At 70.1% G+C, this 57058-nt stretch carries 52 protein-coding genes and 4 tRNA genes (1 of these 56 cut by a window edge); 15 read left to right on the top strand and 41 right to left on the bottom strand.

The genetic code is table 11. The features are described 5' to 3' along the window. The 5 genes from ACP4IX_RS20170 to ACP4IX_RS20190 all read left to right on the top strand — a co-directional run. The coding region (locus tag ACP4IX_RS20170) for an ADP-ribosylglycohydrolase family protein (protein WP_426556267.1) at positions 1-231 on the top strand (231 nt) is incomplete at its 5' end. Next, positions 228-932 (top strand): toxin glutamine deamidase domain-containing protein, encoded by a 705-nt coding sequence (locus ACP4IX_RS20175; protein ID WP_426556268.1) that lies wholly within the window; start codon positions 228-230, stop codon positions 930-932. The genes ACP4IX_RS20170 and ACP4IX_RS20175, both read left to right, overlap by 4 nt. A gap of 13 nt (positions 933-945) precedes the next feature. Beyond that, positions 946-1251, top strand: a complete 306-nt coding sequence (locus tag ACP4IX_RS20180; RefSeq protein ID WP_426556269.1) for a YrhB domain-containing protein — start codon at positions 946-948, stop codon at positions 1249-1251. Positions 1252-1451: 200 nt separating this feature from the next. Beyond that, entirely contained in the window at positions 1452-2399 is a 948-nt protein-coding gene (locus tag ACP4IX_RS20185; protein WP_426556270.1) for a LysR family transcriptional regulator, read from the top strand. A 183-nt stretch (positions 2400-2582) separates the two neighbouring features. Next, a complete protein-coding gene (locus ACP4IX_RS20190; RefSeq protein WP_426556271.1) occupies positions 2583-3950 on the top strand; it encodes an alpha-lytic protease prodomain-containing protein in 1368 nt (455 codons plus the stop codon). 136 nt (positions 3951-4086) lie between these two features. Here ACP4IX_RS20190 and ACP4IX_RS20195 read toward each other — a convergent pair whose 3' ends face one another. From ACP4IX_RS20195 to ACP4IX_RS20205, 3 genes are all read right to left on the bottom strand, one after another. Beyond that, positions 4087-5307 carry a hypothetical protein gene (locus ACP4IX_RS20195; protein ID WP_426556272.1) on the bottom strand — a complete coding sequence of 407 codons (1221 nt, stop codon included), beginning with the start codon at positions 5305-5307 and terminating at the stop codon, positions 4087-4089. 165 nt (positions 5308-5472) lie between these two features. Further along, positions 5473-6138, bottom strand: coding sequence for a response regulator (locus tag ACP4IX_RS20200; RefSeq protein ID WP_426524575.1), 666 nt, complete (start codon positions 6136-6138; stop codon positions 5473-5475). Further along, positions 6105-7406 (bottom strand): sensor histidine kinase, encoded by a 1302-nt coding sequence (locus ACP4IX_RS20205; protein WP_426556273.1) that lies wholly within the window; start codon positions 7404-7406, stop codon positions 6105-6107. Before ACP4IX_RS20205 ends, ACP4IX_RS20200 begins: the two co-directional genes overlap by 34 nt. 177 nt (positions 7407-7583) lie before the next feature. Between ACP4IX_RS20205 and ACP4IX_RS20210 the strand changes: the two genes are divergently transcribed. Both ACP4IX_RS20210 and ACP4IX_RS20215 read left to right on the top strand, forming a co-directional pair. Next, positions 7584-8321, top strand: a complete 738-nt coding sequence (locus ACP4IX_RS20210; protein WP_426556274.1) for an ABC transporter ATP-binding protein — start codon at positions 7584-7586, stop codon at positions 8319-8321. Next, complete coding sequence (locus ACP4IX_RS20215) at positions 8315-10783, top strand: FtsX-like permease family protein (protein ID WP_426556275.1); 2469 nt, start codon at positions 8315-8317, stop codon at positions 10781-10783. The genes ACP4IX_RS20210 and ACP4IX_RS20215 overlap by 7 nt, the downstream gene beginning before the upstream one ends. 53 nt (positions 10784-10836) lie before the next feature. Here ACP4IX_RS20215 and ACP4IX_RS20220 read toward each other — a convergent pair whose 3' ends face one another. The 7 genes from ACP4IX_RS20220 to ACP4IX_RS20250 form a co-directional block, all read right to left on the bottom strand. Then, positions 10837-11100 carry a hypothetical protein gene (locus ACP4IX_RS20220; protein WP_426524567.1) on the bottom strand — a complete coding sequence of 88 codons (264 nt, stop codon included), beginning with the start codon at positions 11098-11100 and terminating at the stop codon, positions 10837-10839. Between the two features lie 5 nt (positions 11101-11105). Beyond that, complete coding sequence (locus ACP4IX_RS20225; protein ID WP_426524565.1) at positions 11106-11993, bottom strand: hypothetical protein; 888 nt, start codon at positions 11991-11993, stop codon at positions 11106-11108. A gap of 196 nt (positions 11994-12189) precedes the next feature. Further along, positions 12190-13383, bottom strand: a complete 1194-nt coding sequence (gene tuf, locus ACP4IX_RS20230; RefSeq protein WP_055418382.1) for an elongation factor Tu — start codon at positions 13381-13383, stop codon at positions 12190-12192. A gap of 173 nt (positions 13384-13556) precedes the next feature. Continuing rightward, positions 13557-15683: an elongation factor G gene (fusA, locus tag ACP4IX_RS20235; RefSeq protein WP_426524562.1), complete on the bottom strand. Its 2127-nt coding sequence runs from the start codon at positions 15681-15683 to the stop codon at positions 13557-13559. A gap of 39 nt (positions 15684-15722) precedes the next feature. Next, positions 15723-16193, bottom strand: coding sequence for a 30S ribosomal protein S7 (rpsG, locus tag ACP4IX_RS20240; protein ID WP_003974303.1), 471 nt, complete (start codon positions 16191-16193; stop codon positions 15723-15725). Between the two features lie 2 nt (positions 16194-16195). Continuing rightward, on the bottom strand, positions 16196-16567 hold the full coding sequence (gene rpsL / locus ACP4IX_RS20245) for a 30S ribosomal protein S12 (RefSeq protein WP_003948652.1): 372 nt from the start codon (positions 16565-16567) through the stop codon (positions 16196-16198). Between the two features lie 288 nt (positions 16568-16855). After that, entirely contained in the window at positions 16856-17893 is a 1038-nt protein-coding gene (locus tag ACP4IX_RS20250) for a glycosyltransferase family 2 protein (protein WP_426556276.1), read from the bottom strand. 101 nt (positions 17894-17994) lie between these two features. Between ACP4IX_RS20250 and ACP4IX_RS20255 the strand changes: the two genes are divergently transcribed. Beyond that, positions 17995-19287: a hypothetical protein gene (locus ACP4IX_RS20255; RefSeq protein ID WP_426524587.1), complete on the top strand. Its 1293-nt coding sequence runs from the start codon at positions 17995-17997 to the stop codon at positions 19285-19287. A gap of 85 nt (positions 19288-19372) precedes the next feature. Here the strand turns inward: ACP4IX_RS20255 and ACP4IX_RS20260 are convergent, their stop codons facing one another. The 11 genes from ACP4IX_RS20260 to ACP4IX_RS20310 all read right to left on the bottom strand — a co-directional run bounded on the left by ACP4IX_RS20260 (position 19373) and on the right by ACP4IX_RS20310 (position 33918). Beyond that, complete coding sequence (locus ACP4IX_RS20260; RefSeq protein WP_426524557.1) at positions 19373-23272, bottom strand: DNA-directed RNA polymerase subunit beta'; 3900 nt, start codon at positions 23270-23272, stop codon at positions 19373-19375. A 110-nt stretch (positions 23273-23382) separates the two neighbouring features. Then, complete coding sequence (gene rpoB, locus ACP4IX_RS20265; protein WP_053135571.1) at positions 23383-26868, bottom strand: DNA-directed RNA polymerase subunit beta; 3486 nt, start codon at positions 26866-26868, stop codon at positions 23383-23385. A 651-nt stretch (positions 26869-27519) separates the two neighbouring features. Further along, positions 27520-27909 carry a 50S ribosomal protein L7/L12 gene (gene rplL, locus ACP4IX_RS20270; RefSeq protein WP_426524554.1) on the bottom strand — a complete coding sequence of 130 codons (390 nt, stop codon included), beginning with the start codon at positions 27907-27909 and terminating at the stop codon, positions 27520-27522. A 123-nt stretch (positions 27910-28032) separates the two neighbouring features. After that, entirely contained in the window at positions 28033-28563 is a 531-nt protein-coding gene (rplJ, locus tag ACP4IX_RS20275; protein ID WP_073725156.1) for a 50S ribosomal protein L10, read from the bottom strand. A 306-nt stretch (positions 28564-28869) separates the two neighbouring features. Further along, positions 28870-29838 carry a hypothetical protein gene (locus ACP4IX_RS20280; protein ID WP_426556277.1) on the bottom strand — a complete coding sequence of 323 codons (969 nt, stop codon included), beginning with the start codon at positions 29836-29838 and terminating at the stop codon, positions 28870-28872. A 90-nt stretch (positions 29839-29928) separates the two neighbouring features. Further along, positions 29929-30711 carry a hypothetical protein gene (locus ACP4IX_RS20285; protein WP_426524550.1) on the bottom strand — a complete coding sequence of 261 codons (783 nt, stop codon included), beginning with the start codon at positions 30709-30711 and terminating at the stop codon, positions 29929-29931. 294 nt (positions 30712-31005) lie between these two features. Further along, positions 31006-31731, bottom strand: coding sequence for a 50S ribosomal protein L1 (gene rplA, locus ACP4IX_RS20290; RefSeq protein WP_426524548.1), 726 nt, complete (start codon positions 31729-31731; stop codon positions 31006-31008). A 108-nt stretch (positions 31732-31839) separates the two neighbouring features. Then, positions 31840-32274, bottom strand: a complete 435-nt coding sequence (gene rplK / locus ACP4IX_RS20295; RefSeq protein WP_006130605.1) for a 50S ribosomal protein L11 — start codon at positions 32272-32274, stop codon at positions 31840-31842. Between the two features lie 225 nt (positions 32275-32499). Further along, positions 32500-33369, bottom strand: coding sequence for a transcription termination/antitermination protein NusG (nusG, locus tag ACP4IX_RS20300; RefSeq protein WP_426556278.1), 870 nt, complete (start codon positions 33367-33369; stop codon positions 32500-32502). Positions 33370-33449: 80 nt separating this feature from the next. Continuing rightward, entirely contained in the window at positions 33450-33737 is a 288-nt protein-coding gene (gene secE / locus ACP4IX_RS20305; RefSeq protein ID WP_279565425.1) for a preprotein translocase subunit SecE, read from the bottom strand. Between the two features lie 108 nt (positions 33738-33845). Then, positions 33846-33918: transfer RNA gene (locus ACP4IX_RS20310), tRNA-Trp, on the bottom strand. A gap of 364 nt (positions 33919-34282) precedes the next feature. On the opposite strand from ACP4IX_RS20310, the gene ACP4IX_RS20315 reads away from it, so the two are divergent. Together ACP4IX_RS20315 and ACP4IX_RS20320 are read left to right on the top strand one after the other, a co-directional pair. Beyond that, positions 34283-35509 carry a pyridoxal phosphate-dependent aminotransferase gene (locus ACP4IX_RS20315; protein WP_426524543.1) on the top strand — a complete coding sequence of 409 codons (1227 nt, stop codon included), beginning with the start codon at positions 34283-34285 and terminating at the stop codon, positions 35507-35509. 134 nt (positions 35510-35643) lie between these two features. After that, positions 35644-36675: an adenosine deaminase gene (locus ACP4IX_RS20320; RefSeq protein WP_426524541.1), complete on the top strand. Its 1032-nt coding sequence runs from the start codon at positions 35644-35646 to the stop codon at positions 36673-36675. A gap of 10 nt (positions 36676-36685) precedes the next feature. Here ACP4IX_RS20320 and ACP4IX_RS20325 read toward each other — a convergent pair whose 3' ends face one another. Beyond that, positions 36686-37282, bottom strand: coding sequence for a TetR/AcrR family transcriptional regulator (locus ACP4IX_RS20325; RefSeq protein WP_426524539.1), 597 nt, complete (start codon positions 37280-37282; stop codon positions 36686-36688). A 132-nt stretch (positions 37283-37414) separates the two neighbouring features. On the opposite strand from ACP4IX_RS20325, the gene ACP4IX_RS20330 reads away from it, so the two are divergent. Then, complete coding sequence (locus ACP4IX_RS20330) at positions 37415-38047, top strand: NAD(P)-dependent oxidoreductase (protein WP_426556279.1); 633 nt, start codon at positions 37415-37417, stop codon at positions 38045-38047. 111 nt (positions 38048-38158) lie between these two features. Here ACP4IX_RS20330 and ACP4IX_RS20335 read toward each other — a convergent pair whose 3' ends face one another. The 9 genes from ACP4IX_RS20335 to ACP4IX_RS20375 all read right to left on the bottom strand — a co-directional run bounded on the left by ACP4IX_RS20335 (position 38159) and on the right by ACP4IX_RS20375 (position 43837). Next, positions 38159-39214, bottom strand: coding sequence for a UDP-N-acetylmuramate dehydrogenase (locus tag ACP4IX_RS20335; RefSeq protein WP_426556280.1), 1056 nt, complete (start codon positions 39212-39214; stop codon positions 38159-38161). A gap of 124 nt (positions 39215-39338) precedes the next feature. Beyond that, positions 39339-39719 carry a DUF3291 domain-containing protein gene (locus ACP4IX_RS20340; RefSeq protein ID WP_426556281.1) on the bottom strand — a complete coding sequence of 127 codons (381 nt, stop codon included), beginning with the start codon at positions 39717-39719 and terminating at the stop codon, positions 39339-39341. A gap of 137 nt (positions 39720-39856) precedes the next feature. Next, on the bottom strand, positions 39857-41320 hold the full coding sequence (locus ACP4IX_RS20345) for an MFS transporter (protein ID WP_426556282.1): 1464 nt from the start codon (positions 41318-41320) through the stop codon (positions 39857-39859). A gap of 130 nt (positions 41321-41450) precedes the next feature. Next, complete coding sequence (locus ACP4IX_RS20350; protein WP_426556283.1) at positions 41451-42023, bottom strand: TetR/AcrR family transcriptional regulator; 573 nt, start codon at positions 42021-42023, stop codon at positions 41451-41453. A 302-nt stretch (positions 42024-42325) separates the two neighbouring features. Then, positions 42326-42778, bottom strand: a complete 453-nt coding sequence (locus tag ACP4IX_RS20355) for a MaoC family dehydratase (protein ID WP_426524527.1) — start codon at positions 42776-42778, stop codon at positions 42326-42328. Between the two features lie 43 nt (positions 42779-42821). Then, the gene (locus ACP4IX_RS20360; RefSeq protein ID WP_361733351.1) at positions 42822-43274 is read right to left on the bottom strand and encodes a MaoC family dehydratase N-terminal domain-containing protein; all 453 of its coding nucleotides are present in this window, start codon (positions 43272-43274) and stop codon (positions 42822-42824) included. A 115-nt stretch (positions 43275-43389) separates the two neighbouring features. Continuing rightward, positions 43390-43554, bottom strand: coding sequence for a 50S ribosomal protein L33 (gene rpmG, locus ACP4IX_RS20365; RefSeq protein ID WP_003948671.1), 165 nt, complete (start codon positions 43552-43554; stop codon positions 43390-43392). Between the two features lie 91 nt (positions 43555-43645). Continuing rightward, a tRNA-Met gene (locus ACP4IX_RS20370) sits at positions 43646-43718 on the bottom strand. Between the two features lie 46 nt (positions 43719-43764). Further along, positions 43765-43837: transfer RNA gene (locus ACP4IX_RS20375), tRNA-Thr, on the bottom strand. Positions 43838-44250: 413 nt separating this feature from the next. Here ACP4IX_RS20375 and ACP4IX_RS20380 point away from each other — a divergent pair. Together ACP4IX_RS20380 and ACP4IX_RS20385 are read left to right on the top strand one after the other, a co-directional pair. Then, entirely contained in the window at positions 44251-45555 is a 1305-nt protein-coding gene (locus ACP4IX_RS20380; RefSeq protein WP_426556284.1) for an amidohydrolase family protein, read from the top strand. A gap of 154 nt (positions 45556-45709) precedes the next feature. Then, complete coding sequence (locus ACP4IX_RS20385; protein WP_426524523.1) at positions 45710-46366, top strand: NAD(P)H-binding protein; 657 nt, start codon at positions 45710-45712, stop codon at positions 46364-46366. A 33-nt stretch (positions 46367-46399) separates the two neighbouring features. Here ACP4IX_RS20385 and ACP4IX_RS20390 read toward each other — a convergent pair whose 3' ends face one another. Together ACP4IX_RS20390 and ACP4IX_RS20395 are read right to left on the bottom strand one after the other, a co-directional pair. Then, positions 46400-46618, bottom strand: coding sequence for a hypothetical protein (locus ACP4IX_RS20390; protein WP_426524521.1), 219 nt, complete (start codon positions 46616-46618; stop codon positions 46400-46402). A gap of 105 nt (positions 46619-46723) precedes the next feature. Further along, positions 46724-46805: transfer RNA gene (locus tag ACP4IX_RS20395), tRNA-Tyr, on the bottom strand. A gap of 236 nt (positions 46806-47041) precedes the next feature. On the opposite strand from ACP4IX_RS20395, the gene ACP4IX_RS20400 reads away from it, so the two are divergent. Continuing rightward, positions 47042-47530: a YajQ family cyclic di-GMP-binding protein gene (locus ACP4IX_RS20400; protein ID WP_426524487.1), complete on the top strand. Its 489-nt coding sequence runs from the start codon at positions 47042-47044 to the stop codon at positions 47528-47530. A 193-nt stretch (positions 47531-47723) separates the two neighbouring features. Here the strand turns inward: ACP4IX_RS20400 and ACP4IX_RS20405 are convergent, their stop codons facing one another. Next, entirely contained in the window at positions 47724-47990 is a 267-nt protein-coding gene (locus ACP4IX_RS20405; protein WP_052839508.1) for a GlsB/YeaQ/YmgE family stress response membrane protein, read from the bottom strand. Between the two features lie 141 nt (positions 47991-48131). Between ACP4IX_RS20405 and ACP4IX_RS20410 the strand changes: the two genes are divergently transcribed. Then, positions 48132-49382, top strand: a complete 1251-nt coding sequence (locus ACP4IX_RS20410; protein WP_426522344.1) for an APC family permease — start codon at positions 48132-48134, stop codon at positions 49380-49382. Between the two features lie 328 nt (positions 49383-49710). Here the strand turns inward: ACP4IX_RS20410 and ACP4IX_RS20415 are convergent, their stop codons facing one another. The 7 genes from ACP4IX_RS20415 to nuoK form a co-directional block, all read right to left on the bottom strand. Then, positions 49711-50301: an SMI1/KNR4 family protein gene (locus ACP4IX_RS20415; RefSeq protein WP_426522343.1), complete on the bottom strand. Its 591-nt coding sequence runs from the start codon at positions 50299-50301 to the stop codon at positions 49711-49713. A 76-nt stretch (positions 50302-50377) separates the two neighbouring features. Further along, positions 50378-50794, bottom strand: a complete 417-nt coding sequence (locus ACP4IX_RS20420) for a YccF domain-containing protein (RefSeq protein ID WP_426522342.1) — start codon at positions 50792-50794, stop codon at positions 50378-50380. Continuing rightward, positions 50791-51654, bottom strand: a complete 864-nt coding sequence (gene htpX / locus ACP4IX_RS20425; RefSeq protein ID WP_351389673.1) for a zinc metalloprotease HtpX — start codon at positions 51652-51654, stop codon at positions 50791-50793. Before htpX ends, ACP4IX_RS20420 begins: the two co-directional genes overlap by 4 nt. Positions 51655-51915: 261 nt before the next feature. Then, positions 51916-53463: an NADH-quinone oxidoreductase subunit N gene (locus ACP4IX_RS20430; protein WP_426522341.1), complete on the bottom strand. Its 1548-nt coding sequence runs from the start codon at positions 53461-53463 to the stop codon at positions 51916-51918. Continuing rightward, positions 53460-55034: a complex I subunit 4 family protein gene (locus tag ACP4IX_RS20435; protein ID WP_426522340.1), complete on the bottom strand. Its 1575-nt coding sequence runs from the start codon at positions 55032-55034 to the stop codon at positions 53460-53462. Before ACP4IX_RS20435 ends, ACP4IX_RS20430 begins: the two co-directional genes overlap by 4 nt. A gap of 6 nt (positions 55035-55040) precedes the next feature. After that, a complete protein-coding gene (locus ACP4IX_RS20440) occupies positions 55041-57035 on the bottom strand; it encodes an NADH-quinone oxidoreductase subunit L (protein ID WP_426522339.1) in 1995 nt (664 codons plus the stop codon). Further along, positions 57032-57058, bottom strand: partial view of an NADH-quinone oxidoreductase subunit NuoK gene (gene nuoK, locus ACP4IX_RS20445; protein WP_426522338.1) — the final stretch only. Its footprint extends 366 nt past the window's final position; the window shows 27 of its 393 coding nt (coding positions 367-393); its start codon lies off the right edge, out of view — the gene reads right to left on this strand; it ends in the stop codon at positions 57032-57034. The genes ACP4IX_RS20440 and nuoK overlap by 4 nt, the downstream gene beginning before the upstream one ends.

Genomic DNA, 57058 nt, shown 5'->3' on the forward strand with positions numbered 1-57058 from the left:
CCCGTGGCGGTCGTCCAGCGAGCGGCGTTCTCCTCCGGCGACTCCGACTCCGTCGCCGCGCTGGCCGGGGCGTTCGCCGGGGCGTCGGTCGGCGGCTCCGCCTGGCCGGCCGACTGGCTACGCGCGCTTGAGTACCAGGCTCAGGTGCGTCCTCTCGTCGTCCCGTGGAACTCGGGAAACCCGAAGAGCTACCGGGGTACGCCGCCACCGCCGCCGGGCCGCCGCGCGTGAGCCGACCCGTGCGGCTGGCCGAGGAGTGGCTGCGGCAGACCTACAACGGCCTGGTGGAACTGGCCGTCCCTGATGTCGTGCACGAGGCCCCCACTGCCTGGTTGCTCAGCTGCCGGACCGTGGCACAGCCGGGTTTCCCGCGTACGCCGATGCTCGCGGCGTCGGTCGTCGTACCGAAGTACAGCGGCCTGCCGTACCACCCGTCCCCCAGCGCTCCCCTCGCCGATCTGGAGCACGCCCCCAATCGGGAGCAGGTCAACCGAGTGGTGTCCCAGCCGCAGCGGCTCAATGTCCGCGGCCGGGTCGTCGCACTGCACCATCGCATCGACCGGATCGCCGTGACCGCGTTGCCGTGGGCGCCCGGCCACGAGGCTCCGGGATGGTGGGGCAGGCTGGCCAAGCGCTATTTCCCGGGGTTTCGGGAGACGGTGGTCGGCGGCTGGGACGACGTCATACGCACCATCGCCGACGCGGGGCCGGATGCCCGAGGCCTGGTCTGGGTCAGGCGCGAGGCGGGCGGTCAGGAGATCACAGGACATCTCGTCTACGTCCACAACAACAACGGCCAAGTCGTCTTTCTCGATGAGATGACCGCCTCTTTGGCGAAGTTGGAGACCGAGAACGTCCGCGAGCTCCGCCTGTTGCACCAGCCGCCGCAGCGCCTCACCAGAACGTCGTATATCAGAACACCCCGTACATGATGGAGCCGGACAAGTGGTTACCAAGGACGAGGCAGTTGCTACTGCCGCTCATTACGTGAAGACCTCCGCCTATGCAGAGCGAGCCGATTCCGTCGTCATGCTTCCGGACACGGCGGTCGAATACACGTATGGCTGGACTGTGCTCTTCGACTTCAAGGAGCACATCGAGACCGGCGACTTCACGAAGAAGCCGTTCAGCCCGGTCGTTGTCGTCCCCCACGACGGTACGGCCGCCCACATGGCGCCGACCTTCCCCGCGACCGCGCAGTACATGGAGATGCGCGCGTCCGGCGATTGGCCTCCGGCCAGAGGGCACTGACGGACCGGGCCTGACGGCCCGGGGAATCACGTGATCGAGGCCTCGGCCGTCCTGCCGTTTTCTCCGACGCGGCATGCGGCGAGGGCGAGGACCGGCGGAGCCACCACATGCCGGACGTGGTTCATGTTCACGACACAACTTGTGCCACAGGTCCGGACCAACCTCTTGCCCCCGCCCCTCCCCCGTCGCAAGCTCCCCTCATGGAGCTGGAGTTGCGGCATCTCAAGACGGTCCGGGCCATCGCCGACGCCGGCAGCCTCACCAGGGCGGCGACGGCCCTCGGCCTCGCACAGCCCGCGCTGAGCGCACAGCTCAAGCGGATCGAGCGCGCTCTGGGCGGCGCACTGTTCGTGCGGGGCAGACACGGGGTGCGGGCCACCGCGCTGGGCGAACTGGTGCTGGAGCGCAGCCGGATCGTGCTGCCCGCGGTGACCGAGCTGCAGCAGGAGGCGGCCCGGTTCGCGCGGGCGCCGCGCACGGCGGAACGCCTGCGGCTGGGCGGCACCCACGGGCCCCTGCTGGGGGCCCTGGTCGACCGGCTGGCGGACGTCGCGCCACAGGCCCGGATGACGACCTGCACGTCCTGGTCGGAGAGGGAGCTGGCCGGGCAACTGGCGGAGGGGCGCCTGGACTTCGCGCTCGCCGGGACCTGCGGGTCCGCGTCCCCGCCCGGCGCCGAGGGACTGGTCTGGCGGGAGGTCGCCGTCGACCCGGTGTTCGTGATGATGCCCGACGCCCACCCGCTCGCCCACCGGACGGAGGTGGACCTGACCGAGCTGGCGGACGAGGAATGGGCCTGCGTACCCGGTGACGGCTGCTTCGGCGACTGCTTCACCGCGTCCTGCGCCCGCGCCGGGTTCACCCCGCGCCGCATGTACGAGACGGACACCGCGTCCCTGGTCCACCTGGTGCAGGTGGGGCGGGCGGTCGGGCTGTGCCGGGCGACCTTCCCGACCACGCCCGGCATCGTCACCCGGCCGCTCTCCGGCACCCCGCTGGCCTGGCGGCACCTGCTCGGCTGGCACGCGGTGACGCAACGGCAGGACACCGCGGCGACCGTGCTCGCGCAGGCCCGTATGGCGCACGCGGGGGTCGCGGCGAGCAGTGACAGCTACACGGAGTGGATGGCCGCGAACCGGGTCTCCTGACCCCCTCCTGGCCCCCGTACGCCTTCCATAACACCAGGGAGGGGGCCGACCGACGTCTTACGGCCGCCGGTCGGCCCTCCCTACGGTTTCGGCACCTCCCCACCGGGACCCACCGGGCCCACCCGGACCACCGGGGCCCACCCGGGCCCGTCGGGGCCCCGCCGAGACCGAGGAGAAGCCCCCATGCCCCACCGACACCGACACACCAGAGCCGTGGGTGCCGCCGTCGCCGCGACGGCCGCCCTGCTCGTGGCCGGGCTCAGCGGCTCCGCGAGCGCCGGGACGGCACCGGCCGGCTCCGCACCCACCGCGGCCGAGACCCTCCGCACCGACGCCGCGCCGCCCGCCCTCCTCACCGCCCTGCAGCGCGACCTCGGCCTCGACCGGCAGCAGGCCGAGCGCCGCCTCGCCAACGAGGCTGAGGCGGGCGCCATCGCGGGCCGGCTCCGCGCCGCGCTCGGCGGCGACTTCGCGGGCGCGTGGCTGGGGGGCGCCGAGTCCGGCACGCTGACCGTGGCGACGACCGACGCGGACGACGTCGCGACGATCGAGGCGGCGGGCGCCGTGGCCACCGTCGTACGCCGCTCGCTCGCCGACCTGGACGCGGCCAAGTCCCGGCTGGACCGGGCCGCCGCCGGCCGGGACACCACCGACGCGCCCGTCCGGTACGTCGACGTGCGGACGAACACGGTCACCGTGCAGGCCGTACGGCCTGCCGCGGCCCGCGCCCTGCTCGACGCGGCCGGTGTCGACGCCGGACTCGCCCGGGTGGAGAAGTCGTCCGAGAAGCCCCGCCCGCTGTACGACCTGCGGGGCGGCGAGGCCTACTACATCAACAACAGCGGTCGCTGCTCGATCGGCTTCCCCGTCACCAAGGGCACCCAGCAGGGCTACGCCACCGCCGGCCACTGCGGGCGGACCGGGGCGAGCACCAGCGGCGCCAACCGGGTCGCCCAGGGCACCTTCCAGGGCTCGGTCTTCCCCGGCCGCGACATGGCCTGGGTGGCCACCAACTCCAACTGGACGGCGACCCCGTACGTCAGCGGCGCCGGCGGCCAGAACGTCCAGGTCACCGGGTCCACGCAGGCCCCGGTCGGCGCCTCCGTGTGCCGCTCCGGCTCCACCACCGGCTGGCACTGCGGCACCATCCAGCAGCACAACACCAGCGTCACCTACCCCGAGGGCACCATCAGCGGCGTCACCCGCACCACGGTGTGCGCCGAGCCCGGCGACTCGGGCGGCTCGTACATCTCCGGCAGCCAGGCGCAGGGCGTCACCTCGGGCGGCTCGGGCGACTGCCGCTCCGGCGGGACGACGTTCTTCCAGCCGATCAACCCGCTGCTGCAGAACTACGGCCTCACCCTGAAGACGACCGGTGACGACGGCGGCCCCGAGGAGCCTCCGCCCGGCGGCACCTGGGCGGCCGGCACCGTCTACCAGCCGGGCGCCACGGTGACGTACGGCGGCGCCACCTACCGCTGCCTCCAGGGCCACCAGGCCCAGCAGGGCTGGGAGCCGCCGAACGTCCCGGCACTGTGGCAGCGCGTGTGAGTCACGGAGTGACGGACTGACCCACGGGGGACGACGGGGGCGGGCCCGGGTGCGCTGAGGGAGAGCACCCGGGCCCGGTCGCGTCGTCACGTCGTCGCCGCGTCGGTCCCCGTCCGGGACCGACGGTCCCCGGCCCTCATGTGCGGGTCACCCGTCCGCAGCCTTCCGAGTCGGCCCCCGTGAGGGGCTGACTGCGGTCGTAGGGGTCCACCGTGGGCCCGGTGGGCCGCTCGCCGCTGGGGCCGTCGGCGGCGAAAGCGGGGTGCAGGTAGCCGTCGTCGATGTCGCAGTCGGTGTTGTTGTGCTCCGAGAAGTACTTCTCCAGCAGGAGCTTTCCCTCGGTCACGTCCCATCTGGCCGGGTCGTTCAGCGTCAGGGTGAGCACGCGGCGGACGATCGTGCGCGACACCTCTCCGTCGTCCCCGTCCGCCCGCACGAGCGGATAGACGAAGGTGTAGTCCGCGTTCACCTTCACCACGCCCGGCTCCCCGGCGGCCAGGGCCATGTGGCCGCGGACCTTGACCACGTCGCCGGCCGGGCGCACCTCGTCCGGGTCGAAGCGGGTGAAGAGCCGGAGCGGGTCGTGCTCCTCGTCCGGTGCCCGCAGTGACCGGCGCAGCTCCGGCAGGAGCTCCGGTTGCTTCGGGTCGAGGACGGCCAGCGCCTCGTCCGGCTGCTCGCCGCGCAGCACTCCGGGGTCGAGGTTGGCGGCGACCAGGAGATCCTTGGTGCGGCGCAGCGCGAACGCCACGTCCTTCTCGCTCATGCCGGAGAGCGCCTTCGCCGCCGGTACCTCGATGGCGTCGGCGCCCTCGGCCCACCGTTCGGCCGGCGAGCCGCGGAAGGGGTGCTCGCGGGTTGCCCGTCCCGACCGGGCGGGGTCCCCGGGGGCGCCGGTCGGCAGCGCGTTCTCGGCCGCCAACGGCTGTTCGGCGCCGCCGCCTCCGCCGGGCAGCCGGTCCAGGAGCAGCGAGGGCCGTACGGCGACGACCGCGAGGGCCGCCAGCACCAGCACGCCGACGACCGCACCCCAGCGGCGTCGGCGGGAGCCGCCGCCCTTGCTCTCCTGCCCTGCCGGGCCCGTACGCCATCCCGGTGGGGCCGGCGGCCCCTGTTCCTTCCGCTTGCGGCCCGGTACTCGGCCGCCCCGGCCCCCGCCCGGGGCGGCGCGCCGCGCCGCCTCGTCCTCCTCCCGCAACCGCCGAGCCACCATCCGCGCCCGTGCGGACGGTTCCTTGGGCGCGGAGGGGGCGTGACCGCCCTCGGCGGCTTCCCGCAGGAACGACTCCAGTTGCTCGTCGGACAGGGAGGGGGCCGGGTCGTCGTCGGAACGGTCGGGAGGCGGAACAGTACTCACGGACTCACTTTCCGGGCAGCGGAACGGGACGGGGACTTTTCCGCGATCAATGGTGGCGTCGTGTGAAGGAAAAGTGGGGTGTCATGAGGGATTCGTGACCGAATTCTCCGTGCTCCGACGCCCCGTGGGCGTCAAGGCCCCGAAGTCCCGCGTCCTCTGCGGGGATCAGGCCCGCAGAAACGCCAGCACCGCCAGTACCCTGCGGTGCGTCTCGGTGGCCGGGGGCAGGTCGAGCTTGGTGAGGATGCTGCCGATGTGCTTGCCCACGGCGGCCTCCGAGACGACCAGTTCGCGGGCGATGGCGCCGTTGGACCTGCCCTCGGCGATCAGGGCCAGCACCTCCCGCTCGCGCGGGCTGAGCCGCTCCAGCGGGTCCCGGCGGCGCCGCAGCAACTGGCGTACGACTTCCGGGTCGACGACCGTGCCGCCGTCCGCGACCTCGGCCAGCGCGTCGACGAACTCCTCGACCTGGCCGACGCGGTCCTTCAGCAGGTAGCCGACACCCGTGCCGTCGCCGGAGTCCAGCAGTTCGGCGGCGTAGGTCCGCTGCACGTACTGGCTGAGGACGAGGACGGGCAGGCCGGGGCGCCGCTCCCGCAGCCGCACCGCGGCGTGCAGGCCCTCGTCCTGGAAGCCGGGCGGCATGCGGACGTCCGTGACGACGATGTCCGGGGTGTGCTCCTCCGTCGCCGCGACCAGCGCCTCGGCGTCCCCCACGGCCGCCACGACCTCGTGGCCGCAGCGGCCGAGCAGGCCGACCAGCCCGTCCCGCAGCAGCACGCTGTCCTCGGCCAGTACTACGCGAAGCGTTCGGTCCGGTGCTCGGTCCACTCGCAAGGAATCTCCACGCGCAACAGGGTCGGTCCGCCCGGCGGACTGGACAGGGAGAGTCTGCCATCCAGTACGGACACCCGGTCGGCGAGCCCGGTCAGTCCGCTGCCCGCCCCGGCGTCGGCGCCGCCCCGGCCGTCGTCGCGGACGTCGAGGAACAGCCGTCCGTCGCGGTGTCCGCCGGTCACCTCCACGCGGTCCGCGCCACTGTGCCTGGCGGCGTTGGCGAGGGCTTCGCAGACCACGAAGTAGGCGGCGGCCTCGACTGCCTGGGGCAGCCGGCCCGGCAGCTCCAGGCGCACGTCCACGGGGACGGCGGACCGGTCGGCCGCGTCGTCCACGGCGGCCTGGAGACCGTGGTCGGCGAGCACCTTGGGGTGGATGCCGTGGATCAGTTCACGCAGTTCCTCCAGCGCCTTCCCCGCCTCCCCGTGGGCCTTCGCCAGCTGGTCGGCGAGCGGGCCGGGCGGCGCGTCCAGGCGGGCCAGGCCGAGGGCCATCGTCAGGGCGACCAGGCGCTGCTGGGCGCCGTCGTGCAGGTCGCGTTCGATACGGCGCCGCTCGGTTTCGAAGGCGTCCACCAAACGCACGCGTGAGCGCGTGAGTTCGACGACCCGGTCGCCCAGGTCGCCCTCGCGCGGGGCCACCAGGACACGGGTGAACTCGGCCCGCGCACCCGCCGCGAGACCCAGCGCGTAGGCGCCCAGGGCGAGCAGCAGCAGCCCGAGCACCGCCACGCCGAACGCGGCCGGCCAGGTGGTGACCGTCCACTGCTTGAGCACCTTCGCCTCCTCGCCGTCCCCGACGGTGGCCATCAGCAGCGGAGTGGCTGCCGTGGCGAGCGGCACCGCCAGCGCGGCGCAGACGACCAGCGCGTCCAGCGGCCAGAGCAGGAAGGCGAACAGCAGGGCGTAGCCGAGTTCCTGCCAGGTCGACCGCTCCCGCAGCCGGGTGGTCAGCCAGGCCCACAGGCCCGCGGCGTCGGGCGGCCGGTGCCGGCCGGGTACGGGATCGCGGTCGACCAGGCGCAGCCGGTGCCGTTCCAGATGGGCGACGGGGATGCCCGCGAGCGCGGTGAGGACGAGCAGCGGCAGCCCCACCACGACGACGGCGAGGAGGCCGCCGGCGGCCACCGCGGCCACGACTCCCACCAGGGTGACGGCACCGGCCACCGCCCCGGTCGTCAGGTAGGCGACCGCGCGCCACGGCCAGGCCGACAGCAGGAAACCGGGGCCGGGCATGGCCTGCCACACAGTGCGAGGGTGCATGCGGATCACCGTAGGACTCCCGCGATCGGCCGGGCCATCGGTCCAGCGGGCCTCGCGGGGGTATGGCCTGCCCTACCCCGGTTCTCGCCTCTGCCGCACTGCGCCGGGGTGGTCACAGGCGGTTCCGTGGAGTCACCAGCCCGGAAGCCGACGTAGTGGGGACAGATGAACGGTCAGATGAACGACGGAGCGGTCCAGTTGCGTTCCGTCAGCAGGCGGTACGGGGCGGGCGACAGCGCCGTGACGGCCCTCGACGAGGTCTCCCTCACCTTTCCCCGGGGCACGTTCACCGCCGTCATGGGCCCCTCCGGCTCCGGCAAGTCGACGCTCCTGCAGTGCGCGGCCGGCCTGGACCGGCCCACGTCGGGCTCGGTGGCCGTCGGCGGCACCGAGCTGACCGGGCTGAGCGAGAGAAGGCTGACCCTGCTGCGCCGTGAGCGCATCGGGTTCGTGTTCCAGGCGTTCAACCTGCTGCCCTCACTGACCGCCGAGCAGAACGTGGCGCTCCCCCTCCGCCTGGCCGGCCGCCGCCCCTCCCGGACCCGGGTGCGCGCAGCACTCGCCCAGGTCGGCCTCGGCGACCGGGCCCGGCACCGGCCCGCGGAGATGTCCGGCGGCCAGCAGCAGCGCGTCGCCCTGGCCCGCGCGCTGATCACCCGCCCCGACGTGCTGTTCGGCGACGAACCGACCGGTGCGCTGGACTCGGGGACCGGCCGTGAGGTGCTGGCCCTGCTGCGCGGCATGGCCGACCACGAGGGCCAGACCGTCGTCATGGTCACGCACGACCCGGTGGCCGCCTCCTACGCCGACCGCGTGGTCTTCCTCGTCGACGGCCGCGTCAACGGCGAGCTGGCCGACGCCGGCGCCGACCGCATCGCCGCGCACCTGACCCGGCTGGAGGCCGCCCCGTGCTGAACGCCGCCCTGCGCACCCTGCGCACCCGCTGGGTCACCTTCGCCGGCAGCTTCGTCGCGCTGTCGCTGGGCGTCGCCCTCCTCGCCGTGACGGGGCTGGCCCTGGCCTCCTCGCTGTACGCGCCGGAGCGGGCGCCCGAGCGGTTCGCCGCCGCACCGGCCGTGGTGCGGGGGCAGGACACCCTGCGGGTACCGACGCCGGTCGGCGACCGCACGGAGAAGCTCGCGCAGCCGCGTGCGGTGCCCGCCGCGACGGTCGCCGAGCTGGAGCGGCTCGGCCGGGTCGTCGAGGACCGGTCCTTCGCGGTACGCGCCGAGGGCGGGCCCGCCGACCTGGTGGGCCACCCCTGGTCCACCGCCGCGTTCGCGCCGTACGCCCTCGACGCGGGGCGCGCGCCGCGCACGGACGACGAGGTCGTCGTCACCGGCGGCTGGGCCGCGCCGGGCGAACGGGTGCGGACCGACCGGGGCACCGTGCGGGTCGTGGGCACCGTGCCCGACCGCGGGTTCGAGGACGCCGTCTTCTACACCGACGCGCGCGCCGCCCGGCTCGCCCCGCTCAGCGTGCAGCTGGTGGTGGCCGGCGCGGACCCGACCGCGGTACGGGACGCGGTGCGCGGCAGCGCGGGCGTCCAGGTGCTCACCGGGGACGACCGGCGGTACGCAGACGCCGATCCCGGCCGGGACGGCGAGGCGCTGACCGCGATGAACGCCCTGTTCGGCACGGCCGGCGGCGTCACCGCGTTCGTCTCGGTGTTCGTCGTGGCGTCCACGTTCGCCTTCGCGGTCGCCCAGCGGCGGCGGGAGTTCGGGCTGCTGCGCACGGCCGGGGCGACGCCCGGGCAGATCCGCCGCACGGTGTTCACCGAGGCCCTGCTGGCCGGCGTACTCGCCTCGGCCGCGGGCTGCGTACTCGGCTCGTACGGTGCGCCGCGGCTCGCGGCGTGGGTGGTGGACGGTGAACTGGCGCCGGCCTGGTTCGCCATCGGCGACCACACCTGGCCGTACCACATGGCCTTCTGGACCGGGCTCCTCGTCGCCCTGTGCGGCGTGGCCGCGGCGTCCTGGCGGGCAGGCCGGACGGGCCCCGCCGAGGCGCTCCGCGAGGCGTCCGTGGACACCGGGGCGATGACCGCGGGCCGGTGGCTGATCGGTCTCGGACTGCTGCTGGCCGCCCTGGTGACGCTCGGCATCACCCTGACCGGCGACCCCGGTGACCTGCTGCACCGGAAGACGTACGTGAGCCGGCCGATGCTGCTGATCACCGCGACGGCGCTGCTCGCACCGGTCGTGGTGCGTCCGCTGACCCGGCTGCTGGCCTGGCTGCCGGCCCGGCTGCCGGGCGCCACGGGCACGCTGGTGCGCGAGAACGCGGCCGCCGGCGTGCGCCGCACCGCCGCCGTCGCCGCGCCGGTGCTGGTCACGGTCGCCCTCGCGGGATCCCTCCTCGGCGCCACCGCGACGCTCAACGAGGCGAAGGCCACCGAAACGCGCGAGCGGACCACCGCCGCCATCGTGGTCACCTCCCCGGACGGCGGCACCGGCTTCGACGCGCGGACCGTGGAGCGGCTGCGCGCCGTGCCGGGGACGGCAGAGGTGTCGCCCAGCTCGTCGAGCGCGGTGTACGTCCTGGAGGAGGGCGTGGCACTCATCAGGTCCGAGGCCCGCGCCGTCGGCAGCCCCCGGGCCCTGGCCGCCACCACCCGGCTGCCGCTCGCGACGGGGAAGGCGACCGACCTCGACGACCACTCGATCATCGTCAACGAGGAGTGGGAACGCCACTCCGTCGGCCGGAGCGTGCGGGTGTGGCTCGGGGACGGTACGGAGAAGACGCTGCGCATCGCCGCGGTGATGCGCACCGGCACCGGCGACAACGGCGTCTACGTCACTCCCGCCAACGCCCCCGGCGCCCCGGTCGACCGGGTGGACGTCGCCCTCACCGCCGGCGCCGACGTCGAGGCCGTGGCCGCCGGGCTGCGCGAGGCGGCGCGGTCGGCCGGCGGGCAGGTGCTCACCCAGGACGAGTGGGTCGCCGCCACCTACCCGGAGACCCACCGCCCGACCCGGCTCGGCCTCCTCCTGATCCTCGGCATCGCCCTGCTCTACACCGGCATCTCCCTGGTCAACACGATGGTGATGGCCACCTCCGACCGGGTCCGCGACCTGGCGGTACTGCGGCTGGCCGGCGCCACGGGCGGGCAGGTACTGCGGCTGGTCGGCGCCGAGTCGCTCCTGGTCGTCGCGGTCGGCGCGCTGCTCGGACTGGTCGTCGCCGGGTTCCACCTCACCGGGATGTGGGCGGCGCTCAGGCTGCTCTCGGTACACGCCACGCCCGTGGTGCCGTGGGGGACGATCGGCGCGGTCACGGCCGCCTGCGCGTTCCTCGCGGTACTCGCCTCGGTCGCCCCCGCCGCCCTGGCCCTACGGCGCCGTGCGGCGGAGCTCACGGGCATACGCGAATGACCTCGCACCGGCACATCGCCGATCGCTCCGCCCCGGCCCGCCGGCACGGCCTCTCACTCGTCGCCCCGGGCGAACACCTCGGCCGCCGACGCCACGGCGATCGCGCGGGTGAGCCAGACGTCCAGGGTGTCGGGATCGGTGCAGCCGACGATGCGCGCCCGTTCCCCCTCGGACACCACGACACCACGACGCTCCAGCAAACGCAGGACGGCCTCGGCAAGACCGGCCACCCGGCCCTCCTCCCGGCCCTCAGCTCGGCCCTCGGCCCGAAGGCTCTGCGCCGTCTGCGACTGGAAGAACGAGAGGTCGCGGCCCACGTGACTCACCCCTCGCCCGGTGTGAACACCTCGGCCGCCGACTCAGCCGTGACCGCCCGCGTGAACCAGACGTCCAGAATCTCCAGATCCGAACAGCCGACGATGCGCGCCCGTTCCTCCTCGGACACCACGACACCACGACGCTCCAGCAAACGCAGGACGGCCTCGGCAAGACCTGCTGCCCGGCCCTCGGCCCGAAGGCTCTGCGCCGTCTGCGACTGGAAGAACGAGAGGTCGGCGGCCATGATGTGCCTCCAGAGGTCTGCGGCCGGCGTCTTGCCAAGGCCTTGTTCCGTGAGCTCGATGAAGATACTTGCGGTGTTCTCGTCGTCGGCCGACAGGTCGTTCAGTGCCGTCGCCAGAGCTTTCAGTATGGCATCGGCGTCCGGATCCCGGCGGTGCAGAGCCGCGGAGAGCACCGTCAGCGGAATGTCGCGCGCGGCCTCGTCGGGACTGTCGATCACGGGCAGACTGTCCGGCCCCAGCACCAGGGGGCGCACGGTGAGCGAGGGCCACTGCGGAGGGCCGATGTCGACGTGCCGGGCCGCCCAGGACGCGGTGCGCCGGTCGGCGCAGACGACCAGCAGGACCGGCGGCAGGCCGTACTTGGCGTGCAGGTGCGACAGGTAGTACGCCCAGCTCGCGGGCTTGTCGGGGTCCGGCTTCCCTTGTGACTCCACAGCGAGGAGAAAGCTCTCGCCGCCCTCCGTGTCCATGCGCAGCAACGTGTCCAGTCGCCGGTCCACGGGGCGGTTCTCGGTGAGGTCGGTGGGAAGGGGTGCCCCGGAGAGCGGGCCGTCGAAGGTGATGCCGAGACCCCTGACGGCACGGGCGAAGAGCGCCGGATCCTCCTGGAAGATCCGGTGCAGCGCCTCATGGGATGAGCTGACCATGCGTCGAACGTAGATCGAGTAGGCCGACCAGCATCGGCATATGCCCTACGTTGCGGCGATCGAGTGATACCCGGATCAGGAGATTGACGCGAGGCCGGTCGCCGCCCCGTGCGAAAGGGCCCGTACGACCGAAGTCGTACGGGCCCTTTCAGGCATCAGCCCATGTCAGGTCGGTGGACCGACAAGCAAGCGGAGCTTACTTGTTGATCTTCGTGACCTGGCCGGCGCCCACGGTCCGGCCACCCTCACGGATGGCGAACTTCAGGCCCTCTTCCATGGCGACGGGCTGGATGAGCTCCACCTTCATCTCGGTGTTGTCACCCGGCATGACCATCTCGGTGCCCTCGGGGAGGGTCACGACGCCGGTCACGTCCGTCGTACGGAAGTAGAACTGCGGACGGTAGTTGTTGAAGAAGGGGGTGTGACGGCCACCCTCGTCCTTCGACAGGATGTAGGCCTGGGCCTCGAACTCGGTGTGCGGCGTGACCGAACCGGGCTTGATGATGACCTGGCCGCGCTCGACGTCCTCGCGCTTGATGCCACGGAGGAGCAGACCGACGTTCTCACCGGCCTGGCCCTCGTCGAGGAGCTTGCGGAACATCTCGATGCCGGTGACCGTGGTGGTGGTCTTCTCGGTCTTGATGCCGATGATGTCGACGGTCTCGTTGACCTTGAGGACACCGCGCTCGATGCGGCCGGTGACGACGGTGCCACGACCGGTGATCGTGAAGACGTCCTCGATCGGCATCAGGAACGGCTTGTCGACGTCGCGCTCGGGCTCCGGGATGGACTCGTCCACAGCCTTCATGAGCTCGAGGACCGAGTTGCCCCACTCCTTGTCGCCCTCGAGGGCCTTCAGAGCGGAGACCTTGACGACCGGCAGGTCGTCGCCCGGGAACTCGTACTCGGAGAGGAGCTCACGCACCTCGAGCTCGACGAGCTCCAGGATCTCCTCGTCGTCCACCATGTCGGCCTTGTTCAGGGCGACGACGATGTACGGAACGCCGACCTGGCGGGCCAGGAGCACGTGCTCCTTGGTCTGCGGCATCGGGCCGTCGGTGGCGGCGACCACGAGGATGGCGCCGTCCATCTGCGCGGCACCCGTGATCATGTTCTTGATGTAGTCCGCGTGACCGGGGCAGTCGACGTGGGCGTAGTGACGCGTCTCGGTCTGGTACTCGACGTGCGCGATGGAGATGGTGATACCGCGCTGACGCTCCTCGGGCGCCTTGTCGATCTGGTCGAAGGCCGAGGCCTCGTTCAGCTCGGGGTACGCGTCGTGCAGCACCTTGGTAATGGCGGCCGTGAGGGTCGTCTTACCGTGGTCGATGTGACCGATGGTGCCGATGTTGACGTGCGGCTTAGTCCGCTCGAACTTCGCCTTCGCCACTGGGGTCCTCCTGTGGAGTGGTTCTGTACGCCTTACTCATCGGCGCCAGGTGATCTTTGCTGGAAAGCCCGGGTGCCGGGGGCATTCCACCGGGTTCACGGCGGAATGCCCCATGCAGGCTCCGGGGTCAAGCCTAAAGCGTGAGAACGGGGTCCGTTAAACGGAGTAGTCCGTTACTCGCCCTTGGCCTTCGCGATGATCTCCTCGGCGACGTTCCGGGGAACCTCGGCGTAGGAGTCGAACTGCATCGAGTAGCTTGCGCGACCCGACGTCTTGCTGCGGAGGTCTCCGACGTAGCCGAACATCTCCGAGAGGGGCACGAGGCCCTTCACGACGCGGGCACCCATCCGCTCCTCCATGGCCTGGATCTGGCCACGACGGGAGTTGATGTCACCGATGACCTCGCCCATGTAGTCCTCGGGCGTGGTGACCTCGACGGACATCATCGGCTCCATGAGGACCGGCGAAGCCTTGCGCGCGGCCTCCTTGAAGGCCTGCGAACCGGCGATCTTGAAGGCGAGCTCGGAGGAGTCGACCTCGTGGTAGCCGCCGTCGATGAGCGTGACGCGGACGCCCGTCATCTCGTAGCCGGCCAGGATGCCGAACTGCATGGCCTCCTGGGCACCGGCGTCCACCGAAGGGATGTACTCCTTCGGGATACGGCCACCGGTCACCTTGTTCACGAACTCGTACGAGCTGTCGCCGCCCTCGATCGGCTCGATCGCGATCTGCACCTTGGCGAACTGACCGGTACCACCGGTCTGCTTCTTGTGGGTGTAGTCCACGCGCTCGACGGCCTTGCGGATCGTCTCACGGTACGCGACCTGGGGCTTGCCGACGTTGGCCTCGACCCGGAACTCACGGCGCATGCGGTCGACCAGCACCTCGAGGTGCAGCTCGCCCATACCGCCGATGATGGTCTGGCCGGTCTCCTCGTCGGAGTGGACCTGGAAGGACGGGTCCTCCTCGGCCAGCCGCTGGATCGCGACGCCGAGCTTCTCCTGGTCGCCCTTCGACTTGGGCTCGATGGCGACCTCGATGACCGGCGCCGGGAAGTCCATGGACTCCAGGATGACCGGGCTCTTGTCGTCGGACAGCGTCTCACCGGTGGTGGTCTGCTTCAGGCCCATGACGGCGACGATGTCGCCGGCGCCCACCGACTCGATCTCCTCACGCTTGTTGGCGTGCATGCGGTAGATCTTGCCGATGCGCTCCTTCTTGCCCTTGACGGAGTTCAGCACCGCGGTGCCGGACTCCAGGCGGCCCGAGTAGACCCGGACGAAGGTGAGCTTGCCGAGGTGCGGGTCGCTCATGATCTTGAACGCGAGCGCGGCGAGCGGCTCGTCCTCGGACGGCTTGCGCTTGACGACGACCTCGGGGTCCTTGACGTCGTGGCCCTCGATGGCCTCGACGTCGAGCGGGGTCGGCAGGTAGCGCACGACCGCGTCGAGCAGGGGCTGGACGCCCTTGTTCTTGAACGCGGTGCCGCAGAACACCGGGGTGACCGTGGTGTCCTCGGACTTGCCGGAGGCGATGGTGACACGACGGATCGCGGCGTACAGCTGCTCCACGGTGGGCTCCTGGCCCTCCAGGAACAGCTCCATGATCTCTTCGTCGTTCTCCGCGACGGCCTCGACCAGCTTGCCGCGCCACTCCTCGGCGGCCTCGGTGTGCGTGGCCGGGATGTCCACGGTCTCGTACATCTCGCCCTTGGCCGCGTCGGCGGACCACACGAGCGCCTTCATGCGGACCAGGTCCACGACGCCCTTGAAGTCGGCCTCGGCGCCGATCGGGAGCTGCATGACGAGCGGCTGGGCGCCCAGGCGGTTCGAGATCATCTCCACGCAGCGGTGGAACTCGGCGCCGGTACGGTCCAGCTTGTTGACGAAGCAGATGCGCGGCACGCCGTAACGGTCGGCCTGACGCCACACCGTCTCGGACTGCGGCTCGACACCGGCGACACCGTCGAACACGGTCACGGCACCGTCGAGCACACGCAGGGAACGCTCCACCTCGACGGTGAAGTCGACGTGCCCCGGGGTGTCGATGATGTTGATCGTGTAGTCGTTGTCCTCGAGCGGCCAGTGGCAGGTGGTCGCAGCAGACGTGATCGTGATGCCACGCTCCTGCTCCTGCTCCATCCAGTCCATCGTGGCGGCGCCGTCGTGGACCTCACCGATCTTGTACGACACGCCCGTGTAGAACAGGATGCGCTCGGTGGTGGTCGTCTTGCCCGCGTCGATGTGGGCCATGATCCCGATGTTGCGGACCTTGGCCAGGTCAAGTGAAGTGGTAGCCATAAGGCTTCAGTCTTCTCTCGGTCTCGATGTGGGTAGCGACTACCAGCGGTAGTGCGCGAAGGCCTTGTTGGACTCGGCCATCTTGTGCGTGTCCTCGCGCTTCTTCACAGCGGCACCGAGGCCGTTGGAGGCGTCGAGGAGCTCGTTGAGCAGACGCTCGGTCATGGTCTTCTCGCGACGGGCGCGGGAGTAACCGACCAGCCAGCGCAGCGCGAGGGTGTTGGCGCGACCGGGCTTGACCTCGATCGGCACCTGGTACGTCGCACCACCGACACGGCGGGACTTGACCTCGAGGGTCGGCTTGATGTTCTCGAGAGCGCGCTTCAGCGTGATGACCGGGTCGTTGCCGGTCTTCTCGCGCAGGCCCTCCATGGCGCCGTAGACGATGCGCTCGGCGGTGGAGCGCTTGCCGTTCAGCAGCACCTTGTTGATCAGGGAGGTCACCAGAGGAGAACCGTAGACCGGGTCGATGATGACCGGGCGCTTCGGGGCGGGGCCCTTACGAGGCATTCTTACTTCTCCTTCTTGGCGCCGTAGCGGCTGCGGGCCTGCTTGCGGTTCTTCACACCCTGGGTGTCAAGCGAACCGCGGATGATCTTGTAGCGAACACCCGGCAGGTCCTTCACACGGCCGCCGCGCACGAGCACGATGGAGTGCTCCTGCAGGTTGTGCCCCTCACCCGGAATGTAAGCGGTGACCTCGATCCCGCTGGTCAGACGCACACGCGCGACCTTACGCAGGGCCGAGTTCGGCTTCTTCGGGGTGGTCGTGAACACACGCGTGCAGACGCCGCGACGCTGGGGCGAACCCTCGAGTGCGGGCGTCTTGTTCTTCTCGACCTTGTCCTGCCGGCCCTTCCGGACCAGCTGCTGGATCGTAGGCACTACTTCTCCGGTTTCTGTGTGCCGAATGGTGAAGCTAACCTGGAACGCCGCCGACCCACGCGGTCGGGCGTGTCGAAGCCGCGGACTTTCGCCGCAAGGCGAAAGGGGCGCGGATCACGGTGGCCGGTCTTGACCCTCACAGCGGTTGAAGGCACGCACGAGGGCCAGGGCACACCCCAGGCACAAGGTCTGAGCGTACCTATCGCATTCGCTGCGGTCAAAACAAATGCGCGGGACCGGCACCGACACCCGATTCACCCCACTGTGCCCCGATCGGCGCAGGGCGCCTCAGGACCGCGGCACGGGGACGCGCGGCTCCCGCACCTCGCCGGGACCGGCGGTGGCCCGCCCGTCGGCGGACGGAGCCGGGGCGGCCGTGTCGTCGCGGACGAAGTACGTCGGGCGGTTCTGCACGGCCGTGTATATGCGGCCGACGTACTCGCCGAGCAGCCCGACGCAGATCAGCTGCACGGCGCCGATGAAGACGATGCCGGTGAAGAGCGACGTCCAGCCGGGCACCGTGCGGCCCAGGGCGAAGGCGACCAGCGTGTAGACCAGCAGCCCCAGGCACACGACGAAGGCGCCGGCGCCCAGCCAGGTGGCCAGCCGCAGCGGGGCCGCGGAGAACCCGGTGACGCTGTCGACCGCGAGCCGGATCATCCGGCCCAGCGGATACTTGGTACGGCCCGCGGTGCGCGGAGCACGCTCGTACGTCACCCGACCGCTCGGGAAGCCCAGCCAGGGCACGAGGAGCCGGTAGACCCGCTGCTGGTCCGGCAGCGCCTTCAGCGCGTCCACGGCGGCCCGGCTGAGCAGCCGGAAGTCGCCCGCCTGCGCGAGGACCGAAGGGCCCGCCAGGCGCCGCATCAGCCGGTAGTACAGGCCCGCCGACCACCGCTTGAACCCGGAGTCGCTGCTGCGGTCGACACGGACGCCGTACACGATGTCGAGCCCCTCCGCGCGGGCCAGCGCCAGCATGTCGGGGATCTTCTCCGGCGGGTCCTGGAGGTCGGCGTCCAGGCTCACCACGTACGCGCCGCACGCCCGGTCCAGGCCGGCGGTGAGGGCCGCCTGGTGCCCGGAATTGCGCCGCAGCGCGACCACCCGCAGTTCCGGCCAGCCCAGCCGGAAGGCGGCCAGCAACTCCGCCGTACGGTCACCGCTGCCGTCGTCCACCGCGACGACCTCGTGGGCGACGCCCAGCTCCGCCAGGACCGGCCGCAGCCTGCTGACCAGCGCGGGCAGGACCTCTTCCTCGTTGTACATCGGAATGACGACCGACAGCACGACCGCTTCGTGCACTTCTCCGTCCCGTCCCTCGGGCACCGCGCCTCCCCTCCCCCGAACATCGAGCACAGATGTGCGACTCTTGTGCGATCTTATGGCAGCAACTGACGGTTGAGGGTGGACTGAGGGGGATGACAGCCATGGACACGGCTGCCGACGAAACGGTGACCGACGAGTCGGCGGGCGCACCGGAACGGCTGTCCGGCGAACGCCGGAAACACCACGGGAGGACCTGGCCGCCGACCCTGCCGGACGGCGCGCGCCCCTATCTCGCCCCGCTCGTCCTGTACGGCGTCACGAAGCTCGTCGGCCTCGCGGTCTTCGCCTCCCTGCTGGAGTACGCCGGGGACTACAAGGGGAAGAACCCGCGCTTCGGCGGCGGCGCCCACTGGTGGGACGTCCTGGCCACCTGGGACGGCTGGTGGTACCTCCAGGTCGCCGAGCACGGCTACAGCCCCGCCCTGGTGCCGCTCGACTCGGACGGCCTGTTCACGGTCCAGCAGAACTCGGTCGCCTTCTTCCCGCTCTACCCGTCCCTGATCCGCATGGTCTCGGAGACCACGGGCCTCGGTCTGTACGGCTCCGGGATCCTGGTCTCCGTCGTCTGCTCGTTCGTCGCGGCAGCGGGCATCTTCGCCGTGATCCGCCTCGTCGCCGGTGCCCGCGCGGGCACCGTCGCCGCGGGACTGTGGGCCGTGGCCCCCGGCGCGGGCGTCGAGTGGGCGGTGTACTCCGAGTCCCTGTTCGTCGCCATCGCCGCCTGGGCCTGCTACGCCGTGATGACCAAGCGCTGGGTGGCGGCCGGCCTGCTGGCCTTCACCGCGGGCCTGAACCGCCCCACCTCCGCCGTCCTGATAGGCGCCGTGGGACTCGCCGCGCTGGTGGTCCTCGCCCGCCCCGCCACCCGACGCGAACACGGCGTACGCGGCCCGGTGTACGCCATGGCCGTCGCCCCCCTGGGCCTGCTCGGCTACATCGCCTGGGTCGGCTACAGCATCGGCGAGCCGACGGCGTACTTCACGCTCCAGCGCGAGGGCTGGGCGCACTTCTTCGACTACGGCGCCCACACCCTGGACGTGCTGCTCAACCTCGCGGTGGGCCGCGGCGACTACCCCTTCGCCTTCTACACCCCGGACCTGCTCTCCCTCCTGCTGGTCCTGGCGCTGCCCTTCCTGGTCGCCCTCATGTGGCGCGAGCGCCCCCCGCTGGTGCTCGTCGCCTACACCCTGGCAACGATCATCACCGTCCTCGGCACCCAGCAGATGTTCGGCAACACCATGCGCTACCTGCTCCCCGCCTTCCCCCTCCTCCTCGTCCCGGCCGCGGCCCTGAGCCGGCTGAAGCTCCCGGCCCTGGTGGTCTTCTTCTCCACGGCCGCACTCGCCTCCGGCTGGTACGCGCACTACGTCCTCTTCGAGCTGGGCGTGCCGTAGCCACCCCGTCGAGCACACGCCGAAGGGCGGCCACCCACGTGGGGTGACCGCCCTTCGGTCGCAGCGCCCTTGTCAGGCGACTCGCTTACTGGTTGTACGGACCGTAGTCGTAGTCCTCCAGCGGAACGGCCTGGCCGGAGCCCGTGCCGAACGGCGAGTAGTCGATGTCGTCGTAGCCGACGGCCGAGTACATCGCGGCCTTGGCCTCCTCGGTCGGCTCGACCCGGATGTTGCGGTAGCGGGACAGGCCCGTACCGGCCGGGATGAGCTTACCGATGATGACGTTCTCCTTGAGGCCGATGAGGCTGTCGGACTTGGCGTTGATCGCCGCATCCGTCAGGACTCGGGTCGTCTCCTGGAAGGAGGCGGCCGACAGCCAGGACTCCGTCGCCAGCGAGGCCTTGGTGATACCCATCAGCTGCGGACGACCGGAGGCCGGGTGACCGCCCTCCTGGACCACGCGACGGTTCTCGGTCTCGAACTTCGTGCGCTCCACGAGCTCGCCGGGCAGCAGCTCGGCGTCGCCGGACTCGATGATCGTCACGCGGCGCAGCATCTGCCGGATGATGATCTCGATGTGCTTGTCGTGGATCGACACGCCCTGCGAGTTGTAGACCTTCTGGACCTCGCCGACCAGGTGGACCTGGACGGCACGCTGACCCAGGATGCGCAGCACGTCGTGCGGGTTGGTGGCACCCACGGTGAGCTTCTGGCCCACCTCGACGTGGTCGCCCTCGCCGACCAGCAGACGGGAGCGCTTCGAGATCGGGAACGCCGTCTCGTCGCTGCCGTCGTCCGGGGTGACGACGATCTTCTTGGTCTTCTCGGTCTCCTCGATCCGGACGCGGCCGGAGGCCTCGGAGATCGGGGCGACACCCTTCGGGGTACGGGCCTCGAAGAGCTCGACGACACGGGGCAGACCCTGGGTGATGTCGTCACCGGCCACACCACCGGTGTGGAAGGTACGCATCGTCAGCTGGGTACCGGGCTCACCGATGGACTGGGCGGCGATGATGCCGACCGCCTCACCGATGTCGACCAGCTTGCCGGTGGCCAGCGAGCGGCCGTAGCACATGGCGCAGGTGCCGACCTGGGACTCGCAGGTCAGGATCGAACGGGTCTTGACCTCCTCGACACCGTGGCGCACCAGCTGGTCGATGAGCACGTCACCGAGGTCGACGTTGGCCGGCGCGATCACCTTGCCGTCGATGACGACGTCCTCGGCGAGCATGCGGGCGTACACGCTGGTCTCGACGTCCTCGGCCTTGCGCAGCGTCCCGTCCGCGTCACGCGTGGCGATCGGCAGCTTGAGACCGCGCTCGGTGCCGCAGTCCTCCTCGCGGATGATGACGTCCTGGGAGACATCGACCAGACGACGCGTGAGGTAACCCGAGTCGGCGGTACGCAGAGCGGTGTCCGCCAGACCCTTACGGGCACCGTGCGTGGAGATGAAGTACTCCAGCACGGACAGGCCCTCACGGAAGGACGCCTTGATCGGACGCGGGATCGTCTCGTTCTTCGCGTTCGACACCAGACCACGCATACCGGCGATCTGACGCATCTGCATCATGTTGCCTCGTGCACCCGAGTTCACCATCATGAAGATCGGGTTGGTCTTCGGGAAGTTGTCGTTCATCGCCTCGGCGACCTCGTTGGTCGCCTTGGTCCAGATCGCGATGAGCTCCTGCGTGCGCTCGTCCTTGGTGATCAGACCGCGCTCGTACTGCTTCTGGACCTTCTCGTCCTGCGCCTCGTAGCCCTTGACGATCTCCTTCTTCGCCTCGGGAACGACGACGTCGGAGATGGCCACGGTGACGCCGGAACGGGTCGCCCAGAAGAAGCCGGACGCCTTCAGGTTGTCGAGCGTCGCCGCCACGATGACCTTCGGGTAGCGCTCGGCGAGGTCGTTGACGATCTCGGAGAGCTGCTTCTTGCCGACCTCGTAGTCGACGAACGGGTAGTCCTCGGGCAGCAGCTCGTTGAAGAGCGCGCGGCCCAGCGTGGTCTTCAGGGTGAAGGTGTCACCCTGCTGCCACTCCGGCTCACCCTCCTCGCGGGCCGGGGGCTCCCAGCCGCGGGGCGGGATGGTGCCCACCGGGAAGCGGATGTCGACCTTCGACTGGAGCGACAGGTCGCCCGCGTCGAACGCCATGATCGCCTCGGCGGCGGAACCGAAGGCACGGCCCTCGCCCTTGAGGTCGCGGCCCTCGCCGTCGGTGGTGAGGAAGAACAGACCGAGGACCATGTCCTGGGTCGGCATCGTCACCGGACGGCCGTCGGCCGGCTTGAGGATGTTGTTCGAGGACAGCATCAGGATGCGGGCCTCGGCCTGCGCCTCCGCGGAGAGCGGCAGGTGGACGGCCATCTGGTCGCCGTCGAAGTCCGCGTTGAACGCGGTGCAGACGAGCGGGTGGATCTGGATGGCCTTGCCCTCGACCAGCTGCGGCTCGAAGGCCTGGATGCCGAGGCGGTGCAGCGTGGGCGCGCGGTTCAGCAGAACCGGGTGCTCCGCGATGACCTCTTCGAGCACGTCGTACACGACCGTGCGGCCGCGCTCGACCATGCGCTTGGCGCTCTTGATGTTCTGCGCGTGGTTCAGGTCGACCAGGCGCTTCATCACGAACGGCTTGAAGAGCTCCAGCGCCATGGCCTTCGGCAGACCGCACTGGTGCAGCTTCAGCTGCGGGCCGACGACGATCACGGAACGCGCCGAGTAGTCGACTCGCTTGCCGAGCAGGTTCTGACGGAAGCGGCCCTGCTTGCCCTTGAGCATGTCGGACAGCGACTTCAGCGGACGGTTGCCGGGGCCCGTCACCGGGCGACCACGACGGCCGTTGTCGAAGAGCGCGTCGACGGCCTCCTGGAGCATGCGCTTCTCGTTGTTCACGATGATCTCGGGCGCGCCGAGGTCGAGAAGCCGCTTCAGGCGGTTGTTGCGGTTGATGACGCGGCGGTACAGGTCGTTCAGGTCGGAGGTCGCGAAGCGGCCACCGTCCAGCTGCACCATCGGACGCAGGTCCGGCGGGATGACCGGCACGCAGTCCAGCACCATGCCCTTGGGGCTGTTGCTGGTCTGCAGGAACGCGGAGACGACCTTGAGGCGCTTGAGCGCACGGGTCTTCTTCTGGCCCTTGCCGGTACGGATGATCTCGCGGAGGCGCTCGGCCTCCTCGTCGAGGTCGAAGGACTCCAGGCGCTTCTGCAGGGCAGCGGCGCCCATGGAGCCGTCGAAGTAGGTGCCGAAGCGGTCGCGCAGCTCGCGGTAGAGCAGCTCGTCGCCCTCCAGGTCCTGGACCTTGAGGTTCTTGAACCGGCTCCACACCTCGTCGAGGCGGTCGATCTCGCGCTGCGCACGGTCGCGCAGCTGCTTCATCTCACGCTCGGCACCCTCGCGCACCTTGCGGCGCACGTCGGCCTTGGCGCCCTCGGCCTCGAGCTCGGCCAGGTCGGTCTCGAGCTTCTTGGCGCGGGCCTCCAGGTCGGCGTCGCGGCGCTGCTCGATCTGCTGGCGCTCGACGGAGACGTGGGCCTCCAGCGAGGGCAGGTCGCGGGTGCGGCGCTCCTCGTCGACGTACGTGATCATGTACGCCGCGAAGTAGATGACCTTCTCCAGGTCCTTCGGGGCGAGGTCGAGCAGGTAGCCCAGCCGCGACGGAACGCCCTTGAAGTACCAGATGTGGGTGACGGGGGCGGCGAGCTCGATGTGGCCCATCCGCTCACGGCGCACCTTGGCGCGCGTGACCTCGACGCCACAGCGCTCGCAGATGATGCCCTTGAAGCGGACGCGCTTGTACTTGCCGCAGTAGCACTCCCAGTCCCGGGTCGGACCGAAGATCTTCTCGCAGAAGAGTCCGTCCTTCTCGGGCTTGAGCGTGCGGTAGTTGATCGTCTCGGGCTTCTTGACCTCGCCGTGGCTCCACTGACGGATGTCGTCAGCGGTGGCCAGACCGATCCGGAGCTCGTCGAAGAAGTTGACGTCGAGCACTATGCGTCAATCCCTCTCAGGGTTGTAAGTCTTGGGGTCTGAAACGGGGGTCCTGGGGCCGGCCGGAGGCTCAGGGATCTTCATCGCTGAACCTCCGGACCGGACTCCCGTCAGACCTCTTCGACGCTGCTCGGCTCGCGCCGGGACAGGTCGATGCCGAGCTCCTCCGCTGCGCGGAAGACGTCCTCGTCGGTGTCACGCATCTCGATGGACATACCGTCGCTGGACAGCACCTCCACGTTGAGGCACAGGGACTGCATCTCCTTGATGAGCACCTTGAAGGACTCGGGGATGCCGGGCTCAGGGATGTTCTCGCCCTTGACGATGGCCTCGTAGACCTTCACGCGGCCGGTCACGTCGTCGGACTTGATCGTCAGCAGCTCCTGGAGGGCGTACGCGGCGCCGTAAGCCTCCAGCGCCCACACCTCCATCTCACCGAAGCGCTGACCACCGAACTGGGCCTTACCACCCAGCGGCTGCTGGGTGATCATCGAGTACGGGCCGGTCGACCGGGCGTGCAGCTTGTCGTCGACCAGGTGGTGGAGCTTGAGGATGTACATGTAGCCGACCGAGATCGGCTCCGGGAACGGCTCACCGGAGCGGCCGTCGAACAGCCGCGCCTTGCCGGACGGGAGCACCATGCGCTCGCCGTCGCGGTTCGGGATGGTGTGCTGGAGCAGGCCGGCCAGCTCGTCCTCGCGCGCACCGTCGAAGACCGGGGTGGCGACGTTGGTGCCGGGCTCGACCTTGTCGGCGCCGATGGCCTGCAGGCGCTGTGCCCACTCCTCCGCGAGGCCGGAGACGTCCCAGCCGCGGCTGGCGAGCCAGCCGAGGTGGATCTCCAGGACCTGTCCCGGGTTCATTCGGGACGGGACACCCAGCGGGTTGAGGATGATGTCGACCGGGGTGCCGTCCTCCAGGAACGGCATGTCCTCGATCGGGTTGATCTTGGAGATGACGCCCTTGTTGCCGTGGCGGCCGGCGAGCTTGTCACCGTCGGTGATCTTGCGCTTCTGCGCGACGTAGACGCGGACCAGCTGGTTCACGCCCGGCGGCAGCTCGTCGCCCTCTTCGCGGTCGAAGACGCGGACGCCGATGACCTTGCCGATCTCACCGTGCGGCACCTTCAGCGAGGTGTCACGGACCTCACGGGCCTTCTCACCGAAGATCGCGCGGAGCAGGCGCTCCTCCGGCGTCAGCTCGGTCTCGCCCTTGGGCGTGACCTTGCCGACGAGGATGTCGCCGGCGACGACCTCGGCGCCGATGCGGATGATGCCGCGCTCGTCGAGGTCGGCGAGGACCTCCTCGGAGACGTTCGGGATGTCCCGGGTGATCTCCTCGGGGCCGAGCTTGGTGTCACGGGCGTCGACCTCGTGCTCCTCGATGTGGATCGAGGAGAGGACGTCGTCCTGCACGAGGCGCTGCGACAGGATGATCGCGTCCTCGTAGTTGTGACCCTCCCACGGCATGAACGCGACCAGCAGGTTCTTGCCGAGCGCCATCTCGCCGTTCTCGGTGGCCGGACCGTCGGCCAGGACCTGGCCCTCGATGACCCGGTCGCCCTCGGCGACGATGACCTTCTGGTTGACCGAGGTTCCCTGGTTGGACCGGGAGAACTTGGCCAGGCGGTACGTGATGTACGTGCCGTCGTCGTTGGTGGTGGTGATGTAGTCCGCGGAGACCTCCTGGACCACACCCGCCTTCTCGGCCTTGACCACGTCGCCGGCGTCGGCGGCGGAGCGGTACTCCATGCCGGTGCCGACCAGCGGGGACTCGCTCTTGATGAGCGGCACCGCCTGGCGCATCATGTTCGCGCCCATGAGGGCACGGTTGGCGTCGTCGTGCTCGAGGAACGGGATCATGGCGGTCGCGACCGACACCATCTGGCGCGGCGAGACGTCCATGTAGTCGACGTCGTCACCGGGGACGTAGTCGACCTCGCCGCCACGACGGCGGACCAGGACGCGGGCCTCGGAGAAGCGCATGTCGTCGTTGAGCGTGGCGTTGGCCTGCGCGATGACGAAGCGGTCCTCCTCGTCGGCGGTCAGGTAGTCCACGTCGTCCGTGACCTGGCCGTCGACGACCTTGCGGTAGGGCGTCTCGATGAAGCCGAACGGGTTGATCCGGCCGTACGAGGCGAGCGAGCCGATCAGACCGATGTTCGGGCCTTCGGGCGTCTCGATCGGGCACATGCGGCCGTAGTGCGACGGGTGGACGTCACGGACCTCGAAGCCGGCCCGCTCACGGGAGAGACCACCCGGGCCGAGGGCGTTCAGACGACGCTTGTGCGTCAGCCCCGACAGCGGGTTGTTCTGGTCCATGAACTGGGACAGCTGGCTGGTGCCGAAGAACTCCTTGATGGAGGCGACGACCGGCCGGATGTTGATCAGGGTCTGCGGCGTGATCGCCTCGACGTCCTGGGTCGTCATGCGCTCGCGCACGACGCGCTCCATACGGGCGAGACCCGTACGGACCTGGTTCTGGATCAGCTCGCCGACGTTGCGGATGCGGCGGTTGCCGAAGTGGTCGATGTCGTCGGTCTCGACGACGATCTCCCGGCCCGACTCGCCGACCGTCTCGGTCTCACCGGCGTGCAGCTTCACCAGGTACTTGATGGTGGCGATGACGTCGTCGGTGGTGAGCACGCCGGCGTCCAGCGGCTCGTCGGCGCCGAGCTTCTTGTTGACCTTGTAGCGGCCGACCTTGGCCAGGTCGTAGCGCTTCGGGTTGAAGTAGAGGTTCTCGAGCAGCGTCTGCGCGGCCTCACGCGTGGGCGGCTCGCCCGGACGCAGCTTGCGGTAGATGTCGAGCAGCGCGTCGTCCTGGCCCTGGGTGTGGTCCTTCTCCAGGGTGGCGCGCATGGACTCGTACTCGCCGAACTCCTCGAGGATCTGCTCGGTGGTCCAGCCGAGGGCCTTGAGGAGGACGGTCACGGACTGCTTGCGCTTGCGGTCGATGCGCACACCGACCATGTCGCGCTTGTCGATCTCCATCTCCAGCCAGGCACCCCGGGACGGGATGATCTTGGCGGAGAAGATGTCCTTGTCGGACGTCTTGTCGATGGAGGAGTCGAAGTAGACACCCGGCGAACGGACCAGCTGCGACACGACGACACGCTCGGTGCCGTTGATGACGAAGGTGCCCTTGTTGGTCATGAGCGGGAAGTCGCCCATGAAGACCGTCTGGGACTTGATCTCGCCGGTCTCGTTGTTGGTGAACTCGGCGGTGACGAAGAGCGGGGCCGCGTACGTGAAGTCGCGGTCCTTGCACTCGTCGATGCTGTTCTTGGGGGGCTCGAAGCGGTGGTCGCGGAACGTCAGCGACATCGACCCGGAGAAGTCCTCGATCGGCGAGATCTCCTCGAAGATCTCTTCCAGACCGGACTTGGTGGGGACGTCCTGACCGGACTCCAGAGCCGACTCGACGCGAGCCTTCCACGCGTCGTTGCCGAGCAGCCAGTCGAAGCTCTCGGTTTGCAGCGCGAGAAGGTTCGGAACCTCGAGGGGCTCCTTGATCTTTGCAAAGGAGATGCGCAGCGGGGCGGTGCTGGCAGCGTTGTTCGTATTCGCGGTCGAGGCATTGCGCGAGGCGGCCAAGAGGGGGTCCTTCCGAGGGCTCGGACTCACTACGCGCGTACCGGCCCCTCTTCCGTGCACGAAGACAGGGGGCGCCTGATGTGGCCCGAAAGCCAGGTCAGGCATGCTCTGATCGTCGGTGCTCGGGTGAGGGCAGACCCCTGGTGACGGGCAGGGGGCAACTAACAGGCAGCGCAAAGGGTCAGTGTAGCCACATGGCACACTGATGTCCAGTGCGGGTCTCGGGGACCGTGTTCGCTCCTCGTTGTTCTCACCACCTGCGGCAAGGCCTCGCCCTCAACGCACCGTGATACTGCCCTCTTCGCCGTGGATCCATGCCTCGGATTCGGATCCTTGTGACGACGCGTCCTGAGAATCGCGCGCTGCGTGCGGTTCGTCAAGGCCCCCCTTGCTCGAACCGCCTGCCGCCAGGGGCTCCCAGGGCCCCGGCGACGGCACGACGAAGATCACCATACTCTTCGCCGCCACGCGTGCAAGGCAGCCGCCGCCGGACCCCGCGTACGCCGAAGAGCGACCACCCGGATGGATGATCGCTCTTCGGCGCTGAGGCGTTACAGGTTCTGACGGATCCGTGAGATCCATGAGACCTGCGGGGTCGTTGCGACCGGTGAGGTCAGTGAAACCTGCACGGTCGCTGGGACCTGTGAGGTGTTACTTGACCTCGACCGAGGCGCCGGCGCCCTTGAGGGACTCGGCGGCCTTGTCGGCGGCGTCCTTGGCGACCTTCTCGAGGACGGGCTTCGGGGCGCCGTCCACGAGGTCCTTGGCCTCCTTCAGACCCAGGGAGGTCAGCTCGCGCACGACCTTGATGACCTGGATCTTCTTGTCGCCGGCACCGGTGAGGATGACGTCGAACTCGTCCTTCTCCTCGGCGGCCTCGGCGGCGGCGCCACCAGCGGCACCACCGGCGACGACGACCGGCGCGGCAGCGGCGGCGGTGACGTCGAACTTCTCCTCGAAGGCCTTCACGAACTCGGAGAGCTCGATGAGGGTCATCTCCTCGAACTGGGCGAGCAGGTCGTCCTGGCTGAGCTTCGCCATGATGGCGGTCCTTCCACTAATTCGGCAGGTGCCGGATGTACGGGGTGAGGCGGGCGTACGTCGGGCCCGCAACGACCCTCACCTCATGCGGCGCACGCGGCGAGGATCGGAAAGCGAGCCGAATTACTCGGCACCGCCCTGCTCGTCCTGCTTGGCACGGAGCGCGTCCACGGTGCGGACGAGCTTCGAGGGCAGCGCCTGGAAGACAGAGGCAGCCTGGGACTGCTTGCCCTTCATGGCACCGGCCAGCTTGGAGAGCAGAACCTCGCGGGACTCGAGGTCCGCAAGTTTCTTGATCTCGTCGGCGGACAGCGCCTTGCCGTCAAGGACACCGCCCTTGATGACGAGGTTCGGGTTGTCCTTGGCGAAGTCGCGCAGACCCTTCGCCGACTCCACCGGGTCACCGGTGACGAAGGCGACGGCCGTCGGACCAGCGAAGAGCTGGTCGTCGAGCGTGATCCCGGCCTCGTTGGCCGCAATCTTGGTCAGCGTGTTCTTCACCACGGCGTACTGGGCGTTCTCACCGAGCGACCGGCGCAGCGTCTTGAGCTGCGCCACGGTGAGACCGCGGTACTCGGTCAGCACGGCGGCGTTGGAGCTGCGGAACTTGTCCGTCAGCTCGGCAACCGCGGCAGCCTTTTCGGGCGTCGCCATAGAGCCTCGGCCTCCTTCCGGGTGATTCGGACCGCGCGGACCCGAAGGAGGACTGGGGAAAACGAAACGCCCCGGCGCAGGCGCACGGGGCGTGACTCGACCGGCCGGCACACGCGTGAGCGGGTACTCCGGGAGTTCATCCACAGTCACCTGCGCGGGTCGTCCGCAGTTCAGCGGATCCTTCGGCCACCGTGACTCTCGCGAGCACACGGCAACGACCAGCGGTCTTTGGCTTCTCCAGGAAGGTACCCGACCGGATCGCCGGCAGGCAAATCCGGTCGGCGGAGCGACGCGCGGGACCGGGACTCAGACCCCGGAGCCGGACTCCAGGGCCTCCAGCTGGGCCAGCTCCTCGTCGAGGTTTCCCCCGTCGAGGGCTCCCTCGTCGTCGGCGATCTCGCCCAGGTTCTTGATCATCTCGAAGAGATCGAAGGTGTCACCGGCCGACGGCACCTCGACCTCGGCCTTGGCGCCGTAGTCGGAGAGCTTCATGCTCATGTCGATGTTGCCCTGGGGGGTGTCCATCCCGACGTCCATGCGGACCGGCATGTCGTCGTCGTTGACCCAGACCTCGGTGTCGTAGCCCTTGACGCCGGACTTCTCGACGTTCTTCAGCAGCTGCTCGCGCTCCTTGGGCTCGAGCACGTCCAGGCTGTCGTTGCTCTCCAGCACCTCCTTGACGGTGAGTGTGCCCTTGTAGTGCTGGGCGGTTTCACCGTCGACCTTCTCCTCGCCGACGTGCTTGAGATTGGGCGACTCCAGGAGCAGGGCCAGCTGCTCGACCGGGTTCTGGTTCATGTTCTCCATGCCGGACAGCATCGCCCCACCGGCCTCGGCGCCCGCGGACTCGGCGGCGGCCCCCAGGTCCAACTTCATCCAGCGCTTGCCGTCCATGTCCTTGGCGGCGGCCGCGCCCATGTCCGCGTACATCACGTTGTCGCGCCAGATCATCCGGATCTGCTCCGGGGCGTCCGGCTCGGTGGCCAGCATGGAGCCCTTCACGGTCACGTCCATGACCGTCGGGTCCCAGCCCATGACACCGGTCATCGAGACGTCGCCGCCGCCTTCCATGGCGGCCGGCATCGACATGGTCATCTCGACGTTGGCGGACTTGGCCTCGGCCGTCTTCTCGTAGGCCGCGGTCAGTACCTGCTGGACGGTCCGCTCGCCGCCGTCCTTCTTCTCGGCGCCGCAGCCGACGGCCCCACCCGCCAGCACCAGAACGGACACGCCGGCGAGCGCCACTCCACCCCGCGAATGAACAGAAAGCCTCATCGATTCCCCCCAAGGAAACGCGACGAACGTACGGTCGAATATGAGAAAACGCTGTGAGCTTATCCGACGTTTTCGTCCGGCTGTCTCGGATTACCGAGCCGCCCCCTTCAGCAGCTCCGTGAAGTCGGCGGTGTCCCCGGCCGGAGGGCGCTCGGCGGAGACGGCGACGCCGTAGTCGCTGTAGTAGGCGGTCTGGGTCAGTTCCCCGGTCTTCGTCCGCCCCCGCTCGACCTTCTTGACCAGCAGGTCCCGGTCGTCGACCCAGATGTCGACGGTCTGCCCGGTGGCGCCGCCCACCGTGCCGGACCAGTGCGCGGTGCGTCGGCCGCGGATCGTCTCCTCGCCGACCTTGCGTACGTCGTCGGAGGCCAGCAGCAGCTTCACCGCATGGTGGGGTGTGCTGGTCCGCATCTGTTCCGCGAAACCGGCGCCCGTACCGCCGCCGAGGTCCTCCAGGTCGGCGTAGACGTACTTGATCCAGTGTCTGCCGCCCACCCGGTCGGCGAACTCGTCGCCCATCCTGGCGTAGTACGCGTCGGGCAGGTACCGGGCCTCCATCGCGGTGGTGCCGAGGCGGCGCATGGTCTCCGCGGTCGTGCCGCCCGTGTACGTGATCGTCAGGGTGCCGGTGAGGCCGTCGCGCCAGCCGAGGGCTCCGGCGGCGTCCAGGGACAGCTCACGGCCCATGACGGTCGTGGACTCCACCCGCGCCGAACCCGCGCGCCCGGTCGCCCGTTGCACGGAGCGCAGGGGCTCCGCCGACGGGTCGGCGTGGCCGGTGGGCGGGTCGGCGGAGGTGCAGGTGGTGACGCAGGTCAGCGCGGCCGTCACCGCGATCGAGACGACCGTACGACGTGCCGTCGTGCCCGTCATGCATCCCACCCCCGTGCGAGTCCCGTGACCGCACGCTAACCCAGGCCACGGGCGCCCGTACGGGAAAAGGAGACGGGAAGAAGACGGGGAGAAGAACCGAGGAAGTCCCGGAGAAGCACCGGAGAAGCACCGAAGAAGACCGGAAGAAGGCGGGACGACGGAACGGGAACAGGGAGCCGGAACAGGGAACGGGAACAAAGAACGGGGGCGGGGCGGAAACAGGCGCGGAAAAGGGAACGGGCCCCGCACCTCGGAAGGTGCGGGGCCCGTGAACCGGTGGGGCGAGCCGTTGGCTCAGACCGCGGCCGGGTCCTCCTCGACGAGGAGGTTGCGGGTGCGGTTGGAGTCGACCGGAATGCCGGGGCCCATCGTGGTGCTGATGGCGGCCTTCTTGATGTAGCGGCCCTTGGCGGCGGACGGCTTCAGACGGAGGATCTCCTCCAGCGCCGCGCCGTAGTTCTCCACCAGCTGGGTGTCCTCGAAGGACGCCTTGCCGATGATGAAGTGCAGGTTCGAGTGCTTGTCGACGCGGAACTCGATCTTGCCGCCCTTGATCTCGGTCACGGCCTTGGCCACGTCCGGGGTCACGGTGCCGGTCTTCGGGTTCGGCATCAGACCACGCGGGCCGAGGACGCGGCCGAGGCGGCCGACCTTGCCCATGAGGTCCGGGGTGGCGACGACGGCGTCGAAGTCCAGACGGCCCTTCGACACCTCGTCGATCAGTTCGTCGGAGCCGACGATGTCGGCGCCCGCGGCGGTCGCGGCCTCGGCACGGTCACCGGTCGCGAAGACCAGGACCCGGGCGGTCTTACCGGTGCCGTGCGGGAGGTTCACGGTGCCACGGACCATCTGGTCGGCCTTGCGCGGGTCGACACCCAGGCGGAAGGCGACCTCGACGGTGCCGTCGAACTTGGTCGTGGAGGTCTCCTTGGCGAGACGGACGGCCTCGAGCGGGGCGTAGAGCTTGTCCCGGTCGATCTTGGCGTCCGCAGCGCGGAGAGACTTGCTGCGCTTGCTCACTACTGCTCCTGTTGGCTTCTGAGGAGTCGTGGTCCGGGCCGAGCAGGCCCTGCCACACTGTCCTGGCCTTGCGGCTACCGCCGCGCGGCGTGCTTACGGGGGTGGAGGTCAGCCCTCGACCGTGACGCCCATGGAACGCGCGGTGCCGGCGATGATCTTCTCGGCGGCGTCCAGGTCGTTGGCGTTGAGGTCGGGCATCTTGGTGGTGGCGATCTCGCGGACCTGGTCACGCGTGATCTTCGCGACCTTGGTCTTGTGCGGCTCGCCGGAGCCCTTCTCCACGCCCGCTGCCTTGAGGATCATCTTGGCGGCCGGCGGCGTCTTGGTGATGAAGGTGAAGGAGCGGTCCTCGTAGACCGTGATCTCCACCGGGATGACCCAACCGCGCTGCGACTCGGTCGCGGCGTTGTAGGCCTTGCAGAACTCCATGATGTTGACGCCGTGCTGACCCAGCGCGGGGCCGACCGGCGGAGCCGGGTTCGCGGCACCGGCCTGGATCTGGAGCTTGATGAGCCCCGTGACCTTCTTCTTCTTGGGAGGCATAGCTCTCCGGGTCCTTTCGATTCGGGTCCTGCCCGCATCCGGGGGCGACCCGGACACAGGCATACCGCACAACGATAACGGGTATGGATGTGCGGCCAAAAACCGAGCAGGTCAGACAGGCTGCCTGAGCCTGTCCGACCTGCTCGGAAGCAATACGTCCAGAGAAGTTCCAGTTGTGACGTGCCAGTCCTGAACCGCCGGTCCGGGACTGCCGGCCCGCGACTACTAGTTCTTCTGGATCTGGTCGAAGCTCAGCTCGACCGGGGTCTCGCGGCCGAAGATCTCGACGAGGCCCTTGACCTTCTTCGAGTCGGCGTTGATCTCGTTGATCGTGGCCTGCAGCGTCGCGAACGGGCCGTCGGTGACGGTGACCGAGTCGCCGACCTCGAAGTCCAGGACCTGGACCTCGACCTTGCGCTGCGGAGCCGGCTTGCCCTCGGCCTCGGCGGCCTCGCGGGCGGCCTTCTCCTCGGCCTCGGGGGCGAGCATCTTGACGATCTCGTCCAGCGTCAGCGGGTACGGGTCGTAGGCGTTGCCGACGAAGCCGGTGACACCGGGGGTGTTGCGGACGACGCCCCAGGACTCGTTGGTCAGGTCCATGCGCACGAGGACGTAACCGGGCAGCTTGTTCTGCCGGATCGTCTTGCGGTCGCCGTTCTTGATCTGGACGACCTCTTCCTGCGGCACCTCGGCCTGGAAGATGTAGTCCTCGACGTTGAGCGAGACGGCGCGCTGCTCGAGGTTGGTCTTCACGCGGTTCTCGTAACCGGCGTAGGTGTGGATCACGTACCACTCGCCGGGGAGGACCCGCAGTTCCTGGCGGAGCTTCTCGATCGGGTCGAGCTCGGGCTCGGGCTCCGCGGCCTCGTCGGTCTCCGCGTCGGCGTCGTCGCTCTCCGCGTCGTCACCCGTCGGCTCGGCGGTCTCGTCCTGGGCGTCGGCGGTCTCGTCCGCGTCCGCGACGACGGCGTCGTCGGCAGCCTCGGCCTCGACGGAGGCCTCGGTGTCCTCGTTGCCGGCGCCCTCGAGGGTGCCGGGCTCGTCCTTGACGGACTCGACCGGCTCGATGGCGTCGTTCACGTTCGGGTCAGACACGGTGGCTGCTTCTTCCTGGATACATAGGGGTGGAACACGCGAAAGGGGCGCCGGGTACCTCGGCGCCCTTCGCTCTCGAATCAGCCGAAGACGTACTTGGCGGCGTTACTGAAGCCATAGTCAATCAGAGTCACCAGGCCGATCATGATGACCACGAAGATGATCACCACGGTGGTGTACGTCGTCAGCTGGTTGCGGCTCGGCCAGACAACCTTGCGCAGCTCCGCGACGATCTGGCGGTAGAAGAGCGCGAGGCGCTTCAGCGGGCCCTTCTTGGCACGCTTGCCGCCCTTGCGCGACTTCTTCTTGGAGTCCGGCGCTTCGTCCTCGGCATCAGGCATGTCGATGGAGCCCACGGCGTCCGTCACTCGTCCTCACCTGATTCCGGGTCGTGGCCGTGCCGCGCCCGGTCTGAGCCGCACGGCGGTGCATTGCTGTACGTACATGCGCACACATCCTGGCGAAGGTGTGTGTAGCAGGGCCGGAGGGACTTGAACCCCCAACCGCTGGTTTTGGAGACCAGTGCTCTACCAATTGAGCTACGACCCTTTGTGTGTCCCCCAACGTACCGCATCCGCCCGGATGCTTGGTGTGCACCGAGTGAGTGCGAGCCGTTGAAGGCCAACGAGGTGAGAGTGTACGTGCTCAGCGGCCGGGCGTCGAACAGAAAGGACGCGCGGGAGCCCTCGCCGTGCCGTCCTGGCCGAAGATCGCCCTGGCCGCGGGGGCCGGTCCGGACTGTTGTTCCGGCGTTTGCCCCGTCCTGGCCCGCCCGGTCCCGACCGCTCTGGCCGGATCCCGCCCAGGTCCCACCCAGGTCCCGCCTGGCCTCGGCAGGCCTCGGCGGATCTCGTCCTGCTCAGTCCGTGAAACCCGTGTGTCCCGGAACTTCCCTGTCTGGAACGATGGCCCCATGAGCGCTGCAACCCCTCCCACCGAGCGCCGGGTCTCCGCCCGAGTCGGCGCGATCTCCGAGTCCGCCACCCTCGCCGTGGACGCCAAGGCCAAGGCCCTCAAGGCCGCCGGGCGGCCGGTGATCGGCTTCGGCGCCGGTGAGCCCGACTTCCCGACGCCCGACTACATCGTCGAGGCCGCGATCGAGGCGTGCAAGAACCCGAAGTTCCACCGCTACACCCCGGCCGGCGGACTGCCGGAGCTGAAGGCCGCGATCGCCGCCAAGACGCTGCGCGACTCCGGCTACGAGGTCGACCCGTCGCAGATTCTGGTCACCAACGGCGGCAAGCAGGCCATCTACGAGGCGTTCGCCGCGATCCTCGACCCGGGCGACGAGGTCATCGTCCCGGCGCCGTACTGGACCACGTACCCGGAGTCGATCCGGCTGGCCGGCGGTGTCCCGGTCGAGGTCGTCGCCGACGAGACGACCGGTTACCGCGTGAGCGTGGAGCAGCTGGAGGCCGCGCGCACCGAGAAGACGAAGGTCGTCCTGTTCGTGTCGCCGTCGAACCCGACGGGGGCCGTGTACAGCGAGGCCGAGACCGAGGCGATCGGCCAGTGGGCCGTCGAGCACGGCCTGTGGGTGCTGACCGACGAGATCTACGAGCACCTCGTCTACGGCGACGCCGCGTCCGTGTCCCTGCCGGCGCTGCTGCCCGAGCTGCGTGACAAGTGCATCGTCGTCAACGGTGTCGCCAAGACGTACGCGATGACCGGCTGGCGGGTCGGGTGGGTCATCGGCCCGAAGGACGTCGTCAAGGCCGCGACGAACCTCCAGTCGCACGCCACGTCCAACGTGTCCAACGTGGCGCAGGCGGCGGCGCTCGCCGCGGTCTCCGGCGACCTGGACGCCGTGGCGAAGATGCGGGAGGCCTTCGACCGGCGCCGTAGGACGATCGTGCGGATGCTCAACGAGATCGACGGCGTGCTGTGCCCGGAGCCGGAGGGCGCGTTCTACGCCTACCCGTCGGTCAAGGCTCTGCTCGGCAAGGAGATCCGCGGCAAGCGCCCGCAGGACACGGTCGAGCTGGCCGCGCTGATCCTGGAGGAGGCCGAGGTCGCGGTGGTGCCCGGCGAGGCGTTCGGCACGCCCGGGTACCTGCGGCTGTCGTACGCGCTCGGGGACGAGGACCTCGCCGAGGGCGTGAGCCGGATCCAGAAGCTGCTGGCGGAGGCCAGGGACTGACGGTCGCGCTCCGGCCGTTCTTCAGCAGGGTCTCACCGGACCGTACCGGTGAGACCCTGCTTTGTTTGTGCGAGCAAGACCACGTACGGGGAAAGTGCTGTCGGGTCGGCCGTGTCGTACGGCAGGATCACGGAATGGAGCGTGTACGTGATGTCTCTGAACTGCCGAAGGCCCATCTCCACCTGCACTTCACCGGGTCGATGCGGCCCGCGACCCTGCTGGAACTGGCCGACAAGCACGGCGTGCGTCTGCCCGAGACGCTGACCGAGGCACTGGGTCGCGGTGAGTCGCCGAAACTGCGGGCGACGGACGAGCGGGGCTGGTTCCGCTTCCAGCGGTTGTACGACGCGGCGCGATCGTGCCTCCAGGAGCCGGAGGACATCCAGCGGCTGGTCCGCGAGGCCGCCGAGGAGGACCTGCGGGACGGGTCGGGGTGGCTGGAGATCCAGGTGGACCCGACGTCGTACGCGCCGCGGCTGGGCGGGCTCATCCCGGCGCTGGAGATCATCCTGGACGCGGTGGAGACGACGGTCCGGGACACCGGGATCGGGATGCGGGTGCTGGTCGCCGCCAACCGGATGAAGCATCCGCTGGACGCGCGGACGCTGGCCCGTCTCGCGGTGCGGTACGCGGACCGGGGCGTGGTCGGGTTCGGCCTGTCCAACGACGAGCGGCGGGGCATGGCCCGGGACTTCGACCGGGCGTTCGCGATCGCGCGGGAAGGGGGGCTGCTGTCCGCACCGCACGGGGGCGAGCTGACCGGGCCGCTGTCCGTACGGGACTGCCTCGACGACCTGGAGGCCGACCGGATCGGCCACGGGGTGCGGGCGGCGGAGGACCCGCGGCTGCTGAAGCGGCTGGCGGACCGGCAGGTGACGTGCGAGGTGTGCCCGGCGTCGAACGTCGCGTTGGGCGTGTACGAGAAGCCGGAGGACGTGCCGCTGCGGACGCTGTTCGAGGCCGGGGTGCCGATGGCCCTGGGCGCGGACGATCCCCTGCTGTTCGGGTCCCGGCTGGCCGCCCAGTACGAGATCGCCCGGCAGGACCACGGGTTCACCGACGCGGAGCTGGCGGAACTGGCACGCCAGTCGGTACGGGGGTCGGCGGCGCCGAAGGATGTGAAGGAGAAGCTGCTGGCGGGGGTGGACGACTGGATGGCCTCGTAGGGGCGGCAGTTCAGCAGACCCCCGCGAGCAGTGTCCGGGCGAGTCGCCGGGCGAAGTCGTCCATCGGCGGGCGGACACCGCTCCGCGTCGCGTCGTACGCGAACGCCCGCTGCGCGCAGGCGCCCAGCAGCAGCGACGCGGCGGCGAAGGTGTCCGCGTCGGCGCGGACACGCCCTGCGGCCTGCTCGGCGCGCAGGTAGGCGTCGAGGCCCTCGATCGGCAGGTGCGGCCCGGTGCCCATCTCCCGCATCGCGTCGTCGTGCCGCCGTTTGAGCTGCGTCTGCGCGTACAGCGAGGCGGCGATCGGGAAGCTCTGCTCGTAGAAGAGCGCGGCCTGACGGGCGATCTCCGTGACGTTCTCCTCGAGAGAGCCACGGCCCGGCTCGGCGGCGAGTTCCCGCAGCAGCGGGGTCAGCCGCGGCAGCCGCTCGGACAGGACGCGGATGAAGAGCTCCTCCTTGCTCACGAAGTGCTTGTACAGCGCCGCCTCGGAGCAGTCGGCTCCCTTGGCGATCTCCTTGGTGGTGGCCCGGGCGAGCCCGACGGTGAGCATCAGCTCATGGGCGGCGTCCAGAATGCGTTCCCGGGCCGGCTTGACGGGCGGCATGGCGGCTCCAGTCGGGGATTGACGTGGGGTGAGTATTTACTCACCCTAGAGGAGGGAAGAGGTGAGTAAGTACTCACCCACCGGGTCGTCCACCACAGCGCAGCCGCGCCACCGCACGGAACGGAGTACGCCATGAAGCTCACCGTCTTCGGTGCCACCGGAGGCATCGGCCAAGAGGTCGTCCGGCAGGCCCTCGACGCCGGACACCAGGTCACGGCCGTCGTACGGGACCCCTCGCGGCTGTCCGTGACCGGCGAACGTCTGGACGTGTTCCGCGCGGACCTGGGCGACCCGGCGGCTGTCCGGCCGGCGGTGGCCGGGCGGGACGCCGTACTGTCCGGCCTCGGCGCACGCCGCCGCGCCGACGCCGGGGTCGCGACACGGCTCACCCGGACGGTGCTCGGCGCGATGGAGGCGGAGGGCGTGCGCAGGCTGCTGGTCGTCAGTGCCGCTCCGGTCGGGCCCCGGCCACGCGACGCCGGACTCCTGGACCGGGGGGTGCTCGGCGTCATCTCCGCCGTCCTCAAGGACGTCTACGCCGATCTGCGCGCCATGGAGGCGGAAGTGGCGCGCAGCACCACCGACTGGACGGTCGTCCGGCCGCCGCGCCTGCAGGACAAGCCGCTCACCGGCCGGTACCGGACGGAGATCGGCGGTTTCCCGACCAAGGGCCGTTACGTCGGCCGCGCCGATGTCGCCCACGCGATGCTCGCGATGACCGGGGACGCGGCCACCCTGAAACAGGGCGTGGGCGTCGCCTACTGAGGCGGCTCCCCGGCCCTTCGGCTTCGGCTCCGGCTCCGGCTCCGGCTCCGGCTTCGGCTTCGGCTTCGGCTCCGGCTTCGGCTTCGGCTTCGGCTTCGGCTTCGGCTTCGGCTAGAGGCTGACGCCGACCGTCACCGGTTCGTTGACCAGCGTGACGCCGAAGGCCTCGCGGACTCCGGCGACGACCTCGCGGGCCAGGGCGAGCAGGTCCTCCGTGGTCGCCTCACCGCGGTTGGTGAGAGCGAGGGTGTGCTTGGTGGAGATGCGGGCCGGGCCGGTGCCGTAGCCCTTGGTGAAGCCGGCCTTGTCGATCAGCCAGGCCGCGGAGGTCTTGACCAGGCCCTCGCCGGCCGGGAAGGCGGGCGGCTCGGCGGCGCCGCCGAGGCGTTCGGCCACGCGCGTGCGGAAGGCGGCGAACTCCTCGTCCGTGAGGATCGGGTTGGTGAAGAACGACCCGGCCGACCAGGTGTCGTGGTCCTCGGGGTCCAGGACCATGCCCTTGCCGGCGCGCAGCTTCAGCACGGTGTCGCGGGCCGTCGCCAGCGGTACCCGCTCGCCTGCCTCGACACCGAGGGCGCGGGCCGTCTCGGCGTAGCGGAGGGGGGCGGAGAGCCCGTCGGCGTTCTCCAACCCGAAGCGGACACGCAGGACGACATACCGCTCGGGTTCGGCCTTGAAGCGGCTGTGGCGGTAGGAGAATCCGCAGTCCGCGTTGGTGAGGGCGACCGTCCCGCCGGCTCTGCGGTCGTACGCGATCACCTCGGTGATCGTCGAGGAGACCTCCTGGCCGTACGCGCCGACGTTCTGGATGGGCGTCGCGCCCGCCGAGCCGGGGATGCCGGCCAGGCACTCGACGCCGGCGAGTCCGGCCTCGACGGTCCGGGCGACGGCGTCGCTCCAGATCTCGCCGGCCGCCAGCTCCAGCGTCGTGCCGTCGAGGGAGAGACCGCGCGTGGCGATGTGCAGGGCCGTGCCGTCGAAGCCCTTGTCGCCGATGACCAGGTTGGATCCGCCGCCGATGAGCAGCAGGGGCGTGCCGGTGTCGTCGGCCTCGCGGACGACGGCGATCACCTCGGCGTCGGTCGTGGCCGTGACCAGCCGGGTCGCCGGTCCTCCCAAACGGAAGGTGGTCAGCGGGGCGAGGGGGGCGTCGTGGAGTTCCTGCACGCGCTCAAGAGTACGAGACGGCACCGACAGTCCCGGGCAGCGGGAAACGCCCCGGTCGCCCGGGGCGTTTCCTGTCCTCACGTTCGTCCTGTGTCCGTGTTCGTGTCCGTCCTCATGTCCGTACTCACGTCAGACGGCGTCGTGCCTCCGCCCAGTTCACCGGAAGCTCGTCGCTCGACGCCGGCCAGGAGGCGAACGTCGAGTCCCGCATCTCCCCGGCCAGCCCGCGTGAGGTGGGCGCGTGGGTGCCGGAGTGGGCGAAGGCCTTGAGGGCCTCGGGCGACTCCCAGGCGGACAGCGTCCAGAAGGTCCGCTTGAGCGGTTCCGCCTTCAGGGATGCGCCGTACGCTCCGGGCGCCTTGCCGACCTGCCGCCACACGCCGGGCGTGCGCGCCAGGAACTTCAGCGCTCCCCACAGGGTGCGGGTCTCGAAGCGGGAGGCGAAGACGTGCACCTCCGTGGCCTGCGGCGGCCGGTTCGGAACGATCCAGGGAAGGGTGGGCACGTCGGGTTCCTTTCGTGTCTCGTCCGTGGCTTCTGGTGCGGTGCTTCTCGTGGGTCGTTTCTCGTGTGGCGCTTCGTGTGGTGCTTACGTGTGGTGCTCTCGTGGCCTCTCGGCTGTCGCTCTCGCGTGTCAGGAGGTCAGCGGGAGGCCTCGCCCCCGGCCGGGACGAGTGCCGGTTCGGTCGTCGGCGCCGGCCCGGGCTCCTCCGGGGACGCCTGGCCGTCCCGGCGGCGGGACGGAATCAACAGGGCCGCGACGCCTCCGAGGGCCACCACCCCGGCGCCCACCGCGACCGCGGGCCGCAGCCCGTCGACGAAGGACTGCCCGGACTCGTAACCGCCCTGCGCCGCGAAGATCGAGCCCATGAGCGCGATGCCGAGCGCGCCACCGACCTCGCGCAGGGCGTTGTTGGCGCCGGAGGCGATGCCTTGCTCCTTCGGTACGACGCTGGACATCACCAGGGCGGAGGCGGGGGCGAAGAACAGGGCCATGCCGATCCCGCTGAGGATCAGACCGGGCAGTTGGACGGCGTAGGAGGCATCGGCCGTGATCACGGAGGCGAGGTAGCCGAGGCCGACCGCCTGGAGGAAGAGCCCGGCAGCGACGACCGGGCGCCCTCCGATGCGGTCCGACAGGATGCCGGCGATCGGGGCGACCAGCATCGGCATGCCGGTCCAGGGCAGCATGCGCAGCCCCGCCTCGGTGGGCGTGTAACCGAGTACGTGCTGCATGTACTGGCTGAGCAGGAAGATCGAGCCGAACATGCCCAGGAACATCAGCAGGCTCGCCGCGTTGATCCCGGAGAAGGCCCGGGAACGGAAGAGGCGCATGGGGAGCATGGGGTTCTTGCTGTTGATGCCGTGGCGGACGAAGCCGGCCAGCAACGCGGCGCCGGCGAACAGGGCCGTCAGCACCACGGGTCCGGTCCAGCCGTCGACGGGCCCGCGGATCAGGCCGTAGACGATGCCGAAGAGTCCGCCGCTGGCGAGCAGGGTGCCGGGAAGGTCGAGCGGGGCTCCGGTGCCGTACGACTCGGCGAGGCGGAAACGGGCGAGCGGTAGCAGGGCCAGACCCAGCGGAACGTTCAGCCAGAAGATCCACTGCCAGGAGATGTGCTCCGTGAGGCTGCCGCCGACCAGCGGACCGGAGGCCACGGCGAGCCCGTTGACGGCGCCCCAGATGCCGTACGCCATGCCACGCCGTTCGGCGGGCACGGCGGCCGTCAGCAGGGTCAGTGTCAGCGGCATCATGATCGCCGCGCCGACGCCCTGGACCGCGCGGGCGGCGATGAGCGAGTCGATGCCGGGTGCCATGGCCGCGGCGGCGGAGGCACCGGTGAAGACGGTGAGACCGACGGTGAACAGCCTGCGGCGGCCGTAGCGGTCGCCAAGGGCGGCCCCGAACATCAGCAGCACCGCGAAGGTGAGCGTGTACGCGCTCACGGTCCATTCCAGGTCGTGCAGTCCTCCGCCCATGTCCTCGCGGATGGAGGGCAGCGCGGTGGTGACGACGAGATTGTCCAGGGCCGCCATGAAACCGGCGACGCTGGTGATGACGAGGGCCCAGCCCGTTCCCCCACGACGTGCGTTCTGCTGTGACATCTCTCCCCCAGAGGGTATCCAGTGCTCTCGGTTGCTTCGGTTAGTAATTGATGACTAACTTTTACGGCCATAGATGACTAACTTTTATGGACATAAGGGGCGCTCACCCGTGAGCGTCCACCCGTACGCCCTACGCGTCGTGCCGGCCTCGCTTGACCCGCGCCGAGACATGCAGCCCGTCCCAAACCCGGTGCTCGGGCGGGAAACCCATGCCGGCCAGCGCGTTGATGAGCATCCCGTACGCCATGAAGGTCGTGGTCTCCTCGACGTCGCCGCCAAGGGGCACGCGCACGGTGTCCCAGAGCTCCAGCCAGCCCCTGCGGACCATCTCGCCGAACTCGTGGTCCCCGGCCGCCTCCGCGGCCGCGACAGCGACGTACACCTGCAATTGCATCTGGAGGCGCTCGGGCTGCTCGGCGATCAGTCGCGTGTAGGCCCCGGCCATGGCATCCAGGGCCTCTTCGCCGCTCAGGCCCTCGGACGACGCCTCGAAGACCCGCCGCATGTCCTGCAGGCAGCGCTCCGCCACCGCAAGGAAGATGGCCTTCTTGCCCGGGAAGAGCCGGAAGAGGTACGGCTGGGAGACTCCCACCCGCTTGGCGATGTCCTCCGTCGACGTGCCGTAGAAGCCACCCCGGGCGAACTCGCCCATCGCCGCGCGGATGACGCTCTCACGCCGCTCCTCTGCGCTCATCCTGACCATGAAAGTAAGTTAGTACTCAATCACTAACCATGTCAAGAGACGCCCCCGCTCCTTCTTCTCGCCGCAGCGGCACGGAGACCGGCGGCGGGAAAGAGGTGTCCTCACCCGGCGGCGGGTAAGGGGCTGCTCCCCAAGGAGGACGCCCCTTACCGAATGCCTCCCGGACGGCCACGGCAGGCCCGCCGCACGGCCGGACGCCGGCGGGGTGAACCGCGATGACCCACCGGGCGGCCGGACGCCGGCGGGGTGAACGCGACAGGCCCACCGGGCGGCCGGACGGCTGCCGGGACTGCGGCGGACCGTCAGGCGAGTCGCACGATCGCCCGGGCCATACCGAGGACCTTCTGTCCGGCGCTGGTGGCCGTCAGGTCGACGCGGACGGTGTTGTCGTCGAGCTTGGCCGCGACCTTGCCGCTGACCTCGATCACGGCACCCTGGTCGTCGTTCGGTACGACGACGGGCCTGGTGAAGCGGACGCCGTACTCCACGAGCGCGCCCGGGTCGCCGGTCCAGTCGGTGATCACACGGGCCGCCTCCGCCATGGTGAACATGCCGTGCGCGATGACGTCCGGCAGGCCGACCTCCTTGGCGAATTTCTCGTTCCAGTGGATCGGGTTGAAGTCTCCGGAGGCGCCCGCGTACCGCACGAGCGTGGCGCGGTTCACAGGGAAGTTCCGCGCGGGCAGCTCGGTGCCGACCTCGACGTCGCCATATGCGATCTTCACCGTCGCCGGAGGCGCCGCGGGGGACGTCACGGGAGACGTCGTGGAATGCGTCGTGGGGTGCGTCATGGAATGCTCACGCCTCCTCGGCCGCACGGGCCACGAGCTTGGTCCAGGCGGTCACGACGTGCTCGCCGGCTTCGTCGTGCACCTCTCCGCGGATGTCCAGGATGTCGTTGCCCGCCATCGACTTGATCGCCTCGATGGTGGAGGTGACGGTGAGCCGGTCACCGGCGCGGACCGGACGGGCGTAGGCGAACTTCTGGTCGCCGTGCACGACCCGGCTGTAGTCCAGGCCGAGCTGCGGGTCCTCGATGACCTGACCCGCCGCCTTGAACGTGATCGAGAACACGAAGGTCGGCGGTGCGATCACGTCCGGATGCCCGAGCGCCTTCGCGGCCTCCGTGTCCGTGTACGCCGGGTTGGCGTCCCCCACCGCCTCCGCGAACTCGCGGATCTTCTCCCGGCCCACCTCGTAGGGCGCGGTAGGCGGATAGGTCCGCCCCACGAACGACTGGTCGAGCGCCATGGGCTCGCCACCTCCTGCTGCTCTGCTGGCTGCGGGTGCCGCCTTCGGCACCACTGACCGAAACGACACGAGGCCGCCCCCAAACCTCGGGGACGGCCTCGTGTACGAGCCTGATTTATCGCGTTTCGCGGTGCGCGGTGTGCGCGTTGCAACGCGGGCAGTGCTTCTTCATCTCCAGTCGGTCCGGGTTGTTACGCCGGTTCTTCTTGGTGATGTAGTTCCGCTCCTTGCACTCCACGCAGGCCAGCGTGATCTTCGGGCGGACGTCGGTGGCAGCCACGTGAGTGCACTCCTTGACGAACGGATTGATGGTACTAACGCAGGAAAGAGTAGCCGATTGAAGGACCGACCCCGCAATCGGCTACTGAATGTAGCGGTGACCGGACTTGAACCGGTGACACAGCGATTATGAGCCGCTTGCTCTACCGACTGAGCTACACCGCTGTGATGCGATCGGGCCCCGCCTTGCGGCGGGAACCTCTCACACCAGAGCCCCAAAACGGAATCGAACCGTTGACCTTCTCCTTACCATGGAGACGCTCTGCCGACTGAGCTATTGGGGCGAGCGATGAAGACATTACACGGTCGCCCGCCGTTCGCCCAAATCCGTTTCGCGACCCCTGCCCCGTCCCGTCCCTGGCCCGTGCCGGCACCGGGTCCACCGCGGCTCCACCCGCGCCGTCCCGTCCTCTTGCCTCGTCCCGCCACCGGGCCCCGCCCACTCCGGCCCCGGGCCCCGCCCGGGGCGTCCCCGGGCCCGTCGGCCTCCCCACGTGCACGCCCCGGCGGCGCCGGAGGGCCCGACCTGCCGGCACACGCCCCGGGCGGCCCCCAGAGGGCCTGGCGCAGCGGGACCGTACCGGTACGACTATTGCGCTCCTCCGCGTCGCGGACTGACCACCGTCCTAGGCTCGACCCACTCTGCGTGATCTTGCGCCCCCCCCCACTGCGCAACCCCCCGAGCCAGAGGAGCGCGATGCCCGACAGCCAACCGCAGCCGCCCCACTCGCCCTCCCCCTCGGACCCCGCCGGCCGCGGCTCGCTCCTGCTCACCGGGGCACGGCTCACCGACGGCCGGACCGTGGACGTACGGCTGCACGGCGGGCGCATCGAAGCGGTCGGCACCGCCGGCAGCCTGCCAACGGCTCGCACGCCCGGCTCCGGCACCCGCGTGGACCTCACCGGCTACCTGCTCCTCCCCGCCCCCGCCGAACCCCACGTCCACGGCGACACGACACTGACGGCCGACACCCCCGGCCCCGTCTCCTACGACCCCCCGGACGTCCAGCGCCGGGCCACCGAGGCCGCCCTGCTCCAGCTGGGACACGGGGCGACCGCGCTACGGGCACACGTGCGTGTGGGTGACGTTCCGGGGCTGGGCGCGCTGACCGCCGTACTGCGGGCGCGGCGCTCACTGCGCGGACTGACCGAACTGACCGCGGTCGCGACGCCGAGGCTGCTGACCGGGGTGGCCGGGGCCGACGGCCTGGCGATACTGCGGGACGCGGTCCAGATGGGCGCCGACGTGGTGGGCGGGTGCCCGGACCTGGACCCCGACCCGACCGGATATGCCGAGGCGGTCCTGGAAGTCGCCGCCGAACACGGCTGCCCGGTCGACCTGCACACGGACGCCGCCGCCCCGGCACGGCTGGCCCGGCTGGCGGCGATGGCGGGCGGGCTGCGCCACGGGGTGTCCCTCGGCCCCTGCGAAGGGCTGGGCCGGTTGCCCGCCGACGCGGCCTCCCGGGCCGCTGACCAGCTCGCCGCGGCCGGGGTGACGGTGGTGTGCCTGCCGCAGGGCAGCTGCGGTGCCGTCGACCGCCGCGACGGCACGACCCCGGTACGGCTGCTGCGGGCGGCCGGCGTACGGGTCGCCGCCGGGAGCGGTGCGCTGCGGGACGTGTCCAACCCGGTCGGGCGCGGTGACCCCCTGGAGGGGGCCTACCTGCTGGCCTCACGCCATGGGCTGCACCCCGAGGACGCGTACGACGCGGTGAGCGCTGCGGCGCGGGCGGCCCTGGGCCTGCCCGAGGTGCGGGTGGAGGCGGGCTTCCCTGCCGAACTCCTCGCGGTGCGCGGGGAGCGGCTGGCGGGGGCGCTGTCCCTGGCGTACAGCCGGATCGTGGTGCACCGGGGTCGCGTGGTGGCCCGGACCAGCGCGGTACGCGAGTACGGCGACTCGACGACCGCGAAGGGCCTGGGGCTGCCTCGGCAGGGCCGTGGGGTGCGCGGGGAGCGAGAGGGACGCGAGGAGCGTGGGGAGCGTGGGGAGGCGTCCTGACAGGGCGCGGGGAACAACCTTGACGGGAGGGTGAGTGCCCTGTGTGTCAGTGAGGGCCCTGTGTCTCAGTGAGGCCCGTGAGTCCTGACGCCCCCCGTGGGATACGGCCGAAGCCGTGCGGCGAGGGCGGCCGTCGGGGCGTACGGTCGAAGACATGCGCATTGTCATCGCTGGTGGTCATGGTCAGATCGCGCTGCGGCTGGAGCGGTTGCTCGCCGCGCGCGACGACGAGGTGGCGGGCATCATCCGCAAGGCCGAACAGGCCGACGATCTGCGCGCGGCCGGTGCCGAACCGGTCGTGCTCGACCTGGAGTCGGCCTCGGTCGAGGAGGTCGCCGAGCGGCTGCGGGGCGCGGACGCGGCCGTCTTCGCGGCGGGCGCCGGCCCAGGGAGCGGGGCCGCCCGCAAGGACACGGTGGACAAGGCAGCGGCGGTCCTCTTCGCGGACGCGGCGGTCCGGGCGGGCGTACGGCGCTTCGTGGTCGTGTCGTCCATGGGAGCCGACCCGCACCACCAGGGGGACGAGATCTTCGACGTCTACCAGCGCGCCAAGGGCGAGGCCGACGCGTACGTGCGCTCGCTGGAAGAACTGGACTGGACGATCCTGCGCCCCGGCGCGCTGACGGACGACGCCGGCACCGGCCTCGTCCGCCTGGAGGCACACACCGGCCGCGGCGCGGTCCCCCGCGACGACGTGGCCGCCGTACTGGCGGAACTGGTCGACACCCCGGCCACCAACGGTCTGACCCTGGAGCTGATCAGCGGTTCGACGCCCGTGTCGGTGGCGGTGAAGTCGGTGGCCGGGAACTGAGGGCACGGGGCCCGGAACTCTCGGGGCGTACGGTCAGAACAACGGCAGCTGCCCGGGGAACCCGGGGATGACGTACCCGTCCAGGGACGGCTGCGCCGCGCCGAGTTGCGCCGGTCGACGCGAACCCGGGCAGGAGACGAGCTCACCACTGGCTCGCGCACCGGAGGGGTCATGACGCGCGTACCGCCCCGCGACGACGGCGATCTCGCGACGGCACTCTGGGCAGGTTCTGCGACGGGAGGACGAGACCATGCCACCAGTCTGCCCGCAGCGGCGCGAGCGCCGTTCGCGTCAGCCCATGACGAGAGGCCCCGCGACCTGCTGTTCGGGCAGGTCACGGGGCCTCTCGTTCCCGTGTGGCGGCGCCAGGATTCGAACCTGGGAAGGCTGAGCCGGCAGATTTACAGTCTGCTCCCTTTGGCCGCTCGGGCACACCGCCGGGGTTCGCTGCCCTTCGAACCGCCTTTCGGCGGTGCTCCGTGGCAACGACGTAAACAATACCCGATGTGGAGGGGTGCTTCGCCACCCGATTGATCGCCGCTCGGGGGCGACGGGTGGCTAGGCTTGTGCGGATGCGGCCGAGGGCGCCCAAGCAGGCTCGGCGGCCGCCGTTGTATGCCGGTACGGACCCGATACGCGGCCCGACACGCACCCAGATACAAGGAGCCACAGGACATGGCCGACTCCAGTTTCGACATCGTCTCGAAGGTCGAGCGGCAGGAGGTCGACAACGCCCTCAACCAGGCCGCCAAGGAGATCTCGCAGCGCTACGACTTCAAGGGCGTGGGCGCTTCGATCTCCTGGTCCGGGGAGAAGATCCTCATGGAGGCCAACTCCGAGGACCGGGTGAGCGCTGTCCTCGACGTCTTCCAGTCCAAGCTGATCAAGCGAGGCATCTCGCTGAAGGCTCTGGACGCGGGCGAGCCCCAGCTCTCCGGCAAGGAGTACAAGATCTTCGCGTCGATCGAGGAGGGCATTTCCCAGGACAACGCGAAGAAGGTGGCCAAGATCATCCGCGACGAGGGCCCCAAGGGAGTGAAGGCCCAGGTGCAGGGCGATGAACTGCGGGTCTCCTCCAAGAGCCGGGACGACCTGCAGGCCGTGATCGCCCTGCTGAAGGGCCAGGACTTCGACTTCGCTCTGCAGTTCGTGAACTACCGGTGACCTGCTGAGCCGACGGCGGGACGGGCGCGGGCATCCCGCGTTCACGGCAACGGAAGGGTGGGCACCCGGCGGCGCCCACCCTTCTGGCCGTCGGGGTCTGCCGTTGCGTCTTCCGGCCTCGTGGGTCGGCTCGTCCGCCCGTTCGTCTGTCCGCCCGTCTGTCGCTCGTCGGCCTGCCGCGGTCCCGGCGGGTTCAGTCGCGCGAGTTGCCGAACAGGAGCCGGTAGGCGACCAGGAGCACCAGGGAACCGCCGATCGCCGCCGCCCAGGTGGCACCGTCGTAGAAGTCCTTGCTGACCGGGTGGTCCAGCCAGCGGGCCGATATCCAGCCGCCGATGAACGCGCCCGCGATACCGATGAGGGTCGTACCGATGAGCCCTCCCGGGTCGCGGCCCGGCAGCAGGAACTTGGCGATGGCTCCGGCCAAAAGTCCGAGGATGATCCAGCTGATGACGGTCATGCCGTGCCCCTGCCCTCTCACGCTGCGCGTACGCTGTGCCAGCCCTGCGGGCCTGCTCCTTCCGCGCGTGTTCATTCGCTCTTGGTCAGGTGGACGTCCCGACCGCGCCCGGTGGTTGCTCTGATCAGTAGGGTGCGACGCATGACACCTGCGGGTCCGGAGTTGCGGCGCACACTCGGCGTGAGCGACGCCGTGGTCGTGGGGCTGGGTTCGATGATCGGTGCTGGGATCTTCGCGGCCCTGGCTCCCGCGGCCCGCGTGGCCGGGCCGGGGCTGCTGCTCGGCCTCGCCGTGGCCGCCGTCGTCGCCTACTGCAACGCCACGTCGTCGGCACGGCTGGCCGCCCGGTACCCGGCCTCGGGTGGCACCTACGTCTACGGACGGGAGCGGCTCGGGAGATTCTGGGGGTATCTCGCGGGCTGGTCGTTCATCGTCGGCAAGACGGCCTCCTGTGCCGCCATGGCGCTTACCGTGGGCGCGTACGTCTGGCCCGAGCAGGCGCACGTGGTGGCGGTCGCGGCCGTGGTGGCGCTGACCGCGGTGAACTACGGCGGAATCCAGAAGTCCGCCTGGCTGACGCGGGCGATCGTGGTGGTGGTCCTGGCGGTCCTCGCTTCCGTGGTGGCGGTGTGTCTGGGGTCGGGTCGATCCGATGCCGGGCGGCTGGACATCGGGCTGTCGGGGGGCATCGACGGGGTATTGCAGGCGGCCGGCCTGCTGTTCTTCGCCTTCGCGGGGTACGCGCGCATCGCGACCCTCGGCGAGGAGGTGCGGGACCCCGAACGGACCATTCCCCGCGCGATCCCGCTGGCTCTGGGCATCGCGCTGGTGGTGTACGGATGTGTCGCGGTGGCTGTCCTCTCCGTGCTGGGCGCGGACGGCCTCGGGCAGGCGACGGCACCACTGGCCGACGCGGTACGGGCGGCCGGTCTGCCCGGGCTGGCGCCGGTCGTGCGGGTGGGCGCCGCCGTGGCCGCGCTGGGCTCACTGCTTGCGCTGATCCTGGGCGTGTCCCGGACGACGCTGGCCATGGCCCGGGACGGTCACCTGCCCGGGGCGCTGGCCGCCGTGCATCCACGTTTTCAGGTGCCGCACCGGGCGGAAGTGGCCGTGGGCGTGATCGTCGCGGTCCTGGCCGCCACGGTGGACGTACGAGGCGCGATCGGCTTCTCCTCCTTCGGTGTGCTGGTGTACTACGCCGTGGCCAACGCGTCGGCCTGGACGCTGGGCCCGTCGAGAACGGCGCGGGTCGTACCGGCGCTGGGTCTGGTCGGGTGCGGGGTGCTCGCGGTCTCCCTTCCGCTGCTGTCGGTGGTCGTAGGTGTGGGTGTGCTGGCGGTGGGCGTGGTGGCGTACTGGGTACGGGGGCGTGAGCGGCGGGTCTCGCGGTAAGGCGAAGGGCGACCCGCGGCCGGTGCCCCGAGTCCCGCGGTAGGCGGCCTCGGAGGGAGGGCATACGTTCGCGGGCCGGCGCTTCTGCGCGGACGGCGTTCGGCGAGATTGGGACGGCCTCCGCCCGGGTGGCTTCCGTTCCTGGTGGTCGTCGCCCACCCCGGCCCAGGGGGTGGTGTCATGGACTCCAGGATCCGGAAAGTCCGGGGGCAGAGCCTCACCACGCGCGCTGCTGCCGCATCGGTCTGCCGCCAGGAGCCCGCCAGGTGCCGGCCTCTCTGTCCTGACGGGCGGATCAGCCTCCGGGAGCCTGCTGGCCGTCCTGCGCTCAGAACACCCGAGCAGGCGTTGCACCCGTCGTGGGCCTTCTCGACGTACGCAGGGGGAAGCCGGTCCACGGGGCCAGCTCCTCCCCTTCGCTGGCCTCCTCGTACCAACCCGTGCCGTCGACCCAGGCCCGCAGCCAGTCCGTGAGGCTCGGGGCGTCGACGAACCAGGAGTGGTCGGCGTCGCCTGCATTGGGCTCGAAGAGGAGGACCGTGGTCTGCGGGGAGCGGCAGTCCACGCACGCGTACATCGCGCAGCCCCAGTGGGATATCGGCAGGACGCCCTCGGGCCAGGGCCAGTCGGGATCCTTCAGGGCGTCCTCGCGGTTGGCGAGGTACTGCGGTACGGCGGCGGGCTCGCCGGAGGGTGGGCTGTCGAGCAGGGGCAGGAGGCCGTACTCCGGGCCGAAGCCACCGTCCCCTATCCGGAGGTAGAGCTCGGCGAGCAGTGGGGGGAGGGCGAACCCCAGAGCGGCCTCGGCCCGTGACAGCCCCGCCCCGTCGAGGGGTTCGGGCAGGGAAGCCCAGCCCCACGGGCGGGTGCTGCGTGCCTTGGCGGCCACCTGGGCCAGCAACTGCTCGTTCTCGGTCATGGGTTCATGATGCAGGCCGCCACCGACAATCGAGCGGGCCTGTGGACAACCCTGCGGTTGTGGAGAACGACGGCTCCTACCAGCCGTTTCCTCGCGATCCGCCGGTGGCCGCGAACGGCTGGTCCGTCCGCACGATCTCGCGTCCCAGCGGGAGCAGCGAGACCGGGATCAGTTTGAAGTTGGCGATGCCGAGGGGGATCCCGATGATCGTGACGCACAGCGCGATACCGGTGACGATGTGGCCGATGGCGAGCCACCAGCCGGCCAGGACCAGCCAGAGCACGTTGCCTATGCAGGAAGGTGCTCCCGCGTCGCGGCGCTCGACCGCCGTGTATCCGAAGGGCCACAGAGCGTAGACGCCGATGCGGAAGGCCGCGATGCCGAACGGGATTCCGATGATCGTGATACAGAGCAGCGCGCCCGCGACCACATAGCCGAGGAACAGCCAGAAGCCGCTGAACAGGAGCCAGATGATGTTGAGGATGGTCTTCACTGGTGACGGCCTGCCATCTTTTCGAGTCGGGCGATTCGCTCCGCCATCGGCGGGTGGGTGGAGAACATCTTCGAAAGCCCCTGTCCCGGGCGGAACGGGTTGGCGATCATCATGTGGCTGGCGGTCTCGATCCGGGGCTCGGGGGGCAGCGGAAGCTGTTTCGTGCCGAGTTCGAGTTTGCGCAGGGCGCCGGCGAGGGCGATCGGGTCACCGGTGAGCTGGGCGCCGGAGGCGTCGGCCTCGTACTCCCTGGACCGGCTGATCGCCAGTTGGATGACGGTGGCGGCGAGCGGACCGAGGATCATGATGAGGAGCATGCCCAGCAGACCGGGGCCGTCATCGTCGTTGGAGCGTCCGATCGGGATGAGCCAAGCGAAGTTGACCAGGAACATGATCACTGAGGCGAGTGCGCCGGCGACGGACGAGATCAGGATGTCGCGGTTGTAGACATGGCTCAGCTCGTGGCCGATGACGCCGCGCAACTCGCGCTCGTCGAGCAGGCGCATGATGCCCTCGGTGCAGCACACGGCCGCGTTGCGCGGGTTGCGGCCGGTCGCGAAGGCGTTCGGTGCCTCCGTCGGCGAGATGTACAGACGCGGCATCGGCTGGCGGGCCTGGGTGGAGAGCTCCCGCACCATGCGGTACAGCGCCGGGGCCTCGAACTCGCTGACCGGGCGTGCCCGCATCGCGCGCAGTGCGAGCTTGTCGCTGTTCCAGTACGCGTACGCGTTCGTGCCCAGGGCGACGAGGACGGCGACGACGAGCCCCGCTCGGCCGAAGAAACTGCCGATGACGATGATGAGCGCGGACAGTCCCCCGAGGAGTACTGCGGTCCTGAGCCCGTTGTGCCGGCGGTGCACGGTACGCCCTCCAAGTGGTGCAGCAGGGGAACCCTTTGCTTGCTGGTGTCGCTCGCTGTGGTTGCTTCCTGGTCTTCGAAGCCACCGGTGCCGTGGCATCACGTCCAGTGGACCCTTCTGTACTGGTCAACGCCAGGCGAGGGCCGCCAGTTCCCTGGCGCTCGCGTCGGCGTGCGTGGCCCGTACGGGTGACATCGCGGCGTGCGGCACGCGTGCGTGGAGGGCCGGTACGGCACGCGCGCGTGCCCGAGCGGCTGCTGCTCAGAAGAGCCCGGTGTCGGCGAAGCGCAGGATCAGCTGGGGTGCTCCCGACAGTGCGACGGCGAGGACCGCGGTCACGGTGATCGCGGCCGTGAGGGGGACGGGGACGCGGTGCCTGGCGGTCTCTTCCTCGGGGGCCCGGAACAGCAGGGCCGTCCATTGGAGGTAGTAGAACAGCGCGATGACGACGTTGACCGCCATGACGACGGCCAGCCAGCCGAGCCCGGCCTCGACGGCCGCGGAGAACACGGTGACCTTGGCGAAGAGGCCGATGACGCCGGGCGGCAGTCCGGCGAGGCACAGCAGGAAGAAGGCCAGGAGCAGGGCGGTGAGCGGGTTGGACGCGTACAGGCCGCGGTAGTCGGCGACGCGGTTCAGGGCCCGCGTACGGCCCACCAGCGCGGCCACCGCGAAGGCGCCCAGGTTCACCGCGGCGTACATGAGGGCGTAGGCGACGGTGGAGCCGATCGAGCGTTCCGGGTCGTCGGCGTACGCGGCGGCGGCGATCGGCACCAGGAGGTAGCCGGCCTGCCCGACGGACGACCAGGCGAGCAGGCGTACCGCGCTGTACGCGCGCGTGGCCCGCTGGCGCAGGGCGCCGACGTTGCCGACGGTCATGGTGAGGGCCGCCAGCGCCGCGAGGGCCGGTCCCCAGACGTCGGCGTAGGACGGGAGGGCGATGACCGTGACGAGGATCAGGCCGGAGAAGCCGACCGCCTTGCCGATCACGGACAGGTAGGCGGCGATCGGCAGGGGCGCGCCCACATAGGTGTCGGGCACCCAGAAGTGGAAGGGCACGGCGGCCGTCTTGAAAGCGAAGCCGACGAGGGTGAGGACGACGCCGGTCTGGACGAGCGTCGTGAGCTGTCCGTCCACGTCCTGGACGCGTTCGGCCACCTGGGTGAGGTAGAGGGTGCCGGTGGAGGCGTACACGAAGCTGATGCCCATGAGGCTGACCGCGGTGGCGGTGACCGAGGACAGGAAGAACTTCAGGGCCGCTTCGGAGGACCGGCGGTCACCCTGGCGCAGGCCCACGAGGGCGAACGCGGGCAGGGAGGCGACCTCCAGGGCGACGATCAGCGTGGCCAGGTCGCGGGAGGCGGGCAGGAGGGCGGCGCCGGCCGCGGAGGAGAGCAGCAGGAACCAGAACTCGCCCTCCGGGAGCCCGCGGTCGGCGTCCTTCACAGCCGTGACCGAGAGCAGGGCGGTCACGAGGGCGCCGCCGAGCACCAGGAACTGGATGGCGAGGGTGAAGGTGTCCGCGGTGTAGCTGCACACGTCGGCGTCGCCGGTCAGGCAGAACGTCGAGCGGTCGTCGTCGACCAGGGGCAGCAGCATGAGCGTGGCGGCGGCGAGTCCGGCGACCGAGATCCAGCCGAGCAGGGACTTGCGAGCGTCCTTCACGAACAGGTCGGTGACGAGGACGGCGAGTCCGACGACCGCCGTGACGGTGGGCGGCGCGATGGCGAGCCAGTCGACGGACTGGACCAGGTCCTGAGCCAGTGGCTGTGCCAGGGCCTCGGCGAGCGGCTGGGCCGGGGAGCTCATCGGGTGCCTCCTGAGAGGAGCTGCTGCACGGCCGGGTCGGTCAGCCCGAGAAGGGTCCCGGGCCACAGTCCGGCGACGACGGTGAGGGCGACGAGCGGCGTCCACGCGGCGAACTCGTAGGTGCGTACGTCGGTGAGCTTCGGGGCCTCCCGCGGTACGGCGCCCATGCAGACGCGGCGGACCACGATCAGCATGTACGCGGCGGTCAGCAGGGTGCCGAACGCGGCGATCGCCATGAAGGTGAGGAAGGCGGGGCGGCTGAGGTCGTCGTGGGGGTCGAAGGCACCGAACAGGGCCAGCATCTCGCCCCAGAACCCGGCCAGGCCCGGCAGGCCTAGGGAGGCGACCGCGGCGAAGGCGAGGAGGCCGCCGAGGCGCGGTGCCTTGCCGTACAGGGCGGCGCCGGTCTCCTCCGCGAGGGCGTCGAGGTCGGTGGTGCCCGTGCGGTCCTTGAGGGCGCCGACCACGAAGAAGAGCAGGCCGGTGATGAGGCCGTGGGCGATGTTGGCGAACAGGGCGCCGTTCACACCGGTCGGGGTCATGGTCGCGATACCGAGCAGGACGAAGCCCATGTGACCGACGGAGGAGTAGGCGATGAGGCGTTTGAGGTCGCCCTTCGCGCCCTTCTTGGCGAGGGCCAGGCAGGCCAGGGAGCCGTAGATGATGCCGACGACGGCGAAGGCGGCGAGGTACGGCGCGAACGTGCGGAAGCCGTCCGGGGCGACCGGGAGGATGATGCGGACGAACCCGTACGTACCCATCTTCAGCAGGACACCGGCCAGCAGGACCGAGCCGACGGTCGGGGCGGCGGTGTGGGCGTCGGGCAGCCAGCTGTGCAGCGGCCACATCGGGGTCTTGACCGCGAGCCCGATTCCGATCGCCAATACGGCGATGACCTGCACGGATGTGGTCAGCGACCGGCCGTTGTCAGTGGCGAGTGCCACCATGTCGAATGTGCCCGCCGTGATTCCGATCAGGAGCAGGCCGAGCAGCATGACGACGGAGCCGAGGAGGGTGTAGAGGATGAACTTCCAGGCCGCCCCGGCCCGTCCCTCGCCGCCCCAGCGGGCGATGAGGAAGTACATCGGGATGAGGACCATCTCGAACGCGAGGAAGAACAGGACCAGGTCGAGGACGGCGAAGGTCGCGAGGGTGCCGGACTCGAGGACGAGCAGCAGCGCGACGAACGCCTTCGGGGACGGGCCCGACGGCAGCTTGAAGTACGAGTAGAGCGCGCAGAGGAAGGTCAGCAGCGCGGTCAGGACCAGCAGGGGGAGGGAGATGCCGTCGATGCCGAGGTGGATGCGCACGTCGAGTGCGGGGATCCAGCTGATGTCCGTGCTGGCCTGCATCTTCGACGGATGGTCGTGGTCGAAGCCGAGCACGAGGACGATCGCGGCGACGAGGACGGCACCGGTCACGGTGACGCCGTGCCGCAGGACGGCCTGGTCGGGTGACTTCCCCTTCAGCCCGGGAGGGGCGGGCAGGAGAGCGGCGGCGGCGCCGATGAGCGGGCCGACGACGACCAATGCCAGAAGGAACTGCATCACGGACTCGTTGATATCGATCACGCCTGCTCACGCTCCCGTGGCGACGAGGACGGCGGCGACCGCGAGGACGACGGTGCCGGCGAGCAGCGCGCTCACATAGGTCTGCACATTGCCGGTCTGGGCACGGCGTACGGCGGTCCCTAGCACGCGCGGCAGCGTGCCCGCCCCTCGTACGTAGGTGTCGACGACCTCTCGGTCGAGGAACCGCACGAGATCCGCGCCGGCCCGGACCGGGCGGACGAAGAGGGTCGTGTACACCGCGTCCAGGTGGAAGCCGACGGCCGCGTGCCGGTGCAGCGGGCCCAGCAGGAGCCGTCCGGGGTCGGAGGGATCGGCGGCGGACGCGATGTCTCCATAGGCCGGCTTGTGGCTGGTGATCGCCTCGGCCTCCACGAGCGCGGCGTCGCCCTCCGGGTGGGCCGCGACCGCGCCCAGCGGGGGGCGGGCCGCGAGCGCCGTGGTGTGGCGCCAGGCGGCGTAGGTGACGATGCCACCGACCAGGGCCACGCCCGTGCCGAGCACGGAGGTGGTGAGCGTCGGGGTGAGGTCGTGGCCGTCGAACCAGTCGGGCAGGAGACGGAAGGCGAGGCCGCCGAGAGCGAGTGACGGGACAGCGAGCAGCCAGAGCACGGCGTTCATGACCACCGGCTGCCGGCCGTGGTCGGGGGCCTCGGCGCCCCGCCCGCGGAAGGCCAGCAGCCACAGGCGCGTCGCGTACGCGGCGGTGAGCAGGGCGGCGGCCAGGCCGGCGAGGAGGACGGTCCAGCCGGCGGCGCCGGGAGCATTCTCGGTGTGACCGGTGGCGACGTGCTCCGCGACGACGAGGACGGACTCCTTGGAGAAGAAGCCGCTGAAGGGCGGGATCGCGGCGAGGGCGAGCAGCGCCACGGTCATCGTCCAGTAGGCGTCCGGGACGCGGTCGCGCAGGCCCCGCATGCGGGACATGGCGGCCAGCGAGTTGGTGCCGGCGGCGTGGATGATCACGCCGGCGGCGAGGAACAGCAGCGCCTTGAAGGCGCCGTGGGTGAGGAGGTGGAAGACGGCGGCCCCGCGGTCGCCGGCGGCGAGGGCGCCGGTCATGTAACCGAGCTGGCCGATCGTCGAGTAGGCGAGGACGCGCTTGATGTCGTCCTGGGCGAGTGCGGCGAGCGCCGAGCCGAGCATGGTGACGGCGGCCATGACGGCGAGGACGACCATCGCGGCCCGTGAGGCCTGGAAGAGCGGAAGGAGCCGGGCGACGAAGTAGACACCGGCGGTGACCATCGTCGCGGCGTGGATGAGCGCGGAGACGGGCGTCGGGCCCGCCATCGCGTCGGGAAGCCAGGTGTGCAGCGGGAACTGCGCCGACTTGCCCGCCACCCCGGCCAGGAGCAGCAGGGCGATCAGCGTCGGGTGGTCGAGCGAGCCGCTCGCGACCGCACCGAGAATCTTGGTGATGCGGAAGGAGCCGGCCTCGGTGGCCAGCGCCAGCAGACCGATCAGGAAGGGGACGTCACCGAGCTTGGTCACCAGGAAGGCCTTGAGGGAGGCGGCACGGGCCTCCGGGGTCTCCCAGTAGTGGCCGACCAGGAAGTACGAGCAGATGCCCATGATCTCCCAGCCGACCAGCAGCACCATCAGGTCGCCGGAGTAGACGACGAGGAACATGGCGGAGGTGAACAGGGAGACGAGAGCGGCGTACGAGGGGTAGCGCGGGTCGTCGCGCAGGTAGCCCGTCGAGTAGATCTGCACGCAGGTGGCGACGCAGCCGACGAGAACGGCGACGAGCGCGGCGAAACCGTCGATGTGCAGGGCGAGTTCGATGGGGACCGAACCGGTGGGCGTCAGCTCGGTGACGGCATCGACAGCCCGGTCACCGCCCTGGCGGGCCGCGACCAGTACGGCGAGTACGAGGGCCGCCAGGGTCGGCAGGACCGCGAGGGGGCGAACGAAGCCGGGCGCCGAGCGGCCCAGGAGGAGACCGGCGGCTGCCCCGAGGAAGGGGAGGACGGGGACGAGTACGGCGAGGGTGGTCGTGGTCACGCGGTGGCCTCAGCCTTCTCGGC

Source organism: Streptomyces sp. WG5, from assembly GCF_049974565.1.
GTDB lineage: Bacteria > Actinomycetota > Actinomycetes > Streptomycetales > Streptomycetaceae > Streptomyces.

Bases quoted from the DNA above. Each gene is read 5' to 3' on its own strand.
- ACP4IX_RS20330 (WP_426556279.1), top strand. From the start codon at position 37,415: ATGAAGCTCACCGTCTTCGGTGCCACCGGAGGCATCGGCCAAGAGGTC.
- ACP4IX_RS20380 (WP_426556284.1), top strand. From the start codon at position 44,251: ATGCCCGACAGCCAACCGCAGCCGCCCCACTCGCCCTCCCCCTCGGAC.
- ACP4IX_RS20210 (WP_426556274.1), top strand. From the start codon at position 7,584: ATGAACGACGGAGCGGTCCAGTTGCGTTCCGTCAGCAGGCGGTACGGG.
- ACP4IX_RS20410 (WP_426522344.1), top strand. From the start codon at position 48,132: ATGACACCTGCGGGTCCGGAGTTGCGGCGCACACTCGGCGTGAGCGAC.
- ACP4IX_RS20285 (WP_426524550.1), bottom strand. From the start codon at position 30,711: ATGACGGGCACGACGGCACGTCGTACGGTCGTCTCGATCGCGGTGACG.
- ACP4IX_RS20360 (WP_361733351.1), bottom strand. From the start codon at position 43,274: ATGGCGCTCGACCAGTCGTTCGTGGGGCGGACCTATCCGCCTACCGCG.
- rpsG (WP_003974303.1), bottom strand. From the start codon at position 16,193: ATGCCTCGTAAGGGCCCCGCCCCGAAGCGCCCGGTCATCATCGACCCG.
- ACP4IX_RS20225 (WP_426524565.1), bottom strand. From the start codon at position 11,993: ATGGTCAGCTCATCCCATGAGGCGCTGCACCGGATCTTCCAGGAGGAT.
- rplK (WP_006130605.1), bottom strand. From the start codon at position 32,274: ATGCCTCCCAAGAAGAAGAAGGTCACGGGGCTCATCAAGCTCCAGATC.
- ACP4IX_RS20430 (WP_426522341.1), bottom strand. From the start codon at position 53,463: ATGAGCTCCCCGGCCCAGCCGCTCGCCGAGGCCCTGGCACAGCCACTG.
- ACP4IX_RS20205 (WP_426556273.1), bottom strand. From the start codon at position 7,406: ATGCACCCTCGCACTGTGTGGCAGGCCATGCCCGGCCCCGGTTTCCTG.
- ACP4IX_RS20400 (WP_426524487.1), top strand. From the start codon at position 47,042: ATGGCCGACTCCAGTTTCGACATCGTCTCGAAGGTCGAGCGGCAGGAG.
- ACP4IX_RS20415 (WP_426522343.1), bottom strand. From the start codon at position 50,301: ATGACCGAGAACGAGCAGTTGCTGGCCCAGGTGGCCGCCAAGGCACGC.
- ACP4IX_RS20315 (WP_426524543.1), top strand. From the start codon at position 34,283: ATGAGCGCTGCAACCCCTCCCACCGAGCGCCGGGTCTCCGCCCGAGTC.
- ACP4IX_RS20280 (WP_426556277.1), bottom strand. From the start codon at position 29,838: ATGAGGCTTTCTGTTCATTCGCGGGGTGGAGTGGCGCTCGCCGGCGTG.
- rplJ (WP_073725156.1), bottom strand. From the start codon at position 28,563: ATGGCGACGCCCGAAAAGGCTGCCGCGGTTGCCGAGCTGACGGACAAG.
- rplL (WP_426524554.1), bottom strand. From the start codon at position 27,909: ATGGCGAAGCTCAGCCAGGACGACCTGCTCGCCCAGTTCGAGGAGATG.
- ACP4IX_RS20255 (WP_426524587.1), top strand. From the start codon at position 17,995: ATGGACACGGCTGCCGACGAAACGGTGACCGACGAGTCGGCGGGCGCA.
- ACP4IX_RS20385 (WP_426524523.1), top strand. From the start codon at position 45,710: ATGCGCATTGTCATCGCTGGTGGTCATGGTCAGATCGCGCTGCGGCTG.
- ACP4IX_RS20185 (WP_426556270.1), top strand. From the start codon at position 1,452: ATGGAGCTGGAGTTGCGGCATCTCAAGACGGTCCGGGCCATCGCCGAC.
- ACP4IX_RS20350 (WP_426556283.1), bottom strand. From the start codon at position 42,023: ATGGTCAGGATGAGCGCAGAGGAGCGGCGTGAGAGCGTCATCCGCGCG.
- ACP4IX_RS20325 (WP_426524539.1), bottom strand. From the start codon at position 37,282: ATGCCGCCCGTCAAGCCGGCCCGGGAACGCATTCTGGACGCCGCCCAT.
- ACP4IX_RS20345 (WP_426556282.1), bottom strand. From the start codon at position 41,320: ATGTCACAGCAGAACGCACGTCGTGGGGGAACGGGCTGGGCCCTCGTC.
- ACP4IX_RS20190 (WP_426556271.1), top strand. From the start codon at position 2,583: ATGCCCCACCGACACCGACACACCAGAGCCGTGGGTGCCGCCGTCGCC.
- fusA (WP_426524562.1), bottom strand. From the start codon at position 15,683: ATGGCTACCACTTCACTTGACCTGGCCAAGGTCCGCAACATCGGGATC.
- ACP4IX_RS20390 (WP_426524521.1), bottom strand. From the start codon at position 46,618: ATGGTCTCGTCCTCCCGTCGCAGAACCTGCCCAGAGTGCCGTCGCGAG.
- ACP4IX_RS20320 (WP_426524541.1), top strand. From the start codon at position 35,644: ATGGAGCGTGTACGTGATGTCTCTGAACTGCCGAAGGCCCATCTCCAC.
- ACP4IX_RS20405 (WP_052839508.1), bottom strand. From the start codon at position 47,990: ATGACCGTCATCAGCTGGATCATCCTCGGACTTTTGGCCGGAGCCATC.